General features: G+C 61.7%; 46 protein-coding genes (2 of these 46 running past the window's edge). 14 read left to right on the top strand and 32 right to left on the bottom strand.

What is annotated here, in order from left to right; translation table 11 throughout:
* From gntR to AC1DYF_RS15040, 8 genes are all read right to left on the bottom strand, one after another.
* On the bottom strand, positions 1-708 hold the 5' portion of the coding sequence (gene gntR / locus AC1DYF_RS15075) for an HTH-type transcriptional regulator GntR (RefSeq protein ID WP_477877538.1). The gene continues 324 nt to the left of window position 1, outside the view; only the first 708 of its 1,032 coding nucleotides appear in the window; it begins with the start codon at positions 706-708; its stop codon lies beyond the left edge, outside the window.
* Between the two features lie 78 nt (positions 709-786).
* Complete coding sequence (locus AC1DYF_RS15070) at positions 787-2,442, bottom strand: GMC family oxidoreductase (RefSeq protein ID WP_477877537.1); 1,656 nt, start codon at positions 2,440-2,442, stop codon at positions 787-789.
* Between the two features lie 58 nt (positions 2,443-2,500).
* Entirely contained in the window at positions 2,501-3,262 is a 762-nt protein-coding gene (locus AC1DYF_RS15065) for a 3-ketoacyl-ACP reductase (RefSeq protein ID WP_477877536.1), read from the bottom strand.
* Positions 3,259-4,767 carry a GMC oxidoreductase gene (locus tag AC1DYF_RS15060; RefSeq protein WP_477877535.1) on the bottom strand — a complete coding sequence of 503 codons (1,509 nt, stop codon included), beginning with the start codon at positions 4,765-4,767 and terminating at the stop codon, positions 3,259-3,261. The genes AC1DYF_RS15065 and AC1DYF_RS15060 overlap by 4 nt, the downstream gene beginning before the upstream one ends.
* 3 nt (positions 4,768-4,770) lie before the next feature.
* On the bottom strand, positions 4,771-5,886 hold the full coding sequence (locus AC1DYF_RS15055) for an ABC transporter ATP-binding protein (protein WP_477877534.1): 1,116 nt from the start codon (positions 5,884-5,886) through the stop codon (positions 4,771-4,773).
* A gap of 7 nt (positions 5,887-5,893) precedes the next feature.
* A complete protein-coding gene (locus tag AC1DYF_RS15050; RefSeq protein ID WP_477877533.1) occupies positions 5,894-6,835 on the bottom strand; it encodes a carbohydrate ABC transporter permease in 942 nt (313 codons plus the stop codon).
* On the bottom strand, positions 6,832-7,785 hold the full coding sequence (locus AC1DYF_RS15045) for a carbohydrate ABC transporter permease (protein ID WP_477877532.1): 954 nt from the start codon (positions 7,783-7,785) through the stop codon (positions 6,832-6,834). The genes AC1DYF_RS15050 and AC1DYF_RS15045 overlap by 4 nt, the downstream gene beginning before the upstream one ends.
* 185 nt (positions 7,786-7,970) lie before the next feature.
* Positions 7,971-9,230: an ABC transporter substrate-binding protein gene (locus tag AC1DYF_RS15040; RefSeq protein WP_477877531.1), complete on the bottom strand. Its 1,260-nt coding sequence runs from the start codon at positions 9,228-9,230 to the stop codon at positions 7,971-7,973.
* 333 nt (positions 9,231-9,563) lie between these two features.
* On the opposite strand from AC1DYF_RS15040, the gene AC1DYF_RS15035 reads away from it, so the two are divergent.
* Entirely contained in the window at positions 9,564-10,613 is a 1,050-nt protein-coding gene (locus AC1DYF_RS15035) for a LacI family transcriptional regulator (RefSeq protein WP_477877530.1), read from the top strand.
* Positions 10,614-10,843: 230 nt separating this feature from the next.
* Here AC1DYF_RS15035 and AC1DYF_RS15030 read toward each other — a convergent pair whose 3' ends face one another.
* From AC1DYF_RS15030 to AC1DYF_RS15010, 5 genes are read right to left on the bottom strand one after another with little or no spacing between them, the layout of a single operon-like run.
* The gene (locus AC1DYF_RS15030; protein ID WP_477877529.1) at positions 10,844-12,352 is read right to left on the bottom strand and encodes an aldehyde dehydrogenase family protein; all 1,509 of its coding nucleotides are present in this window, start codon (positions 12,350-12,352) and stop codon (positions 10,844-10,846) included.
* Entirely contained in the window at positions 12,352-13,131 is a 780-nt protein-coding gene (locus AC1DYF_RS15025) for an enoyl-CoA hydratase/isomerase family protein (RefSeq protein ID WP_477877528.1), read from the bottom strand. Before AC1DYF_RS15025 ends, AC1DYF_RS15030 begins: the two co-directional genes overlap by 1 nt.
* Positions 13,124-14,734: an acyl CoA:acetate/3-ketoacid CoA transferase gene (locus tag AC1DYF_RS15020; RefSeq protein ID WP_477877527.1), complete on the bottom strand. Its 1,611-nt coding sequence runs from the start codon at positions 14,732-14,734 to the stop codon at positions 13,124-13,126. The genes AC1DYF_RS15025 and AC1DYF_RS15020 overlap by 8 nt, the downstream gene beginning before the upstream one ends.
* An 11-nt stretch (positions 14,735-14,745) precedes the next feature.
* The gene (locus AC1DYF_RS15015) at positions 14,746-15,747 is read right to left on the bottom strand and encodes a Gfo/Idh/MocA family protein (protein WP_477877526.1); all 1,002 of its coding nucleotides are present in this window, start codon (positions 15,745-15,747) and stop codon (positions 14,746-14,748) included.
* Positions 15,744-16,787, bottom strand: coding sequence for a LacI family DNA-binding transcriptional regulator (locus tag AC1DYF_RS15010; RefSeq protein WP_477877525.1), 1,044 nt, complete (start codon positions 16,785-16,787; stop codon positions 15,744-15,746). Before AC1DYF_RS15010 ends, AC1DYF_RS15015 begins: the two co-directional genes overlap by 4 nt.
* A 318-nt stretch (positions 16,788-17,105) precedes the next feature.
* Here AC1DYF_RS15010 and AC1DYF_RS15005 point away from each other — a divergent pair, with 318 nt between their 5' ends.
* Positions 17,106-18,335, top strand: a complete 1,230-nt coding sequence (locus AC1DYF_RS15005; protein ID WP_477877524.1) for a dihydrodipicolinate synthase family protein — start codon at positions 17,106-17,108, stop codon at positions 18,333-18,335.
* On the opposite strand, the gene AC1DYF_RS15000 is transcribed toward AC1DYF_RS15005, so the two are convergent.
* The 5 genes from AC1DYF_RS15000 to AC1DYF_RS14980 form a co-directional block, all read right to left on the bottom strand.
* A complete protein-coding gene (locus AC1DYF_RS15000) occupies positions 18,278-19,018 on the bottom strand; it encodes an SDR family NAD(P)-dependent oxidoreductase (RefSeq protein WP_477877523.1) in 741 nt (246 codons plus the stop codon). The genes AC1DYF_RS15005 and AC1DYF_RS15000 overlap by 58 nt on opposite strands.
* Positions 19,019-19,029: 11 nt before the next feature.
* Positions 19,030-20,241: an MFS transporter gene (locus tag AC1DYF_RS14995; protein WP_477877522.1), complete on the bottom strand. Its 1,212-nt coding sequence runs from the start codon at positions 20,239-20,241 to the stop codon at positions 19,030-19,032.
* The gene (locus AC1DYF_RS14990) at positions 20,234-21,274 is read right to left on the bottom strand and encodes an aldo/keto reductase (protein ID WP_477877521.1); all 1,041 of its coding nucleotides are present in this window, start codon (positions 21,272-21,274) and stop codon (positions 20,234-20,236) included. The genes AC1DYF_RS14995 and AC1DYF_RS14990 overlap by 8 nt, the downstream gene beginning before the upstream one ends.
* A 208-nt stretch (positions 21,275-21,482) precedes the next feature.
* Positions 21,483-26,810 (bottom strand): hypothetical protein, encoded by a 5,328-nt coding sequence (locus AC1DYF_RS14985; RefSeq protein WP_477877520.1) that lies wholly within the window; start codon positions 26,808-26,810, stop codon positions 21,483-21,485.
* 186 nt (positions 26,811-26,996) lie between these two features.
* Entirely contained in the window at positions 26,997-27,251 is a 255-nt protein-coding gene (locus tag AC1DYF_RS14980) for a hypothetical protein (RefSeq protein ID WP_477877519.1), read from the bottom strand.
* An 86-nt stretch (positions 27,252-27,337) separates the two neighbouring features.
* Between AC1DYF_RS14980 and AC1DYF_RS14975 the strand changes: the two genes are divergently transcribed.
* Together AC1DYF_RS14975 and AC1DYF_RS14970 are read left to right on the top strand one after the other, a co-directional pair.
* Positions 27,338-27,838: a cupin domain-containing protein gene (locus AC1DYF_RS14975; RefSeq protein ID WP_477877622.1), complete on the top strand. Its 501-nt coding sequence runs from the start codon at positions 27,338-27,340 to the stop codon at positions 27,836-27,838.
* Positions 27,839-28,073: 235 nt separating this feature from the next.
* On the top strand, positions 28,074-29,678 hold the full coding sequence (locus AC1DYF_RS14970) for an inorganic phosphate transporter (protein ID WP_477877518.1): 1,605 nt from the start codon (positions 28,074-28,076) through the stop codon (positions 29,676-29,678).
* Positions 29,679-30,239: 561 nt separating this feature from the next.
* On the opposite strand, the gene ltrA is transcribed toward AC1DYF_RS14970, so the two are convergent.
* The 3 genes from ltrA to AC1DYF_RS14955 form a co-directional block, all read right to left on the bottom strand.
* Positions 30,240-31,601 (bottom strand): group II intron reverse transcriptase/maturase, encoded by a 1,362-nt coding sequence (ltrA, locus tag AC1DYF_RS14965; RefSeq protein WP_477877621.1) that lies wholly within the window; start codon positions 31,599-31,601, stop codon positions 30,240-30,242.
* A gap of 490 nt (positions 31,602-32,091) precedes the next feature.
* Positions 32,092-33,252: a patatin-like phospholipase family protein gene (locus AC1DYF_RS14960; protein ID WP_477877517.1), complete on the bottom strand. Its 1,161-nt coding sequence runs from the start codon at positions 33,250-33,252 to the stop codon at positions 32,092-32,094.
* Positions 33,253-33,263: 11 nt separating this feature from the next.
* Positions 33,264-34,004, bottom strand: coding sequence for an acetoacetate decarboxylase (locus tag AC1DYF_RS14955; protein WP_477877516.1), 741 nt, complete (start codon positions 34,002-34,004; stop codon positions 33,264-33,266).
* 209 nt (positions 34,005-34,213) lie between these two features.
* Here AC1DYF_RS14955 and AC1DYF_RS14950 point away from each other — a divergent pair, with 209 nt between their 5' ends.
* Positions 34,214-35,002, top strand: coding sequence for a 3-hydroxybutyrate dehydrogenase (locus tag AC1DYF_RS14950; RefSeq protein ID WP_477877515.1), 789 nt, complete (start codon positions 34,214-34,216; stop codon positions 35,000-35,002).
* 36 nt (positions 35,003-35,038) lie between these two features.
* Here the strand turns inward: AC1DYF_RS14950 and AC1DYF_RS14945 are convergent, their stop codons facing one another.
* The 3 genes from AC1DYF_RS14945 to AC1DYF_RS14935 all read right to left on the bottom strand — a co-directional run bounded on the left by AC1DYF_RS14945 (position 35,039) and on the right by AC1DYF_RS14935 (position 37,975).
* Positions 35,039-35,413 carry a GNAT family protein gene (locus AC1DYF_RS14945; protein WP_477877514.1) on the bottom strand — a complete coding sequence of 125 codons (375 nt, stop codon included), beginning with the start codon at positions 35,411-35,413 and terminating at the stop codon, positions 35,039-35,041.
* Between the two features lie 311 nt (positions 35,414-35,724).
* Entirely contained in the window at positions 35,725-37,320 is a 1,596-nt protein-coding gene (locus tag AC1DYF_RS14940; RefSeq protein WP_477877513.1) for an ABC transporter substrate-binding protein, read from the bottom strand.
* Positions 37,321-37,342: 22 nt separating this feature from the next.
* Positions 37,343-37,975, bottom strand: a complete 633-nt coding sequence (locus AC1DYF_RS14935; protein WP_477877512.1) for a helix-turn-helix domain-containing protein — start codon at positions 37,973-37,975, stop codon at positions 37,343-37,345.
* 144 nt (positions 37,976-38,119) lie between these two features.
* On the opposite strand from AC1DYF_RS14935, the gene AC1DYF_RS14930 reads away from it, so the two are divergent.
* The 7 genes from AC1DYF_RS14930 to AC1DYF_RS14900 all read left to right on the top strand — a co-directional run bounded on the left by AC1DYF_RS14930 (position 38,120) and on the right by AC1DYF_RS14900 (position 46,067).
* Positions 38,120-39,202 (top strand): ABC transporter permease, encoded by a 1,083-nt coding sequence (locus AC1DYF_RS14930; RefSeq protein ID WP_477877511.1) that lies wholly within the window; start codon positions 38,120-38,122, stop codon positions 39,200-39,202.
* 16 nt (positions 39,203-39,218) lie between these two features.
* The gene (locus tag AC1DYF_RS14925) at positions 39,219-40,130 is read left to right on the top strand and encodes an ABC transporter permease (protein WP_477877510.1); all 912 of its coding nucleotides are present in this window, start codon (positions 39,219-39,221) and stop codon (positions 40,128-40,130) included.
* Positions 40,127-40,963 carry an ABC transporter ATP-binding protein gene (locus AC1DYF_RS14920; RefSeq protein WP_477877509.1) on the top strand — a complete coding sequence of 279 codons (837 nt, stop codon included), beginning with the start codon at positions 40,127-40,129 and terminating at the stop codon, positions 40,961-40,963. Before AC1DYF_RS14925 ends, AC1DYF_RS14920 begins: the two co-directional genes overlap by 4 nt.
* On the top strand, positions 40,960-41,724 hold the full coding sequence (locus tag AC1DYF_RS14915; RefSeq protein ID WP_477877508.1) for an ABC transporter ATP-binding protein: 765 nt from the start codon (positions 40,960-40,962) through the stop codon (positions 41,722-41,724). The genes AC1DYF_RS14920 and AC1DYF_RS14915 overlap by 4 nt, the downstream gene beginning before the upstream one ends.
* A 281-nt stretch (positions 41,725-42,005) precedes the next feature.
* On the top strand, positions 42,006-44,072 hold the full coding sequence (locus AC1DYF_RS14910) for a hypothetical protein (protein WP_477877507.1): 2,067 nt from the start codon (positions 42,006-42,008) through the stop codon (positions 44,070-44,072).
* A 163-nt stretch (positions 44,073-44,235) separates the two neighbouring features.
* Positions 44,236-45,327: a glycosyltransferase family 4 protein gene (locus tag AC1DYF_RS14905; protein WP_477877506.1), complete on the top strand. Its 1,092-nt coding sequence runs from the start codon at positions 44,236-44,238 to the stop codon at positions 45,325-45,327.
* Positions 45,324-46,067: a polysaccharide deacetylase family protein gene (locus AC1DYF_RS14900; protein WP_477877505.1), complete on the top strand. Its 744-nt coding sequence runs from the start codon at positions 45,324-45,326 to the stop codon at positions 46,065-46,067. The genes AC1DYF_RS14905 and AC1DYF_RS14900 overlap by 4 nt, the downstream gene beginning before the upstream one ends.
* Here the strand turns inward: AC1DYF_RS14900 and AC1DYF_RS14895 are convergent.
* Positions 46,047-46,919, bottom strand: coding sequence for an MBL fold metallo-hydrolase (locus tag AC1DYF_RS14895; protein WP_477877504.1), 873 nt, complete (start codon positions 46,917-46,919; stop codon positions 46,047-46,049). The two genes, AC1DYF_RS14900 and AC1DYF_RS14895, sit on opposite strands and share 21 nt — an antisense overlap.
* Before the next feature lie 140 nt (positions 46,920-47,059).
* On the opposite strand from AC1DYF_RS14895, the gene AC1DYF_RS14890 reads away from it, so the two are divergent.
* The gene (locus AC1DYF_RS14890) at positions 47,060-48,709 is read left to right on the top strand and encodes a metallophosphoesterase family protein (protein ID WP_477877503.1); all 1,650 of its coding nucleotides are present in this window, start codon (positions 47,060-47,062) and stop codon (positions 48,707-48,709) included.
* Here AC1DYF_RS14890 and AC1DYF_RS14885 read toward each other — a convergent pair.
* Genes AC1DYF_RS14885 through AC1DYF_RS14875 form a run of 3 tightly spaced genes read right to left on the bottom strand, consistent with a single transcriptional unit; the run spans position 48,702 to position 52,525 of the window.
* Complete coding sequence (locus AC1DYF_RS14885) at positions 48,702-49,163, bottom strand: cyclic nucleotide-binding domain-containing protein (protein WP_477877502.1); 462 nt, start codon at positions 49,161-49,163, stop codon at positions 48,702-48,704. The genes AC1DYF_RS14890 and AC1DYF_RS14885 overlap by 8 nt on opposite strands.
* Before the next feature lie 53 nt (positions 49,164-49,216).
* Positions 49,217-51,928, bottom strand: a complete 2,712-nt coding sequence (locus AC1DYF_RS14880; RefSeq protein WP_477877501.1) for an ABC transporter transmembrane domain-containing protein — start codon at positions 51,926-51,928, stop codon at positions 49,217-49,219.
* Positions 51,929-51,937: 9 nt separating this feature from the next.
* Positions 51,938-52,525, bottom strand: coding sequence for a hypothetical protein (locus AC1DYF_RS14875; RefSeq protein WP_477877500.1), 588 nt, complete (start codon positions 52,523-52,525; stop codon positions 51,938-51,940).
* 36 nt (positions 52,526-52,561) lie between these two features.
* On the opposite strand from AC1DYF_RS14875, the gene AC1DYF_RS14870 reads away from it, so the two are divergent.
* Complete coding sequence (locus AC1DYF_RS14870) at positions 52,562-53,239, top strand: class I SAM-dependent methyltransferase (RefSeq protein WP_477877499.1); 678 nt, start codon at positions 52,562-52,564, stop codon at positions 53,237-53,239.
* Positions 53,240-53,270: 31 nt separating this feature from the next.
* Here the strand turns inward: AC1DYF_RS14870 and AC1DYF_RS14865 are convergent, their stop codons facing one another.
* From AC1DYF_RS14865 to AC1DYF_RS14850, 4 genes are all read right to left on the bottom strand, one after another.
* Positions 53,271-54,431 carry a glycosyltransferase family protein gene (locus AC1DYF_RS14865; protein ID WP_477877498.1) on the bottom strand — a complete coding sequence of 387 codons (1,161 nt, stop codon included), beginning with the start codon at positions 54,429-54,431 and terminating at the stop codon, positions 53,271-53,273.
* Positions 54,431-55,672 carry a glycosyltransferase family 4 protein gene (locus AC1DYF_RS14860; protein WP_477877497.1) on the bottom strand — a complete coding sequence of 414 codons (1,242 nt, stop codon included), beginning with the start codon at positions 55,670-55,672 and terminating at the stop codon, positions 54,431-54,433. The genes AC1DYF_RS14865 and AC1DYF_RS14860 overlap by 1 nt, the downstream gene beginning before the upstream one ends.
* An 8-nt stretch (positions 55,673-55,680) precedes the next feature.
* Positions 55,681-56,892 carry a glycosyltransferase family protein gene (locus AC1DYF_RS14855; RefSeq protein WP_477877496.1) on the bottom strand — a complete coding sequence of 404 codons (1,212 nt, stop codon included), beginning with the start codon at positions 56,890-56,892 and terminating at the stop codon, positions 55,681-55,683.
* A 72-nt stretch (positions 56,893-56,964) separates the two neighbouring features.
* A protein-coding gene (locus tag AC1DYF_RS14850; protein ID WP_477877495.1) for an ABC transporter permease crosses the window boundary here: on the bottom strand, positions 56,965-57,671 show its 3' portion. 466 nt of this gene lie beyond the right edge of the window; the window shows 707 of its 1,173 coding nt (coding positions 467-1,173); its start codon lies beyond the right edge, outside the window — the gene reads right to left on this strand; it ends in the stop codon at positions 56,965-56,967.

Here is a 57,671-nt window from a genome sequence, read left to right as displayed (position 1 = left end):
GCCGACAGTGACGCTCGAGGATTGGGTCGTGGTGGTGACAAGCCGACTGTCGAACTTGCCGGCAGCCTGCATGGCCGATTTGTAGCCTTCCATGCGACGGTTCGAGCGCGGGTCCATGCGCGCACCGATGAAGCCGATGCGCTGGCAGCCGACATCGATGAGATGCTGCGCCGCCCCCTTGCCGCCTTCGAAATGCGAAAAGCCGATCATCATGTCGATCGGGTCCGGCCCGATCTCCATGATCTGGACGACCGGACAATCGGCCGTCTCCATCAGCCGCCGCGTCGTCGGCGATTGATCGATGCCGGAGATTATCAGTGCCGAAGGATGCTGGCTGAGGAAGACTCTTAGGAGCCGCTCTTCCTCGCGCTCGGAATAGTGGGTGTTGCCGAACTGGACCTGCAGCGCGCTCTCGCCAAGTCCGTCATGAATGCCGCGCAGAACATCGGAAAAGACGTTGTTGGTCATCGACGGGATCAGCACGCCGATGACGTCGGCGCGCACCGAGGCCAATGCCCGGGCATTCGGGTTGAGCACATAGCCCAGGTCCTTGACTGCAAGATCGATGCGCTCGCGCAGTTCCGGCGAAACCCGCTCCGGGTCACGCAGTGCCCGCGACACCGTGATTGAGCCGACACCGGCGCGATCGGCGACGTCGGAAAGCGTCGGCCGGCCGCTGCCTCGGCGTGATCTCTGCTTGAGGGTCATGCTACTTGCCAATTGTTTTTTATCCCAAGCATAGGGCACGTTTTGCGGATTTGTACAGGTCTTGCTGTTCGCCTGATATCATCGGACAGTGGCGCGTGCGCGCGGGCGAAGATCGTTGCGCTCGTGCTGGAAGATCGCCGGCGGCAAGGGTTCGCGCTCGCGGATGATGTCGGCGCCCTTCTCGCCCACCATGATGGTCGGGGCGTTGGTGTTGCACGAGGGCACACGCGGCATGACCGAACTGTCGCAGACGCGCAGGCCTTCGAGACCGCGGACTTTGAGGTCGAGGCCGACAACGGCCATGTCATCTCTGCCCATCTTGCAGGTGCCGACCGGGTGGTGGTCCGTCTTGGCGTTGGCGCAGCCATAGTCGAACAGTTCTTCATCCGTCTGGTATTTCGGGCCCGGCAGGCGCTCGGCCATGACATAGGGTTTCAGCGCCGCTTGCTGCATGATCTCGCGGGCAACCTTCAGGCCTTCCAGCGACATCACTCTGTCATGCGGGTCGGACCAGTAATTCGGATCGATCAGCGGGGCGGCGGCCGGATCACTGGATTGCAGCCGCACGGTGCCGCGCGAGCGTGGATGCAGATAGGCGGAGTTAAGCGTCACACCGGCATTTTTCAGCTTCTCGACGCCCGCCTCGATGCCCGAGCCGAGACCGAGGTGGAACTGGATGTCAGGCGAGCGGGCATTCGGGTCGGCATACCAGAAGCCGCCGGTCTCGAACAGGCTCGACGCCACCGGGCCGGTCTTGAACAGGACATACTGGATGCCTGCCCAGAGGGTGCGATGCAGCTTGGCGACGCCGTCATAGGTGTGGTCGCCGGTGCATTCGCAGATCACGAACAGGTCGAGATGATCCTGCATGTTGCCACCGACACCGGGCAGGTCGTGCCTGACCTCGACACCGACGGAGCGGAGGTGGTCGGCCGGGCCGATGCCGGATTGCAGCAGGAGTTTTGGCGAGCCGATGGCGCCCGAGGAAACCAGAACTTCGCGGCTGGCGCGGATGATCTCGAACCCCTTCGAGGTCACCACTTCGACGCCGACGGCGCGGCGACCTTCGAGCACGATACGGGCGACGCGGGCACCAAGCCGAATTTCGAGATTCTTTCGGTCCTTGATCGGCGAGAGATAGGACAGCGAGGCGGAAGAGCGCGCGCGATTGCGCTGGGTGAGCTGATAGAAGCCGACGCCGGCCTGCTGCTTGCCATTGAAATCATGATTGTAGGGAATGCCGAGTTCCTGGCCGGCGCGAATATAGGCGTCGCAGATCGGCAGCGCCGAGACCGGCATGGAGACGCCGAGCGGACCGCCATAGGAATGATAGTCATCGGCGAAGCGCTGGTTGTCCTCGGCGCGCTTGAAATAGGGCAGAACGGAGCGGTAGTCCCAGCCGGCGCAATTATCCTCGCTCGCCCAGAGATCGTAGTCGGCGGCATTGCCGCGGGTGTAGAGCTGGGCATTGATCGATGAGCCGCCGCCGATCACCTTGGCCTGGGTATAGCGCAGCACGCGGCCCTTCATGTGCTTCTGCGGCACGGTGCTCCAGCCCCAACTCGCCACGCCCTTGGTCATCTTGGCGAAACCGGCCGGCATGTGAAACAGCGGATTCCAGTCGCCGCCGCCGGCTTCGATCAGCAGGACCTTGATGTTGGGGTCTTCGGTCAGGCGATTGGCGAGCACGCAGCCGGCAGGGCCGGCGCCGGTGATGATGTAGTCGTAGGTCATGTTGTCCCCGCGGGGTAGACGGGGGCCCGCGGTCGGCGCCGCAAATTCCTATTTCAATTCACAATCTTGCGATCGACAGGCCACCATCGGCGTCGATGATCGAGCCGGTGGCGAAGCCGAATTTTCCTGACGCCAGCGCCGACACGATCGCACCGATATCGGCCGGCTCGCCCCAGCGTTTCATCGGCACGAGGCCGTCGGCGATCTGTGCGTCGTATTTGGCCGAAACCTTTGACGTCATGTCGCTACGGATAATGCCAGGCCGCACCTCGAAGACACCAATGCCGGTCTCCGCCAACCGCAGCGCCAGCCCTTGCGTGAAAGCCGACAGGCCTGCCTTGGTGACACAATAATCCAACCGTTCCGGCGAACTCAGCGATGCAGAAACCGAGGTGATGTTGACGATGGAGCGTGCATTTTTTGGTGCATCCGCTTGCAACATTGCCTTCACCACGGCCTGGGTGAAGAAGATCGTGCCGCGCAGGTTCACCGAGACGATCGTGTCGAAATTGGCCGGGTCGAGTTCAAGGAAATCGCCGCGCACGAGCGAGGCGATGCCGGCATTGTTGACCAGGCAATCCATGCGGCCGAAATGGCTGAGGATGGCTTCGATCGCTGGCTGGTGGGTGGCGAGGTCGGCGAGATCGGACTGGACATAAAGGGCATCAGCACCCAGTTCGGCCACCACCGGATCATTCGTCGCCGGTGCACCAAGCCCCGTCAGCGCGATCGAAAACCCGTCTGCAGCCAGGGCCTTGGCCACGCCGAGACCGATGCCGCGGCCTCCGCCTGTGATCACTGCAACAGGCCGGGCGCTCATGCCGCGAGCTCCGTCCGGGTAATATGATCAGCGACGCGCAGAGCCTGCGCCGCCACAGAGAGCGCCGGATTGACGGCCGCCGAGGTCGGCAGATAGCTGGCGTCGACAACGAAGAGATTTTTGTGGTCATACGAACGGCAGAAGACATCGAGTGGGGACGTCTCCGGATCGTTGCCGATCTTCACCGTGCCGCACTGATGCGAGGGCGTGCGCTTGTCAAAGGGGCGGGACAGCACGATCGGGAAGCCGGCCTTCTTGAGCACGCCCTTGAGCCTGCGGACGAGGTCCAGATGGGCGTCCCAGTTGGTCCGATGCCATTTGAGTACGATCCTGTCGCCGTCGACCATGATCCGGCTCTCGGGATGCGGAATATCCTCGCTCATGGCGTAGAAATCGATCGCATGCGCCGAAATCTGGTTCAGCAGCCATTCGGGCACGTTCGGTAGATTGGCCTTGAGGATGGCGCCGGAAACGCGACCGAGCAGTTGGATATTGCCGAGCGGTGGTCCGCCCTCTCCGTCCGAAAGGTAGAAATCGTTGAAGCCAAAGGTTTTCTGGTAGACAGAGTCGTTGCGGTAGAAGGGCGAGATCGCCAGGATGGCACTCGAATTGTGGTTCATGAAGTTGCGGCCGACCTGGTCGGAGGAATTGGCCAGACCCTTCGGGAACTTGTCATTGGCGGAGCGGAGCAGCAGCACCGAAGACTGCACGGCACCGGCCGAGAGGATCACCAGCTTGGGCGACACGCTCTTCGGCTGGCCGCTCTGCTCGTAATGCACCGTCTGGATGCGGCTGCCGTCCGGCGATGTCTCCAGCCGCGTGACGCGCGATTTCACCTGCAGTTTGACCGTCTTGTGCTGCAGGGCATAGGCGAGCGCGGTCGTCTCGGCATCCATCTTGCCGTCGAAACTGTTGGGATGCGCATCCCATGGCGTCTTGGCCTTCCGGAGCCAGCGCTCGATGTCGATGCCAAGCGGCAGCGAATAGGGATGCATGCCGACCGCCTTCAACTTGGCGCGAACGCTGGCGATGGCCGGCTCTTCCGGCACCGGCGGGAAGGGATAGGGCTCGGAATGCTGCGGCTCGGTCGGGTCCTGGCCCAAGGCACCACGCACCTGGAACAGCTGTTCGGCGCGGCTATACCATGGCTCCAGTTCCTCGTAAGGGAACGGCCAGGCCGGCGAGACGCCCTCGCGGTGCTTCATTTCCAAAAAATCCTCGCGGCGGTAGCGCACCAGCACCGCGCCGTAGAATTTCGAATTGCCGCCGACATTGTAGTAATTGCCAGGGTTGAACGGTTCGCCACCGTGCTCGTACCACATCTCCTTCGGGCGGAAATGACCGCGCTGGAAGATGGCGCGCTGGTCGCGGTTCTCCAACTGGTCTGGGATGTGATCGCCGGCTTCGAGGATCAGGATATTGGCGCCCGAGGCCGCAAGCCCGGAGGCGACGGTCGAGCCACCAATGCCCGAGCCGATGATGACGATATCGGGCGTTTCGTCCATCGATCAGGCGATCCGCGCTTGCGTGGCTGGGTCGAAATAGACCGCCTTGTCGAGATTAAAGGCGAGCTTCGCCACATGCCCGGCGGTGATCCTGGCATCGGCGCGCAGGCGGGCGACGACTTCTTTCTTGCCGAGCTTGATGACGGCGAAAGTGTCCGAACCGGCGGGCTCCACCACTTCGATCAAGCAATCGCCCTGGGCGACAGTCTTGGCATTGTGGTCCGCGCCTTCGGGGTCGGTCAGCGCTTCCGGGCGTATGCCGAACACGATTTGCTTGCCCTTATAGGCGCCAAGCGCATTGGCCGCACCATTGACCGGCAGTTTCAGCGGTTCGCCCTCGTGGCGTTCGAGCGAAACGGTTAGACCGGCGGCTCCATCCTCGACCGTGGCAGTCATCAGGTTCATCGCCGGCGATCCCATGAAGTCGGCGACGAACATGTTGGCCGGATTGTTGTAGATTTCCGCCGGCGTGCCGGCCTGCTGCAGCACTCCGTCCTTAAGAACGGCGATCTTGGTCGCCAGCGTCATTGCCTCGATCTGGTCATGTGTCACGTAGACGATGGTCGTCTTCATGCGGTGGTGCAGGCGCTTGATCTCGGTGCGCATGTCGACACGCAGTTTCGCATCGAGGTTGGAGAGCGGCTCGTCGAACAGGAACAGTTTGGGATCGCGCACCAGAGCGCGGCCCATGGCGACGCGCTGGCGCTGGCCACCGGAAAGCTGGCTCGGCTTGCGGTCGAGCAGATGGGTGATCTGCAGCACCTTGGCGACGTCGTCGATCGCCTTCTTGCGCTCCTCGGCCGGCACGCCGCGCATTTCCATGCCGAAGGAAATGTTGCCGGCCACCGTCATGTTCGGATAGAGCGCATAGGACTGGAACACCATGGCGATGTCGCGCTTGGACGGGTGCAGATCGTTGATCGGCTTGCCGTCGACGCGGATTTCGCCCGAGCTGATCGATTCCAGGCCGGCAATGGTGTTGAGCAGAGTGGACTTGCCGCAGCCGGATGGGCCGACGAGGACGAGGAAGCCACCCTTTTCAAGGTCGAGATCGATCCCCTTGAGGATTTCGACGGCGCCGAAGCGCTTCCTGAGGTCAGAGATTTCGAGGAAAGCCATGGATCGATCACCCTTTGACGGCGCCCGCCATCAGACCGCGCACAAAATAGCGGCCGGCGAGGATATAGACGAGAAGCGTGGGCACGGCGGCGATCATCGCCGCGGCCATGTTGACATTGTATTCGACCACGCCGGTGGATGTGTTGACGACATTGTTGAGCGCCACCGTCATCGGCATGGAGTCACCCGTGCCGGCGTAAGCGGAGGCGAACAGGAAGTCGTTCCAGATATTGGTGAACTGGTAGATCACGGTGACGACGATGATCGGCAGCGAATTCGGCAGCATGATGCGGCGGAAGATCTGGAAGAAGCTTGCGCCATCGACCTGAGCCGCTTTCACCAGTTCGCTCGGAAAAGCCTCGTAGTAATTGCGGAAGAACAGCGTCGTGAAGCCCAGGCCATAGACGACGTGAACGAAGACCAGGTTGACGGTCGAATTGCCGAGGCCAAAGCTGGTGCCGATATTCTGCTGCAGCGTAGCGCCAAAACGCCCGATGCTGCCGAGGATGGTCGCCATCGGGATCAGCACCGACTGGAACGGGATGAAGCAGGCAAACAGCATCATGCCGAACACCAGCGTCGCACCGGGGAAACGCCATTTGGTCAGCACATAGCCATTGAGCGCGCCGAGGAAAGTCGAGATCGCCACGGCTGGAACCACCATCTTGATCGAGTTCCAGAAATAGCCCTTGATGCCGGCGCAAGTGAGGCCGACGCAGGCCTCGCCCCAGGCCTTGAACCAGGGGTCGAGGGTCGGCGATTGCGGCAGCGCCAGCATATTGCCGTTCTGGATCTCGTCCATCGTCTTGAACGAGGTGACCAGCATGACGAAGAGCGGCATCAGGTAGAAGACGGCGAAGATCAGCAGCAGGCCGTAGATGACGGCGCGGGTGACCCATTTGCCGCCGCCCGGCTGGACGCCGACAGCTTGCGTGGTAACGGCGCTCATCGGGCCTTCTCCCTGAGTTCGGAATAGAGATAGGGAACGATGATCGCGCTGATGGTCATCAGCATGATGATGGCGCTGGCTGAGCCGACGGCCATCTGGTTCCGCCTGAAAGTATATTCATACATGAAGTTGGACGGCAGCCAGGCCGAGCCGCCGGGACCGCCGGAGGTCAACGCCACGACCAAGTCGTAGGACTTGATCGCCATATGAGCGAGCACGATAAAGGCGGATAGGAAGACCGGCCTCAGCATCGGGATGATGATGCGCCGATAGAGCTGGAAGGCCGAGGCGCCATCGATCTGTGCTGCCTTCATGATCTCGCCGTCGATGCCGCGCAGGCCCGCGAGGAACATGGCCATGACAAAGCCCGAAGCCTGCCAGACGCCGGCAATGACGACGGTGTAGATGACGAAGTCCTTGTTCTTGATCCAGTCGAAATGAAAATTCGTCCAGCCGAGATGGTGCAGCGTCTGCTCGAGGCCGAGGCCGGGATCGAGAAACCATTTCCAAGCGACGCCGGTGACGATGAAGGAGAGCGCCATCGGATAAAGGAAGATCGGACGCAGCACGCCTTCGCCACGGATCTTCTGGTCGAGAAGCGTAGCCAGCAGCAGGCCAAGGCTCAGGCAGATCCCGATATAGAGAAAGCCGAAAATCCCCATATTGGTGATCGACGTATACCAGGACGATGGCGGGTCGCTTTCGAAGGTCCAGCGCCACAGCTTGCTATAATTGCGCCAGCCACTAATCGCGTAAGACGGGAAGGCCTTGGAATCGGTGAAAGAGAGATAGGCTGTCCAGACGATGAAGCCGTAGACGAAGATCAGGACGATGGCGAAACTCGGGGCAAGCACGATCTTCGGCAGCGCATCCTGCATCCGCGTGCGGAGCGAGATCCCGGTGGCGCGCCTGCGCGTCAGGATCGGATCGGTGGTTGCGACTGTGCTCATGAGATTCGTCTCCTCCCCTATCGTCTATGGGGCTAAGCAGGCTTTCGTTGGCAAGCCAACGAACCATCCGCTTAGTTCGTTTGTCTGTTGCAGGCTCTCGTCGGAAAACCGTGGAACACCTTTTCGGAACCCGCTTGGAATTCCCCCGCGATGGCCGCGGGGGAACCCTGATCAATCAACGTCGCTTACTTGGCGTCGTCAATGGCCTGGACGAGCTGCTTGACGGCTTCGTCAGAGGTCTTGATCTGGCCATGGACGAACTTGGTCACGACGTCCTTATAGGCATTGGCGATCGCCGGAGGAGCGCCATAGCCCTGGGCCAGCGAGCCGAACAGCGTGCCGCCTTCGTTGGCCTTCTTCAGGTCGGACATGCCCTTCTTGCCGCAAGCATCGAAGTCCGTATCCGGAACGTCGACGCGGGCCGGGACCGAACCCTTGACCACGTTGAAGGCCGACTGGAAGCTCTTGGAGAGCGTCGCGGTCGCGAGTGCCACCTGGGCGGCCTTGCGGTCGTCCGGAACGTTGAACATGCCGAACATGTCGGAGTTATAGATCACGCTGCCGTCGGTGCCCGGGAAGCGGAAGCAAAGGAAGTCCTCGCCGGCCTTCTTGTTGGCGGCGCGGAATTCACCCTTGGCCCAGTCGCCCATGACCTGAACGAGAGCATCGCCCTTGATGACCATGGCGGTCGCCAGGTTCCAGTCACGACCCGAGAAGTTCGCGTCGGTGTACTTGATGATCTTGGCGAGGTTGTCGAAGGACTTCTTCATCGTGTCCGACTTCAGCGAATCCTCGTCGAGGTCGTTCATGGCCTTCTTGTAGAATTCCGGACCACCGGTGGAGAGCACGATCGAGTCGAACATCGTGGCTTCCTGCCAATCCTGACCGCCGAGAGCCAGCGGGGTGATGCCGGCAGCCTTGGCCTTGTCGAGAAGGGCGATCAGGTCATCGAAGTTCTTCGGCTCGGTGCCGCCGATCTTTTCCATGACGGCCTTGTTGATCCACAGCCAGWTGACGGAGTGGACATTGACCGGAACGGCGACCCACTTGCCGTTATAGGTGGCGAATTTCTGCAGGGCAGCCGGAACGGCCTTGTCCCAGCCTTCCTTCTTGGCGGTCTCGGTCAGGTCGCCCATGACGCCAGCCTGAGCATAGTCGAGCACGGTGTAGCCGAGCATCTGCGAAGCGGTCGGATAGGTGCCCGCGGCAACCATGGCCTTGAGCGCGGTCATGGCAGCATCACCGCCGCCGCCGGCAACCGGCACGTCCTTCCAGGCATAACCTTCGTTGGCGAGATCTTTCTTCAGCACGTTGAGCGCGGCGGCTTCGCCACCGGACGTCCACCAGTGCAGCATCTGCACTTCTTTCACGTCAGCGGCCTTGGCGGCACCGAAGCCAGCCACCGTCATCGCCACCAATGCTGTCGTCATCAACAACTTGCGCATCGTTTTCCTCCCGGTTTGCAAGTTCATAAAAGCGGAAGATCCGCGTTGAAAAGCCTATCCACTCCCCGTGCAAAGGCCTTGGTAGTCACGGCGCGAACGCCGCTGGGGGTCATTTAAAACGTTATAAACCCGAACAAGTCAAGAGCAACATTCCGCCTTTTTGTATCAAAGTTTACATCGCTTACTGTCTGTTTTTGCTTTCTTTTTCTTCACCGCCAAAAGATTCGGCACGCTTTCCAAATAAATTTAAAACGTTTCCAGATCGGCGTTGCGCGCGCTGCAATGTCGGGTTAGTGTCCGCCCCATTCGACGCCCCTGGAGGAGAGGCCGAGCGTGTCTCGCGTACCCATCCCAACCACAACCAGACCAGCCCGCAGAAGCGGCAAGCCGACATTGCGAACCATTGCGGATATGGCAGGCCTTGCCGTGACCACCGTGTCGCGGGCGCTGTCGGACGACCCGGTGATCAACCAGGAGACCCGCAAGCGGGTGCGCGAGATCGCACTCAAGGTCGGCTATTCTCCCGACCGCGCCGCGCAGCGTCTGAAGACTGGCCGCACCAATGTCATCGCCATCCTGCTGGAGCCGCATGAGGAAATTCTCGGCTACGGCACCTCGATCATGGCCGGCATTGCCCGGGCGCTGCAGGGCACGGCCTATCACCTGATCGTCATGCCCAACCTGCCGCATACGAGCAATATCGATGCGGTCAACTACATCATGCGCAACCATATGGCCGACGGGCTGATCATGTCGCGCACCGAGCCGTTCGATCCCAGGGTGCGGCTCCTGATGGAGCACGATTTTCCCTTCGTCACGCATGGCCGAACGGAGCTCTCGACACCGCACCCTTATGTCGATTACGACAATTTCACCTTCACCTATGAGGCAACCAAGCGGCTGATCGCCAAGGGCCGCCGCAAGCCGGCGCTGATCAGCGGACCGATGCGCTTCAGCTTCGGCAGCCACATCCTGCACGGCTTCATGACCGCCGTGCGCGAGGCCGGCTGCGCCTATGAAGTCATCACCGAGATCGACCTCGACCATCCCGCCGGCAAAATCCGCGACCGGATCGCCCGACGCCACCGTGAACCCAATCCGCCCGACGCCTTCATGTGCGGCGGCGAGGTCGCGGCACTGGCCACGATCACCGGCATGAGCGACTGCGGGCTGACGCTCGGCGTCGAATACGACATCGTCGCCAAGCAGACCTCGCAACTGATGTCGGCCATCCAGCCGAAGGTGGAGAGCATCTATGAGGACCTGACCGCGACCGGCGAGCATATGGGGCGCATTCTGCAGAAGCGCATCACCGGCGAGACGGATATGGGACAGTTGCAGGTGCTGCTGCGACCGGAGCCGCCGTTTTTTGGGGCGGGCTGAGAGCTTGCTCCCTCTTCTCCCCAGCGGGGAGAAGTGCCAAGCGAATGCGAGGCGATGAGGGGGGCGGCAGCCACCGTCGGTGCAAGAAGCCCCCTCATCCGGCCCTTCGGGCCACCTTCTCCCCGCTAGGGAGAAGCGGGAGCAAGCCGCCAACGCCACGCTAAAATCAACTACCAATTCAGCCATCTCCTCCCTCCTTTCTCTCGCAAACTCTCTCCAACAAGTCCTCGTTACCGCGGCATCCACCAGCCTGTGCGCTTGCCGATATGCATGTTGAGCGTCTTGGTTTCGGTATAGTCTTCCACCGCATGTTTGCCGAGTTCGCGGCCCAGACCCGATTGGCGAAAGCCGCCGAAGGGGAGTTCCGGCGTGCCGTCCATGAATGTGTTCATCCAGATCGTGCCGGCGCGGACCTTGCGGCCGACGGTCATGCAGGTGTCGAAACTGTTGCTCCAGACGCCGGCGGAGAGGCCGTAATCGACGGAATTGGCGATCTGGATCGCCTCCTCGGTTGTCTCGAAGGTCAGCACCGACAGGACAGGACCAAAGACTTCTTCGCGGGCAACGGCCATGTCCTTCGTGACACCGGACAAAATGGTCGGCGCCATATATTGGCCCATGCCGAGGTCAAGCGTGCCGCCGCCGGCCTGGACCGTCGCGCCATCCTTGGAAGCGCCGGCCACGTAGCCCTCGATCTTGCTGAGATGCTGCGGCGTGATGATCGCGCCCACCTGCGTCGACGGATCGAGTGGGTCGCCGACCTTGACCTTGGTCGAGAGCTCGGCAATGCGTGCCGTGACGTCCTTGGCGACGTCCTTGTGCAGGATCAGCCGCGAGCCGGCATTGCAGCATTCGCCGGCGTTGAAATAGGCGCCGAACACGGCGGCATCGATGAATTCGTCGAGATTGGCGTCCGGGAAAACGATCTGCGGGTTCTTCCCGCCGAGCTCCAGTGAGACTTTCTTCAGTTGCTGGGCAGCACTTGCCATGGTCAGGCGGCCAATGCCGGTCGAGCCGGTGAAGGAGATCATGTCGACATCCGGATGCCTGGTCATGACCGCGCCGACTTCTGGCCCGGTGCCGACGAGGATGTTGACGACGCCATCCGGCACGCCGGCTTCAGCGAGGATTTCGCCCAGGATCAGCGTCGAGCCCGAGGTGAGTTCGGAGGGCTTCACCACCGCAGTGCAGCCGGCAGCCAGCGCGAAAGGCAGTTTCTGGCTGACGATCAGGAAGGGGAAATTCCACGGCGTAATGATCGAGACGACGCCGATCGGCTCGCGCAGCACGACACCCATCGTACCTTCGCCGAGATTGTTGTAGCTCTCGCCATAAAGGTTGCGGGCGAGCGTCGCGGCATAGCGCCAGATATCGACGGCGCCGGCCATCTCGCCACGGCACTGGCTGATCGGCTTGCCGGCTTCGATGGCGTCGAGAAAGGCCAGTTCCTCGATGCGCTTCTCGATCAGGTCGGCAGCCCTCAGCAGCATGTTGGAGCGCTGTCCGGCGGTGAGATTCGACCAGCGGCCATCGTCAAAAGCTTTGCGGGCGGCCTCAATGGCGCGCTCGGTATCGGCCTTGGTGGCAGCCTGGTAGCGGCTGACCAGCACGCCGTGGCTCGGCGCCACGCGCTCGATCGTTTTGCCCTCGCTGCCGGCGGTCCATTTGCCGTCGATCAGCATGTTGAAGTCACGGACGGCGAGGTCGTTCAATGTTTGCGGACGGATCTGGATGGTCATTACCATTCTCCCTTGAAGGTCGCAGTGCGTTTGCCGGTGAAGGCGGCAACGCCTTCCTTGAGGTCGCCGGTCTTGGAGACCAGCATGGAGCCGAGCGCCTCGACGCCGGAACCATTGTCCTCGCCATTGGCGACCGCGATCATGAGTTTTGCAATTTCGAGTGCCGCCGGGCCGCGGGCGGCGACGCGCGCCGCATAGTCCCTGGCGGCGGCCAGCGATGTGCCGGTCTCGACCACGGCATCGACAAGGCCGTTCGCCCTGCCCTCTTCGGCGGAAAACATCTCGCCGCCCAGCGCCATGCGGCGGACGATCTGGGCACCGAAGCGTTTGACCAGCCGCTGCGTGCCGGACCAGCCAGGCACCATGCCGAGGCCGGTTTCCGGCAGGCCGATCTTGATCTGGCTTTCGGCGATGCGGATATCGGCGCATCCGGCCAGTTCGAGCCCGCCGCCCAGCGCGTGGCCGTTGAGCGCGGCGATCACCGGCATGCGCAGGCTTGCCAGCCGTTCGAAGACGCGATGGCCGAGACGCACCCAGCCATGCCCGAACTCCTGGGGCGGCATCCCGCCCCAGGCCTTGATGTCGCCGCCGGCGGAAAACGCCTTGCCCTCGCCGGTGATGATCGCCACGCGGATGTCGAGATTGGCTTCGACTTCATCACAGGCGGCGCCCAGCGCCTTGAGCATATCGATGTCGAGCGCGTTCAGCCGCTCAGGCCGCGAAACGGTCATCACCGCCACCGGGCCGTCAATGTCGATGCGAACCGTCTTCTCAGACATGGGCCGCCTCTAACGTACGGATCGGCTTTGTCGGCAGGGAAAGACCGATCAAATCCTCTGCGAACAGCGCAGCATCCATAACCCTAAGATTGTCAGACACGATTAGCGGGAATTCCGACTGGTCAAGAATGGCGGTCTGCAGGTCAACACCTGGTGCGATCTCGGTCAGTAAGATGCCTTCCAGCGTCAGCTTCATCACGCAGCGCTCGGTGACATAGGTAATGTCCTGGCCCTGCTCGACGGCGCGTTTTCCCGAGAAGGTGACGTGCTCGACCTCGTTGACCAGCTTCTTGAGTTTGCCTTCCTTCTCGATCACCAGCTTGCCGGCCTCGATGCCGAGCTTGGCGCCGGCATTGAACATGCCGGAGAAGACGATCTTCTTGGCGCGCGCAGTGATGTCGACGAAGCCGCCGGCACCGGCCGTCACATGCGGCCGGAACGAGAGTTTCGAGACATTGACCGAGCCGTCGCGGCCAATTTCGAGGAAGGAAAGTAGCGAGGCGTCGAAGCCGGCACCCTGGAAATAGGTGAACTGGTAGGGCGACGGCATGTAGGCATCGGCATTGGAGGCGCAGCCGAAGGCGAAATCCAGAAGCGGCACGCCGCCGACCGCACCCTGTTCGATCACCCAGGTGACCGAGCCGTGCAGGCCCTCTTCCATCAGGATGCGCGGCACATTGGCCGAAATGCCGAAGCCGAGATTGACGCAACTCCCAGCCTGCAGTTCTTGCGCCACGCGCCGGGCAATGACCTTCTGGATGTTGAACTCCGGCACCCGGAAGGTGTCGAGCGGGCGGAAGATTTCGCCCGAGATGGCGGGATCGTACAGCGTCTGCGTCGTCTGCTTCTGGTCGGGATCGACCACGACATAGTCGACCAGCATGCCCGGCACCCGCACGTCATGCGGCTTGAGCGAACCCTCTTTGGTGATGCGCTTGACCTGGGCAATGACGATGCCGCCATTGTTGCGGACGGCGAGCGCCTGGTCGAGGCCGCCGAGATAGGCGCCTTCATGCTCATAGGTCAGGTTGCCGCGTTCGTCAGCCGTGGTGGCGCGGATGATCGCCACCTGTGGCACGATGACGGGGAAATAGAGCCAGTCCTGGCCGTCGAACTCGATTTTTTTCACGATCGGCTCGGCCGCGGCCTTGTCATTCATGGCGCAGCCCTGGCGCGACGGATCGACGAACGTGTCCATGCCGATCTTGGTGATCACACCCGGACGCTTGGCGGCGGCCTCGCGGTGCATGTCGAACATGATGCCCGACGGGATATTGTAGGCGGGAATCTCGTTGCCGGTGATCATCCGCCAGATCAATGGCGGCTCGGCCGTCGATGGGCCGGAGGGATAGGAGCCGCCGAGGACTTTTTTGAGCAATCCTTTCTTGGCGATATAGTCGACGCCCTTGATGCCGCTCATGTCGCCGGCAGCGATCGGGTGCAGCGTGGTGATGTCCTTCGGCTGGCCGCAGGAATCGAAGCGTTCGCCGATCGCTTTCAGCATCGCATCCGGGCAACCAAGCCCGCTCGACGACGAAACGGAGACGACGGCTCCGTCCGGGATCAGTCTGGCTGCTTCGTCTAGGGTGATGTGCTTGCTCATTCGTTTCAGTCTCAAAGTCCAGGTTCGATTTTCACGGCATGGCCGGTCTTGGCGGCTTCGACCACGGCAAGGCCAGCCGCAAGCGACCAGACGCCGTCCTCGCCAGTAGCCGAGGGCTTACCCTTGCCGGCGATGGCACTGTGGAAGGCTTCCAACGCGGTTTCATAGAGGTTGCGGCCATCGAGCTTTAGGTCCTGCTCGCCCTCGGCATTGCGCAGGGTGACGGTGCCGAGGGGCTTCTGCGTCATGACGTTGCGCGCCACCAGCGACCCCTCGGTGCCATGCACCTCGAAGCCGGTTTCGGCAAACCTGGTGGTAAAGCCATCATGGAACTGGGCGATGACGCCGGATTTGAAGCGCATCACCCCCATGACCGCATCCTCCAGCCCTTCCTTGCCCATGCCGCCACGCTGGCTGAAGGCGATCGCGTCGACCGGATCGTCGCCGAGGACGAAGCGCAGCGTATCGGTATCGTGCACGGTGATGTCGAGGATGACGCCGCCGCCAGCCTCCGGCCGGTCAAGCCGCCAGCCTTGCAAGTGCGGCGGCAGGTAGACGGCGTGGAAAACACGCGCCGACAGCGGCTTGCCGATCTTGCCGGCGGCGATGGCATCGCGCATGGCGCGATGGCTGGCAGCATTGCGCAGATGATGGTTGGTGGCGACCACGACGCCGGCATCCTTTGCCGCCTTGACCATCGCCCTGGCATCGACAAGCGACATGGCGAGCGGCTTCTCGCAGAGGATATGCTTGCCAGCCTTGGCGGCAGCAATCGCTTGGTCGCGATGCAATTCATTGGTCGTGGAAATATAGACGGCGTCGATTGCGGGATCGTCGACGAGGTCCGAAAGGCTGGTGACCGATTTGGCAATACCGTGGTCGGCCGCATATTTCGCGCCGCGCTCGGCATTGGTGCTCATCACCGAGACGATCTCGCCGCCGGTGGCGCGGATGGCGCCGATCACCCATTCATGAGCGATCGTGCTCGCCCCGATCAGACCCCAGCGCGTCATGCCCGTTTCCTTCCCTCATTCAAGCCGCCCATACTTGACTCGCGCACGACCAACCGTACGGAGCCCGTCAGCGCCTCCGGTTCGGCCTTGCCGGCGCTTATCTGCTTGAGCAGCAATTGCGCGGCGCGGCGGCCCATGCCCTGCGGGTCGACCGATACAGTGGTCAGCGCCGGCACCGCCGTCTTGGCCTCGATCACGTCGTCGAAGCCGATGACGGCAAAATCCACGCCCGGTTCCAGCCGCTTCGCCCTCAGCCCATCGCAGACGCCGAAGGCCACCGCATCATTGAAGCACATGGCCGCGGTCGGCGGATTGGGCAGCAGCATCGCACGGGTCACGGCATCGACGCCGCCGGCGCGCGACGGGGCGGAGCCGACGATCAGGCTTTCATCGACGCCGAGGCCCGCCTTGGCGAGCGCATCGCGATAACCTTCCATCCGCTCGGCGAACACTGTCGTGTCCGGAAAACCGCCAAGGAAGGCGATACGGCGATGCCCGAGACCGGCCAGATGTTCGACAGAGGCAAAGGCGCCGGCATGGTTGTCCGACATCAGTGACGAGACTTTCGCGCCGGGCACATTGCGGACGACGACGACGACCGGAATGCCCGCGGCGACCAATGGCTTCAGGTCGGCGGCTTCAGTACCGCGCGCCGGCGAGACGATCAGGCCGGAAATGCCGTGCTCGCGCATCGAGGCGATCACCTCGCGCTGACGATCAATGCTTTCGCCGGAATTGGAAAGGAACTGCACATAGCCGGCCGACTGGACGACCATGTCGACGCCAACAGCCAGTTCGGCAAAGAAGGAGTTGGTGAGATCGTTGACGACGATGCCGATGATCTTCGACTTGGCGTTCGACTGGCGCAGATTGGCCGCACCGCGGTTATAGACATAGCCCAATTCGCGGATGACTTGGTTGACCTTGGCGCGAGTCATTTCGTTGACCAGTGGCGAGCCTTGCAGGACGAGCGAGACGGTCGACTTCGACACGCCGGCGGCGTGCGCGATCTCGACAACTGTCACCTTGTCCCTGGCCATAGACTGATTTCCTCCGCGGGTCTGATGCCCGCTGTCGATGGCGTTTTAATTGGAACGATCCAAAAGTGTCAAGCGGAAAGATTTGTTAAAGTTGGATTTTGAAGTTGCTTCGCAGCGAATACGCCCGCACATCCTTAAACAAAAGAATGCTGAACAACGCGATAAATTTAGTATTTTCAATTATTTATAAGACGATCGCTCTCCTCTTGGCTCCGCCGCTGCGCGCTTGTTCGTCCGCGTCAATATCCATCGCCAAAATTTCGCTTGAAATTTGGAACGATCTAAATTATTGCTCCCACCGAACTCAGGGAGGCACCCATGACACTTTCGCTCAGACTTCCGAAGGCCGACGGCTCGGTCGAGGCTTACCTCCTGATGGGCCATCCCACCGCACGGCCAGCCGCGCCCCCGAAATTCAATCGCATCGCCTATGCCGCCGCCCATGTCGTCTCCGATCCGTTGCGCGATCTCGATCCCTGGAACAAGCCGGCCGTCGATTGGGACGCGACCATGGCGTTCCGCCATCATCTCTGGAGCCTCGGCTTCCGTATCGCCGAGGCGATGGATACGGCACAGCGCGGCCTGGGTCTCAACTGGACCGGGGCGCAGGAACTGATCTCCCGCTCCCTCGCCGAATCCCGCACCATCGCGGGCGCCGATCTCGCCTGCGGCGCCGGCACCGATCATCTTGCGCCGGCCGACGCGAAATCGCTGGACGATGTGATCGCGGCCTATGAGACACAGATTGAATTCGTGGAAAAACATGGCGGCCGGGCGATCATGATGGCGAGCCGGGCGCTGGCGAAACTTGCCAAGTCGCCGGATGACTATGCCAAGGTCTATGGCCGCATTCTCAGTCAGGCCAAGGACAAGGTGGTGCTGCACTGGCTCGGCGACATGTTCGATCCGCAGCTGGCCGGCTATTGGGGCAGCGCTGGATTCGCTCCCGCGCTCGATTGCGCCATTCGCATCATCGAGGAAAACAAGGCCAAGGTCGAAGGCATCAAGATTTCGCTGCTCGACAATGCCAAGGAGGTTGAGCTGCGCAACCGCCTGCCGGACGGCGTGCTCTGCTTTACCGGCGACGATTTCAACTATGCCGAACTCATCGAGGGTGACGGCAGCCGCTACAGCCACGCGCTGCTCGGCATTTTCGACGCCGTTGCGCCCCAGGCGTCAAAGGCGCTGGCATCATTGGCGGCGGGCGACGTGCAGACGTTCCGTTCGGTGATTGAGCCGACCGTGCCGCTGTCGCGCAAGATCTTCGAAGCGCCGACGCAATATTACAAGGCGGGCGTGGTGTTTCTCGCCTGGCTGAACGGTCATCAAAGCCATTTCAGCCTGCCGGCCGGCATGCAGTCGGCGCGTGGCGTGCTGCATTATGCCGACATCTTCCGTCTGGCCGACAAGGCCAATGTGCTCGACAATCCCGAACTCGCAGCCCGCCGCATGGCAAGCTATGTCGGCACTTTCGGCATCGAGCAGGATGATCACATCGGCATGTCGATGCCGGAAATGCGGGCGCAGGCTTCCAGCAGGCGGTCCTGAAGCCCCACTTCCAGCGCCTGCCGGTTCGGTTCGCGCTGCTGCATGTGGAAGAAATATTTTCCTGTGACCAAAGCCGCCGGGCTGTGAAAACCTTGTTCGAGATCGTCGGGGGCGCCGGTGCCGCCCATGCGCGTCGCCACCCAGCCAGGATCGACGGCGTTGGACGGCAGGTTCCAGAGCCGGCCGATCGCGAAGGCCAGCATGGCGTCATAGAGCTTGCTCTCCGCATAGGCCTGCGAACCACGCCAGGGCCGCTTTTCCCACAACAGGTCGTCGAAATGGGCGTCGGCACCGCGATGCATGCCGGAGCTCATATAGATCAGCCGCTGCGGCCGGGCGATGAGCGCCGTCAATATGTAGGGCGAGAGCACATTGATCGCGAAGACTTGCGGTAGGCCGTTCGGCGTCAAGCGGTGGCCATCTTCGTAGCCGATCGCCGCATTGTGGATGACCGCATCGAACTTGCCTTGCGCATTGACCTGTTCGGCGACGATGCGCGCGCCTTCGATGGTCCAGAGATCGCCGATCACGATGGCGGTGACGCCTGGTGCCGCCTTTCGTGTATCCTGAGCCCGCGCCTCGTTGCGGGCATGCAGGACGACGTCATGCCCCTGTTGGAGAAGCAATTGGCCTGCCATAAGGCCGAGCCCGGTCGACGATCCGGAGATGAAAATGCGCGCCATTGGAGACCTTCCTATTTTGCCATCTTCGTCATCCGCAGTTCCGCCATGAATAGCAGGAATGGGATGACGCCGAGCAGAGCGCCGGCAATGGCGGCGATATTCCAGCCGCCGTGATGATAGAGGAGCGTGCCGGCCACGGCGCCGCTCGCGCCACCGGCAAAGGTGGACGTCATGTAGATGGCGTTTACCCGGCCGCGCAATTCTGCGGGCGAAGAGAAGATGATCCGCTGGCTGACGATCTGGTTCATCTGCACGGCCGCATCGAGGATGATCGCCAGGACGACAAGCGGGATGAGCGCGAGCGCATGCACCGATGGGATCGTGCCGGCAAAGCTCAGCGCAAGTGAAATCATGGCAATGCCGCTCATCAACCGACTATGACCGCGGTCGGCAAGCCGGCCGGCAATCGGGGCGCAGAGTGCGCCGCCGGCACCGGCAAGCGCAAAGAGACCGATGCCCTGCGTGCTCAAATGGAAACGCTCGGCCAGCATGACCGGTGCCGTCGTCCAGAACAGATTGAAGCTGCCGAACATCATGAACTGATAGACTGCCCGCCAGCGTACTGCCGGCATGTTCCCGAAGATGCCGATCATCGACCAGAGAATCTGGCCGTAATGCAGGCCGGATTTCGGTCTGTGCTCCGGCAGCATCCGGTAGAGTGCCACGCCAATCGCCACCATCACCACGGCCGACGCATAGAAGACGGCACGCCATCCAAAGCTTGCGGCGATGAACAGCGATATCGGCCGCGCCAGCATGATTCCCGTCAGGAGGCCGGACATGACATTGCCGACCGCCCTGCCCCGCCGTTCAATCGGCACGAGGTGGGCCACCAGAGGTATCAGCACCTGCGCGCCGGTTGAACAGAGGCCGATCAGGAATGCTGCAAGAAAGAAGGGGGCGACGGATGTCGACGCCGCCATGCCGATCAGGCTGAAGACGGTGATCGTCAGCGTCGTTAGCACCAGCTTGCGGCTTTCGACGAGGTCGGAAAGCGAGACGAGAAAGAACAGGCCTAGCCCGTAGCCGATCTGCGTGACAGAAACGATCGAACCTGCAAATGCCGGGCTGACCTTCAGGTCCGGACCGATCTGCGAGATCAGCGGCTGGGCATAATAGAGATTGGCGACCAGCGAACCGACAGCGGTCGCGACCGTGAACAGCAATGCGGCCGAGGGTTCCCCCACGGCCGGCTTGAGTTGAATTTCGACCGCCTCAGCCATTGGTGGCCTTCAACCGGGCGAGTTGCGCCTCGCCCTGACGCTCGAACATCCAGCCGGGATATTCGCTCGGCAGCTTGCTGACGTCGTCAAGCTTGGACATTTCCTCCGAGGTCAGGATGATGTCGACAGCAGCGAGGTTGTCGTCGAGCTGCTCGGTGTTCTTGGCGCCGATGATCACCGACATGACGAACTGTTTGTTGAGCACATAGGCAAGCGCAATGCGGGCAATCGAGACACCGCGCGCATCGGCGATCTCGCGCATCACGTCGATGCAGTCGAAGGCGCGGTCCTTGTTGAGCGGCGGGAAGTCGAAGGCGGCGCGGCGGGCATCGTTCGGGCCGCCGCCGTCACGCTGGTACTTGCCGGAGAGGAAACCGCCGGCGAGCGGGCTCCAGACCATCAGGCCAAGCTTCTCTTCGTTGAGCAGCGGCACGATCTCACGCTCGAGGTCGCGGCCGGCAATGGTGTAGTAGGCTTGCAGCGTTACCGGACGGTTCCAGCCATGCTTGTCGGAGATGCCGATCGCCTTGGCGATGCGCCAGGCGGCCCAGTTGGAAACACCCCAATAGCGGACATGGCCCTGGCTCACCAGGTCCTCCATCGCCCGCACCGTCTCCTCGACCGGGGTGATCGGGTCGGTGCCATGGATCTGGTAGAGGTCGATATAGTCTGTACCGAGACGCTTGAGGCTGGCCTTGACGCCGGCCATGATGTGGCCGCGCGAGGCGCCGCTGTCGTTGCGGGCCTGGCCGGTGGTGCCGAAGACCTTGGTCGCCAGCACGATATCGGAGCGCAGGCGGCCGGAATTCTTCATCGCCTGGCCGGTGATTTCCTCCGACAGGCCTTCGGAATAGACGTCARCCGTGTCGATGAAATTGACGCCGGCGTCCAGCGCGCGGGCGACGATGCCATCGGCGACCGACTGGTCGAGCGCGCCGATGTTGGTCCAAAAACCCTTGCCGCCGAAAGTCATCGTACCGAGGCAGATCTCGGAAACGGCAAGGCCCGTGTTACCCAGTGTTTTGTAACGCATATCGGATGTCCCTGAGGTTGGGTTCGAAGTGCTGCACCGGACGCGGGCCACGGATGGGCCAAAGGGAAGGAAGCGCGGAAAACGAAGCGCCCTGGTACAGCCGTGACGTCATGTAGGTCGCATAATAAGAAGGGCAAGCCTTTTTATGGGCCTGCCCTTTCTTTTTCAAGGTAGCGTTGCTTGCTGCGTCAATAACGCCGGCTGCGCGTCAGCTCCAGCTGAAGTCGACGCTGGAGAGGTCCGTCGCTGCCACACCCTTCATCAGGATCACCATGTCGGCCGTGCCGTTGCCGTCCACGTCGACATAAAGCTTGTGGCTGGCCGTATCCATATAGGCTTGCGAATTGCCGGCGCCCGAGAATGTCGACGACGAACCGAGATAGCTGAAGGTGCCGCTCAGCAGTCCCTGGAAGACCAGCTTGTCGGTTCCGCCAAAGGCGAAATCCGTGATCGTATCGAAAGCGGCGCTGGTGGACTGGCTGGTGCTGGTGAAGACGAAGGAGTCCGCACCGACGCCGCCGGTCAGCGTGTCTGCACCGAGGCCGCTGATCACCGTGTCGTCGCCATCCTTGAGATCGACGGTGGCGCCGACGCCACCGCTGATGGCGATGTAGTTGATGCCGGTGCTGCCCATGATCTGCTCGACATTGGCGATCGTCGCCGTGCCCGTGCCGAGGAAAGTGACATAGTCGGTGCCGCCGCCGAGATTGATATTGCCGTCGGAATAGCCGGCCGACAGTTGCAGCGAATCGTCGGCTGCGCCGCTGGTGATCGTCTCCACCGACGTCATCGTGGCCGTGACGCCGCCGCTGAAGGTGATCGAGTCGGCGCCCGAACCGAGACTGAAGGCTGCGCCGGTCGTGTCGGTGAGGATGGTGATCGTATCGGCAAAATTGCCGCCGGCGACCGAGTTGACGTGGCTCAGCGTCAGCGTATTGAGGAAATTGTCCAGCGTCACCGTGTTGTTGCCGGCGTCGAGATCCATCCAGACACCCTGTGCCGCCCCGGAGAAGATGACACGATCGTCACCGCCGTAGCCGACAATGCTTTCGACGCCGGACAGCGTCACCGTGTTGCCGGCGGTCGCGAGGTCGAGCACATCATAACCGGTGCCGAGGTTGATGAAGCCGGCATAGGACGTGGTGCCGACCACGACGGTATCCGCGCCAGTGCCGCCGACCAGCGTCTCGATGCCGCCGATGGTCAGGGTATTGCCAAGCGCGCTCATGAGCGTGAGCTTGTCGCTGCCGTCACCGAGGAAGATCATGCCATTGGTCACCTGCGTCGAATAGGTGATCACGTCGGACTGCGTGCCGCCGGAGACGGATTCGATATTGGCGAAGGTGGCGGTTATGCCGACCGCGGACCAGTTGACGATGTCGCTGCCGGCGCCGAGGTCAAGCAGGTTGATGGCGCCGGCGACATAGAGCGTCACCTTGTCGGCGCTGGCCGAGCCGATGATCGTTTCGGTGTCGCCGATGGTCAACGTGCCGCCGCCATTGGAGAAATCCAGGTAGTCGTTGCCGGTGCCCAGGCCGATGACGCCGCCGGTCCATCCGCCTTCGAGAATGATCGTGTCCGACAGCGATCCGCCGGAGATCGTCTCGGCATTGTCGATCGTCGCGGTATTGTTGAAGTTGGAGAAATTCACCTGGTCATTGCCGGCGCCGAGATCAATCTCGCCGGTGGTGAATTGCTGGGTGAAGGTGATGACGTCGTTGCCCGACCCGCCGCTGACCGATTCCGTCCCCATCAATGTCAGCGTTGCGCCGGTGGCGTTGATCGTCAACTGGTCATTGCCGGCGCCGAGGTCGATCGTGCCGCCGGTATAGGAGGTGCTCAACACGACATTGTCGTCGCCCGCGCCGCCGAGCACGGATTCGATATTGGCGATGGTGACGGTGTTGCCGCCGGAATAGAGGGTCAGTGAATCGCTGCCGGCGCCAAGGTCATACTGGCCGCCGTTCGACGAACCGAGCGTGATCCGATCGGCGCCCGCGCCGCCCTGGATGGATTCGACATTCGATACGGTGATCGTGCTGCCGAGATCGCTGACGATCAGCGTGTCGGTGCCGCCGGCAAGGTCATAGGCGCCCGCGGTCAGGGCAGAATTGATGCTGACCCTGTCATTGCCGGTCGAGCCGACGACATTTTCGACATTGATCAGCGTCACCGTCGTGTCGGTGGCGCCGAAATTGACAGTGTCGCTGCCGGTGCCGAGGTCGATGATCATGCCGGTAACGTCGCTCGTCAGCGTCACCACGTCGGCGAAATTGCCACCGAGCACCGATTCCACATGCGCAATCGTCGCCGTGTTGAGGAAGTTGCCGAAGACGACGGTGTCGGTGCCGGCATTGAGATCGATCTGCCCGCCGGTGAATTGCTGGCTGAAGGTAATGACATCGGAACCGGAGCCGCCGGACACCGATTCCGTGTTCATCAGCGTCAGCGTCGCACCGGTCGTGTTGACCACCAGCGTGTCGTTGCCGGCACCGAGATCGATGGTGCCGCCGGTGAATGGCGTGGCCAGGACGACCATGTCGTCGCCGGCGCCGCCCAGCACCGATTCGATATTGGAAATCGTCGCCGTATCGCCGCCGGAATAGAGGGTCAGCGAGTCGCTGCCGCCGCCGAAATCGAACTGGCCGCCGTTTGTCGAACCGAGCGTGATCCGCTCGACGCCGGCGCCGCCCTGGATCGACTCGGCGTTGGAAACGGTCAGCGTGGCGCCGACATCGGCCAGCATCAGCGTATCGTTGCCGGCGCCCATGTCATAGGAGCCTGCCGTCGGTGCCGAGGTGATGTAGACCACGTCATCGCCACCTGAACCCGTGACGGTCTCGACATTGATCAGGGTGATCGTCGTCGGCTGGCTGCCGAAAATTACGGTGTCGCCGCCATTGCCGAGATCGATGGTCGTTCCGGTGAGCACGCCCGACAGCGTAATCGTGTCGGACGAATTGCCGCCGAGCACGGATTCGACGCCGGCGATGGTGGCGGTGTTGAGATAGTTGCCGAAGATGACCGTATCGACGCCGTCGCCCAGTGATATCGTCGAGCCGGTAACGGACTGCGTGAAGGTCACCATGTCGTTGGCGCCGCCGGCGGTGACCGTCTCGACCGATGACAGCGTCACCGTGCCGCCGGTAATGTCGAGCGCAACCATATCGGTGCCGTCACCCAGGTCGAGCCGCATGCCGGAGACGGCCGCGCCGAGATAGATGACGTCGCTGTCGGTGGAGCCGGTCACCGTCTCGACGCCCGTCACGGTCACCGTGTTGTAGGCGGTGGTCGTCGACTCATCGAGGGTCAGGATGTCGCTGCCATCGCCGAGATCGATCTCGCCCTGGAAGGAATCGATCAGCGTGATGCTCTGGTTGTTGAGGTCGCCGGTGACGGTTTCGACATGCGAAATCGTGATCGTCGCCGTGGCGTTGACAATCAGGTTGTCGCTGCCGGCGCCGAGATCGATATTCATGCCGGTGAGCGTGCCGAGCAGCGTGATCGTATCCGAAAAGGCCGTGCCGGTGAGAGTCTCGACATTGGTGACGGTGATCGAGGCCCCGGAACTCATGCCCGAGAGATCGAGACTGTCGGCGCCGGTGCCGAGGTCGACAGTGCCGGATGTCATATCGCCGGTGATGAACACGGTATCGGCGGAGCGCCCGCCGGTAATCGTCTCGACACCGGACATGGTGATCAGGTTGACGAAATTTCCGAGCGTCACCCGGTCGGTGACGCCATAACCCAGCGTCACCAGACCGCCGCTGATCGCCGAGCCGAAGGTGATGGCGCTGGCCACGTCGGAACCGGCCGCACTGATCGTTTCGATGTTGAGCACCGTCAGCGTACCGCCGCCGTCGGAAATATCGAGCGTATCGTTGCCATCGCCGAGATTGATCGAAGGCACCGTCGCCGCGCCAGTGAAATAGACGACGTCATTACCCGCCTGGCCGATCAGGGTCTCGACGCCTGCGACGGTGACCGTGTTGCCGGTGCTGGCGAGCACCAGCGCATCGGAACCACCATTGAGGTTGACGGTGAACTCGCCGCCGGTTGGCTGGTCGCCGAGGATGACATAATCGCTGGCGCTGCCGCCGATGATCGTCTCGACCCCACTGACAGTCAGCGAGTTCGCGGCGGCCGCGAGCGTGAGGCTGTCGGCGCCGGCGCCGAGGTCGATCGTCGCGGCGGTCAAGGCTCGGGAGACAACGATCGTGTCATCGCCAGTACCAGCGGTGACCGTCTCGATCGCCGCGATGGTGAGCGAATTGTCGGCATTGGCGAGCTGGAGACTGTCCTTGCCGTCGCCGAGATCGATCAGGCCGCCTGTCATCTGGTCGCTGACAGTAATTGTGTCGGATTTGGTGCTGCCGATAACCGTCTCGACACCCAAAAGAGTCAGTGCATTGTCGAACTTCGCCAGGGTCAATTTATCGGCGCCATCGGCCAGGTCGATGTAGAGACCATTGGCTGCCGTGGCGAGCGTGATCAGATCCTTGCCGTCGTCGGTGCCGACGATCGTCTCGACATTGCTGACGGTCAAGGTGCCGCCGCCGTCGTCAAGGAAGAGCGCATCGGTGCCGGCGCCCATGTCGATGGTCGTGCCGGCGCCGGCAGTCTGAAGATAGATCCTATCGTTGCCGGTGCCGCCCTTGATGGTTTCGACATTATAGACAGAGACCGTGTCGGACTGATCGCTGAGCACCAGCTTGTCCTTGCCGGCGCCGAGGTCGAACTCGACATCGACTGCGCGGACGCCGATGGTGACGATATCGGTATTCGTTCCGCCGACCAGCGACTCCACATGTTCGACCGTCAGGCTGTTGGCAAAGCTGCYAAGCGTCAGGATGTCGTCGCCGCCGCCGAGGTCGATCGTGGTCTTGGCGGCAACCGAGGCAAGCGTGATATCGTCGTCGGAATTGCTGCCCGTGATCGTTTCGATATTGACCAGCGTGATCTCGGCCGCGGATTCGAAAGTGATACTGTCCTTGCCGGTTCCGAGGTCGATCTTGCCGCCATCGATCTCGTCCTGGACGGTGACGACGTCAGAGGAAGCGGCACCGACCAGCGTTTCGACGCCGGAAATGGTGAGGGTGTTGATAAAGGCGCCCAATGTTACCTTGTCGGCGCCGTCACCCAGATCGATCGTCGAGCCTGTGGCCTTGGACCCGAAGACGATGTTGTCGGTGTCATCACCGCCAATGATCGTTGCGATGTTATAGACCGTGAGGACATTGCCGTCGTCGCCAAGGACGAGTTTGTCGTCGTCGCCGGCGAGATCGATCTTGGCGCCCGCAACCTTGGTTTGGAACGTGACGATATCGGTGCCGCTCGAACCGAGGATGGATTCGATATTCGACACCTTGATGGTGTTGCCGATACCCTTGAGCTTCAAGGTGTCGCTGCCGCCCAGGAGATCGAGCGAGTCATTGTCGACCGACTGCGTCACCACGATGAGGTCTGCGCCGGTGGTGCCGGTGACGCTGCTGATGTCGGTGACGGTTTTCGTAAGACTGGTTACGGCTCTTGCCATCGTCATGATCCCTGTCTTGGCGGCCAGCATGAAAGCGGCCACGGCACGCGGGAACCCAATGGTCATCCCGTGCATGGTGGAGCGTTAAGGAAGTCTTAGTATTTGAAGCTGTGTCGAGGCTGGTCGCCGAGCCGCTATCCACCACCCATTTCGTTTTGGTACATTCTTAACCCGCCGCCGCTAAGCTCAGGCCAGGGGAACCGGGAACGCTGTTTTCCCTTTGCGATCAAAGGCGGCAGGACGTTGGTGCAGGCTCTCAAAACCCAAGACGACAGCGATGATCGCGCGGAAGCAGGCGCGCATCGGATCGAGGAAATCATCGACGCCTTTGACCACGTGCTCGAATCCCTCGACGAGATTCTGGCGCTGACCGAGCACGCCTTTCCCCAGGATTTCAAAGACGCCAATCGCTGAAGCCAGGCCCGGCAACGACGGCTTCACTGACCATTGTCCCTGCCCGCTTGCAAGTTCGGCCGGATTGCGGCTTGATGTGCGGAACGCAACTCGCTCTGTCGCTGAGGCGCATGATGTCCGATCACACTGACGACCACGATCACGACTATTGGAAGCACAATGGCGTGCGCGTCATCAAGGGCGACCGGCTCGATGACAACACACCGCAGACGCCCGGCATGTATCGCCAGGCCGCCATCACGCATGCCCGGGTCGGCGCGCAAAAACTCTGGGCCGGCACGGTGACCATCCAGCCCGACGCCAAGACCGGCGTGCACCACCACGGCGCGCTCGAAAGCGTGATCTTCGTCGTACGCGGCAGGGCGCGGATGCGCTGGGGCGATCGGCTCGAATATGTCGCCGAAGCCGAACCGGGCGACTTCATCTTCGTGCCGCCCTATGTGCCGCACCAGGAGATCAATGCCGATCCCAACCAGCCGCTCGAATGCGTGCTGGTGCGCTCGGACGACACGGCTGTCGTGGTCAACATCACCGATGTCGATCCGGTCGAGAAGCCCGAAACCGTCTACTGGGTCGACCCGATCCACAAGCATCCGGACGATCGCAGCGCGTAGCCGTCATAATTTTGTCATCGCGGCCTTCAGCGCGCTGCGTCTGGAAACGAATGCCACTTTGCCGCCAACCGATTGAGCCGGCTAAGGAATTTTATTTGACTTCTGTCAGGTCAGGCCGAGCCGGCGGCTAAACCGCGCGGAAAAATTCCCCAATCAATTCAAGCTGTCACACCACATTCACTGAATGGCTTTAGGGATTTGTTAATCCCGGGGATCGTCATTTGGAGTTGGGGATATGACAGATATAGCGTCCAAAGAACTTGAAGTTTCGCATCCCGAGCACCCGCTCGGCCGTCCGAGCCAGCTCGGCAACATCTTCCTGCCGGTGTTCGGCGTCATTCTGCTGATTGGCCTCGCCTATGTCGGCTACGCGCTCGGACACGACCTGACCGACGCACACGCCGTGCCGTGGATCTTCCTTGGCCTTGCGCTCCTGATCGCGCTCGGCTTCGAGTTCGTCAACGGCTTCCACGACACTGCGAACGCCGTGGCGACCGTCATCTATACCCGTTCGATGCCGGCGGAACTCGCCGTGATCTGGTCGGGCTTCTTCAACTTCCTTGGCGTCATCACGTCCAGCGGCGCCGTTGCTTTCGGTATCCTGTCGCTGCTGCCGGTCGAACTCATCCTGCAAGTCAGCTCCGGTTCGGGCCTCGCCATGGTGTTCGCACTGCTGATCGCGGCGATCATCTGGAATCTCGGCACCTGGCTCCTCGGGCTGCCGTCGTCGAGCTCGCACACGCTGGTCGGTTCGATCATCGGCGTCGGCCTCGCCAACCAGTTCCTCGCCCCGGCCGGTACCGCCACGTCAGGCGTTGACTGGTCCCAGGCCACCACGATCGGCCTGTCGCTGCTGCTCTCGCCGATCATCGGTTTCGGTCTTTCGGCCATCCTGCTGCTGCTGCTCAAGCTCGTCGTCCGCAACAAGGCGCTTTATGAAGAGCCGAAAGGCCACAAGCCGCCGCCGATCTGGATCCGTGGTCTGCTGGTCCTGACCTGCACCGGAGTCAGCTTCGCCCATGGCTCGAACGACGGCCAGAAGGGCATGGGCCTCATCATGCTCATCCTGATCGGTCTTGTGCCCACCGCCTTCGCGCTCAACCGCACCCCGGATGTCAATTATCTCGACGCCTACAAGACATCGTCGGCCCAGGTCGAGACCGTGCTCGGCAAATATGTTAAGCCGGGCGTGACCGTCACCGATTACAAAGCGGAAGTCGGCAGCGCGGTGAAGACAAAGACCTGGAAGGACCAGACCACGGTCGCGCTGCAGCAATACATCCACAACACCAGCGCCGAAGTCGCTAAGTATCCGTCGCTGGAAAAGGTGCCGGGCGATCTGGTCGGCAACGTCCGCAACGACATTTACCTGATCGGTGAAGCATTGAAGCTGATCGACAAGAAGCAGCTTCTGCCGATGCAGGGCGCTGACCTCGATGCTGTGATGGCCTATCACAAGTCGGTCGACAACGCGACGAAGTTCATCCCGCTCTGGGTCAAGGTCGCAGTCGCTCTAGCGCTCGGCCTCGGCACCATGGTCGGCTGGAAGCGCATTGTCGTCACCGTCGGCGAGAAGATCGGCAAGACCCACCTGACCTACGGCCAGGGCGCCGCTGCCGAAATGGTCGCGATGATCACCATCGAAGCTGCCGACCAGTTCGGCCTGCCGGTCTCGACCACCCATGTGCTATCCTCCGGCGTCGCCGGCACCATGGCCGCCAACGGCTCCGGTCTGCAGTGGTCGACGGTTCGCAACATGCTGCTCGCCTGGGTGTTGACCCTGCCGATCTCGATCGCGCTCTCCTTCACGCTGTTCGTGATCTTCCGCCAGGTGTTCTAAGCGGGCTTACGAAGAGTCCATTCAATGATTACGGGCGGCGCTGACAGGAATGTCGGCGCCGCCTGATTTTTTTCGGTGAAACGAATACTGCTCGAGCCGAGCTTTGAGCGAAACTACGTTCGCCGCAGTTGTCTCAACTCCGTGACGAGAATGCAGATATGAAAAACCGTTCACACGACCGGCCTTCATCCGCATCTTGTCTATAGCGCGCCAAATTTCTTGCGTTGTGCTTGTGACGGACCCTTCGAGGCCCCATTCCGCTTCGCGTCATGGGACGCCTCAGGGTGAGGGGAGATTGGGACGCCCGTATTGCCACAAGCACTGTTGTAGCACGGGGAGATTGTGGCGCGCGCGGCGGCCCCAACTACGGCCCTCACCCAGAGGCACTTTTTCAGCGCAGCCGGAAAAGTCTCGAAGGGTCCTGCCACAAACTGCATTGGGCGCCGTCGGCGCCCCAATCCCTCTGTTCTGAAATCGGCATAGGGGGCGATCGTATATGATCGCACCCCTGCCACACCACCCGGCATGCGGGTCCGCACCGGGCGGTTCGAGAGATTGAGGTCAGGTGAGTCTGGGCATTCCGAGTTGGTCTGCCCATTTGATCGTGAGGACGGTGTTGAGGAGTTTTGCGCTGTTGCGCCACCAGCGGCGGGCGTTTGCCGCCACTTGGTTCGCCACATCCAGGCTTGCTCCTCTGGCCGTCAGTTCCCGAAAGATGGTCCTGCCGCGCTTCCATTGCTTGAGCTGGATCGCCCTCAGGCGGTGGCGCATCCACTCGTCCAGCTCTCGCCAGATCCGAGGTGTTTGCGCCAGCCTGAAGTAGGCTTTCCATCCGCGCACGAAGACGCCCAACCGTTCTGCCACGGCTTTCAGAGACCGTCCTGTCACCCGCGACGTCAGGTCACGCACGCGATCCTTGAACGCCTTGATGGCCTTGTCGGCAACCGTTCGCTTGACCACTCCTCCCGGTGCCACCCAGAAGGCGTAACCGAGGAATTTGCGGCCGAAGGCGCTGGCAACGGCGCTCTTGGTCTCATTCACTGTCAAGTGAAGTCGGCCATAGAGGCGCCGCAGCAGAGCCATTACCCGCTCACCCGCCCGCCGTGACCGCACATAGACGTTGCAGTCATCGGCATAGCGGCAGAAGGCATGGCCCCGCCGTTCAAGTTCCTTGTCCACCTCGTCCAGCAGCAGGTTGGCCAATAGCGGCGACAGCGGCCCGCCTTGCGGCGTGCCTCTGGTCCGCTTGATGGTCGCATCGCAATCGACAATGTCGGCATTCAGGTAAGCCCGAACCAGGCGGATGACGCCGGGATCGGGGATTTTCCTGCGCAGACGGTCGATCAGGATGTCGTGGTCAACCCGGTCGAAGAACTTCTCCAGGTCCACGTCCACCACGCTCCGCCGCCCGGACTGCACGAACGATTGCGCCGCAAGAACGGCATCGTGCGCACTACGCCCCGGACGGAAGCCGTAGCTGTGCTGGCTGAAGGTCGGATCAAGGATCGGCTGGAGGACTTGCAGGAGCGCCTGTTGGATCAAGCGGTCCAGCACCGTGGGGATGCCAAGCTCGCGCTCGCCGCCCCCCGGCTTCGGGATCATCACGCGACGCACCGGCTGCGGCCGATACGTCCCCTCCTGCAGGCTGTCGCAGATGGCAGGCCAGCACTGGCGCAGCATCGCAGCCGTCTGGTCGATGTCCAGACCGTCCACGCCTGCAGCACCCTTGTTGGCGCGCACCTGCTTGAAGGCCGCCAGAAGGTTCTCTCGCCGCAGGGCCGCATCAAGCAGCCCCGCACCTGTGGTGTTACCGTTCCGTGGCGGGGGCGCGGCTTCGTCAAGATCGGAGCTCCGACGGGCTTCACCCGCCTGCTTCTCCGATCTCCCGGACATTGCCGGCATCTGACGCATGGCCTTGCTCATCCTCGGTGGCAACGTCACTCTCTCTCGTTCGGCCCTTCGTTCGCGCGCAAAAAAACGCTCCCTACTACGGCCTCTGCTGACTTCTCGCGCCGGCTCGACACCGTCGCCCTTTCAGGCGCAAAGCGAGATCTCCCCAGGTAAGAACGCACTCCTTCCCTGCACGACCGCCGGATCTACACCACCGACCCTTGGTCACAAGAGCTTTGCGGTCTCTTGCCCGCTCGCCCTGATCGGCATCGCCTCTTATCCGGTTCTTTTCCATCGGCCCGCAGGTTCGATCCACGCTTCCTTCCCACGGTCGGTCACCCTGCCGCAGTTGCGCTTCTCTTCGCTCGCCATGACCAGCTTACGGTGGGACTTCCACCCACAAGAATGCGCCCATGCTGGGCGTACAACGCAAATGGGGCACCGCAGTGCCCCAAACTCCCCTCATCCTGAGGCGCCCCATGACGCGAAGCGGAATGGGGCCTCGAAGGACCCCGCCCAAAAATCACACCGGGTCTTCGCGATGCAGGTCGTGGATCGCCACACCTTCGGCATTGGTGGGCGGCTCCAGCCATTGGCTGTGACGCAGCGTGCGCTTGGTGTCTTCCATCCCCATATCCCAATGCTCGCGCATCGACGTGCCGGAGAATTCGTAGTCCTTGGCGTGGCCTTCGTAATTCTTGTGCTGGTAGATGAGGTGGACGATATTGACGACGCCGGCCTTGGAATAATCCTCGATCAGCGTCAGTTCGTCGGCTGACAACTGCTCGCGCGRCACGCGCTGCAGGGCGTGCAACAGCTTCATCTTCATGCCGTGGATGCGTTTGAAGTTATCCGTGTTCTGGCGCGTGCGGCTGGAATACATGATGTCCTTGTGGCGCGACAATACATCCGGCATCGAGCGCGGCAGCACGCCGCGAGCGGAAAACAGGTCGACCTGGAAAACCAGCGAGGAGCGATCCTCTTCCTGGTCGAGCAGGTATTGCAGCGGCGTGTTGGAGACGATGCCGCCATCCCAATAATATTCGCCCTCGATGCGGACCGGCGGCAGCGCCGGCGGCAGCGCGCCCGATGCCATGATGTGCTCCGGTTCGATGCGGATTTTGTCGGTGTCGAAATAGAGGAAGTTGCCGGTTCGGACGTTGACCGCGCCAACGCTGAAGCGCTTCTTGCCATCGTTGAGGACATTAAAGTCGATCAGGTCGAGCAGCGTCTGGCGCAGTTCGGCACTGTCATAGAAGCTCGTGGCACCCTCGGCGCCGGCCAGCTGGAACCAGGGATTCTGGAAGCGCGGCTTGAAGAAGCCGGGCTGGCCCATGGTCATCGTCATCCAGGAGCTGGTGCGGTTGCGGATGTCGCGGAAGAAATCGCCTTCCGGCGTATAGGCCCAGATCTTGCGGCCGGAAATGATGTGCCAGAACTGTTCCAGCCGCTGCATGCGGCGGCTCGGCTCGTTGCCGGCGATGATCGCCGCATTGATCGCACCGATCGACACGCCGGACAGCCAGGTCGGCTCGATGCCGGCCTCGACCAGCGCCTGGTAGACGCCGGGCTGATAGGCGCCGAGCGCACCGCCGCCCTGGAAGACCAGAGCGACGCGGTCATACTGTTGGGCGATTTCGGCAGGCGTTGGCTTGAGAGATTTGCTGGTATTGCGTTCGAGCATGTGCCACTCCCTCACTTCGCCAGATAATCGTGGACGACTTCGCCGAGACCGAGCGTCAGGTCGGCGACGAAGTGGACAGCGGAGACGACTTCGACTACCGGCAGGCGAGCGACATCGGCCATGACATGCGGACGGAGATCCAACGCCGCCGGCGAGGTCCAGGCCTCCTTCAGGTCGATATCGGTCAGATAGTAGCGGACCAGTTCGCAGATGCGCGGCGTGGCGTCGACATGCGGGATGATCTTGATCAGGAAGTTCGGTTCCTTGAGCGCCTCGAGCAGCGGACCCTTTTCGATCGCCCGATGCTTGTAGCCCATAGTCCCGGTGGCGCAGAGCACGCTGCCATAATGCAGCGTGCCGACCACGACCTCGCCTTCGTTGACGATCTTGGGCGTGGCGAGTTTCTTCGGGAAGCCCCAGATTTCGCGGCCGCCGGCGATCGGCGCGTCGTCATCGAGGAACATCGAATGGACGTAGCCGCCCTTCTGGCCCTTATAGGTGACCGGGATCACCTGTCCGGTCTCGGTATAATCGCCGAAGCCGGTGGAGTCGGGCATGCGGATGAACTCATACTTCACCAGCGGCTCGTCGAATTCGAGCGGCTCCGGCACGACAGCTTCAAGCGCCTCGCGCGTCGTGCGGTAGGTGATGATGACATATTCGCGATCGAAGAAACGATAAGGGCCGGGCGGATAGGAGGGATTGGTCAGCGGCATTGCGTAGGCGTGTTTCAGGATATCGTCAGCCTTCATCTTCGATCCCCATCGGTGTGGTTGGAAGGATATTGCATAGCAGCATGACGTGGACGTGTCAGCGTCCGGATTCAAAGGCGCGCCAAAAGCGCGCAGGGGCTGGTTATTTCTTATTGTAATCAAAGCGACATGAGAGAATGCAAATGTACGAATTATTTCGGCAGTCTCGCCGTCTCCTCTCCGTCTCTTAGCACATGCGGGAAAAGCTCATGGGTTCTCTCATTTCCAAGAATGCACTCGTCACTGGCTCCACCAGCGGCATCGGCCTTGCCATCGCCCGCGCTTTTGCCGCTGAAGGCTCCAACGTCACCATCAACGGCCTGGGCGATGCTGCCGCGATCGAGGCGGAGCGCGCGGCGATCGAAAAGGATTTCGGCGTCAAGTGCCGCTATTCCGCCGCCAATATGATGGACGGCGCGGAAGTCACGGCGATGGTCAAGGATGCGGAAGCCGCCTTCGGCACGCTCGACATCCTGGTCAACAATGCCGGCATCCAGTTCGTCTCGCCGATCGAAGACTTTCCTGACGACAAATGGGAAGCGATCATCCGCATCAACCTGCTTGCAGCCTTCTACGCCATCAAGGCCGCCATTCCAGGCATGAAGGCGCGCAAATGGGGCCGCATCATCAACACCGCCTCGGCGCATGCGCTGGTCGCCTCGCCGTTCAAGTCGGCCTATGTCTCGGCCAAGCACGGCATTGCCGGCCTGACCAAGACCGTGGCGCTGGAAGCTGCCCGCGACGGCATCACCTGCAACGCCATCGCCCCTGGCTACGTCTGGACGCCTCTGGTCGAGAAGCAAATCCCGGACACGATGAAGGCGCGCAACATGACCGAGGAACAGGTCAAGCACGACGTGCTGCTCGCTGCCCAGCCGACCAAGGAATTCGTCACCGTCGAGGAAATCGCCGCCGTGGCGCTGTTCCTCTGCACAGATGGCGCCAAGCAGATCACCGGCGTGACGCTGCCGGTCGACGGCGGCTGGACCGCCGAGTAATCGCCACCGACTGAGAGCGTCGCGACGGCGCAGTGCTCAGGCGCTCAGCATCGGGGCAAAGCGCGGATGAAACCGCGCCATGTGCAGGCTGCTCGAATAATGGCCTGCACTAAAGAGATCGTAGCGCGCCTCACCCTCGATCTCGAATCCATGCTTCTTATAGAGGTGGATGGCGCGCTCGTTTGTCGACGCGACCGCCAGCTCGACGCGCATCAGATTCAGCCAATTGTCCGCCATATTGAGCATTTCGACCAGTTCGACACCGCCGGGATCGCGGGACTTGTAGAAATTCTGCCAAAAGGCGGCATCGCGATGCGGGATCTGGCCGGTATTTGTGATGACGGATTCGTAGGCGTAGATAGCGGCAACGTCATCGGCGTCAGTGGGGCGGATGGGGCGGACGAGGGGCATGGGGAATGTCCTGGGGGCGGTTGTTCGGAAGCCGCTACTTTGATCATCGAGTTAGCCACACCCCCCTCTGCCCTGCCGGGCATCTCCCCCTCAAGGGGGGAGATTGGATGGGCGCGCCGCTCTGCCCCACATAAACCGTCTCGCGCCCGGTTCTCGACGGATATTTGAGCCGATGAGCGCGCCTCTGGCCAATCTCCCCCCTTGAGGGGGAGATGTCCGGCAGGACAGGGGGGTATCGCGGGGATCAATGAGCGAGATATCGTTAAGCCACCCGGCGAGTCCTCACCGGATGACCCACTCATTTAGCCAGCTTAGTTCTTCTTCACCAACCGGTAGAACACGAAGTCCGAGGTGGCGCCGTTCACATAGCCGCTGACATTCTTCCCCATAGCAACCTGCGTTGCCGCCTGGAACATGATGACGATCGGCGAATTGGTCTGGACCTTCTTCTGCAGGTCGACATACATGTCGTTGCGCTTGTTGGTATCCGGCTCGGCGAGAGCTGCCTTGGTCTCCTTGTTCAGTTCGTCCGGCACAGCCCAGCCGTTGCGCCAGGTCGTGGTCGACTGATAGTGGCCGTCCGAATTGTCGGCATTGTAGGAGAAGGCTTCCGCATTCGAATCCGGATCCATGAAATCCGGACCCCAATAGAGCAGCATGGCCTCATGTGTGCGGGCGCGGTACTTGGTGATCACCTGGCTGCCGGTGCCGGGAATGATCTTGAAGTTGATGCCGGCCTGGGCGAAGCCGGCCTGCAGCGATTGCGCCATGTCGGTAAACGGCGTCGAGTTGATGACGTCGAGCGTCACGTCCATGGGCGTCTTGACGCCACCGTCGGCAAGGATCTTCTTGGCCTTGGCGACGTCGAAGCTATAGGGCGTGTCGTCCAGCGAGCCGGGGAAACCCTTCGGCCAGAAGGCCTGGTGGACCTGCATCTGACCCTTAAGGAACGAGTCCGTCATGCCCTTATAGTCGACAAGGTAGCGCGCCGCTTCCCAGATCGCCGGATTGGTCAGCGCCTGATCCTTCTGATTGAGGGACAGGAAATGAACGGCCGCCTGCGGATAGGTTTCGACGGTAAAATTGCCCTTGGTGGTGATGCCGGAAATCTGGTCCGGCGTCAGGTTCTTGGCGATGTCGACATCGCCGGATTCGAGCATCAACTGCTGGGTCGCAGCTTCGGCGACGTGGCGAATGATCACCGACTTCATCGCCGGAGCGCCACCGAAATAGTCGGGATTGGCGGCAAGGTTGATGATCTCATTGGGGCGGAAAGCCTTGAGGATGAACGGACCGGTGCCGGCCGAATTGGCCTTCAGCCAGGCATTGCCCATGTCATTGTTGGCTTCGTGCGACTTGACGGTCGCCTCGTCGACAACCGATGCGGGCCGCGAGGCGAGCACGTTGAGCACGAAGGCCGAGGACATATCGCCCGCATATTTGGCGACGACCTTGTTGCCGTCGGCCTTGACCATGCTGTCGAAATTCTGCGGCGTCCAGCCCAGTTGGGTCAGCACGAAAGCCGGCGCCTTGTTGAGGACGACGACACGCTTCCACGAATAAACGACGTCCTCGGCGCGGACGGGATTGCCGGAAGAGAATTTCACGCCATCGCGGATGGTGAAGGTGATGGTCTTGTTGGCGTCATCCACCTTCCATTCGGTAGCAAGGCCCGGCGCCAGCTTCTGCACGTCCGGCGCATCATACTGCACTAAGCGGTCATAGGTCTGGGTCACATATTCGCCCGACGAGAATTCATAAGCTTCGGCCGGGTCGATCGAGACGATGTCGTCGATATTTTCGGCGACGACAAGCGCGGTCGCCGGTGTCGCGGCATAGACCGCAGTCGCGGCTGCGGCCGGCACCAGCATAGTGGCCGCGACCAGCGCGGCGTTGAACATTTTCATCGGTCGTTCTCCTCTTGTCAGGCTATTTGCCCTTTGTGGTACTGGATTTGGCGGGGGTTTCGGCGAGCGTCGGACGACCGCGGAAAAGCGGAAGGGTTCCGGTCCACAGCAATCGTGCCGGCTTGCCGGAATCGTTCCACCAGGCATGTGGGCGGTTGCCGCGGAAATGCAGGCTGTCGCCGGCAGTCATGGTGATTTCCTCGTCATCGAGCCGCTGCTGGATCGTGCCTTCGAGCACGTAGAGGATCTCCTCGCCCTCATGACTGACCGTCTCGGAGCGGTAGCCCGGTGGCACATTGAGCACGAACGAAGACAGGATATTGCCGGCAAAATCGGTGGCGATCCGTTCATAGAGAACGGATGAGCCGTCGACGGAGAATTTTTCGCGCTCGGCGCCGCGGGTCAGCGCGCTCTCGACGCTTGGCGTAGCGATGAAATAGTCCATGCCGACATCGAGGCTGCGGGCAATTTGCGCCAGCGTGCCGAGGGACGGCGTCGCCTGGTCGCGCTCGACCTGGGAGAGATAGCCGAGCGAGATGCCGGCGGCATCACAGATTTCCTGCAGCGTCATGCCGAGCTGCCGCCGCCGGGCGCGGATCAGCGCGCCGACTTTCGGCTGGGTGGTCTCGATCGCGGCTCCGGTCAAGGGCGGCATTGCGGCTCCCGGCTGAGTAAAATTTATTTGATACAAGCAAAATTTTTTGTATATTCCAAGCGAAATTTTTGAGACGCCCGGAGATATCCGAAACCTCATTTGGGGTATGACAAGCGTCGGGGAACTTGATGAGAGGCCTGCCGCTTGGCGTTCGAACCAGACACTTTGCCCTCCGCAACGGGTGCGCTCAAGGCGGCACCTGAGAGTGGCCGCGCTCGGCGCTTCCTGATCGGCCTGGCCGGCTTTTTGATCTCGCTGGCGCTCACTTTCCTCGGCCTGCTCGCCATCACCTTCTTCATCGGCCGCGTGGTGCCGATCGATCCGGTGCTGGCGGTGGTCGGCGACCGGGCGCCGAAGGCGGTCTATGAAGCGGCGCGGCTGCAGCTTGGCCTCGACAAGCCGATGATCATACAGTTCATCGACTATGTCGGCTCGGTGCTGCGCGGGGATTTCGGCACATCCGTTTCCACCGGCCGGCCGGTGGCGGAGGACCTGAGACGCGTCTTTCCCGCGACGCTGGAAATGGCGACGCTCGGCATCATCATCGGCATCGTCATCGGCGTGCCGATGGGCGTCTATGCGGCGAGCCGCCAGGGCAGCCTGCTCGACCAGGTGATCCGCGTCATCGGCCTGTTCGGCTATGCCGTGCCGGCTTTCTGGCTCGGCTTGGTGGGACTTGCAGTCTTCTATGCGCGCCTGAAATKGGTCGGCGGCCCGGGCCGTATTGATGTCTACTATGACGGGCTGGTCGATCCGATCACCGGGCTGATGCTGGTCGACACGCTGCTGGCCGGCGAGACCGAGATTTTCTGGAACGCGGTGCTGCATCTGGCGCTGCCTGCGAGCATCCTCGGTTTCTTCAGCCTTGCCTATATCGCCCGCATGACCCGCTCGTTCATGCTCGACCAATTGGCGCAGGAATATGTGACGACGGCGCGGGTCAAGGGCGTGCCGGAACGGCTGGTGATCTGGCGGCATGCCTTTCGGCCGATCCTGGTGCCGCTGATCACCGTCTGCGGTCTCTCCTATGCCGGCCTGCTCGAAGGCTCCGTCATGATCGAGACGATCTTCTCCTGGCCGGGCATCGGCAATTATCTCACCGTGGCGCTGCTCAATGCCGACATGTCGGCAGTGCTCGGCGCGACGTTGGTGATCGGCGCCGTGTTCATCGGCATCAACAAGCTTTCGGATGCGCTCTACCGCATTCTCGATCCCCGCGCACGCTGACGGGGTGAGGACACACATGGCATTTACAGACCTTCACAATTGGCTGATCGACGACAGCCCCGCCTCGCGGATGCAGGCACGGGTGTCACGCATGTACCGGATTTCAGCCGCCCTCTCCCGCAATGCGCTGGCCATGGTCGGGCTGGCCATCATCCTCCTGCTCATCCTGACAGCGATCTTCGCACCCTGGATCGGGCCGCAGGATCCGGTTGCGCAGGATCTGGCGCATCGGCTGATGCCGCCGTCCTCGGCGCATTGGATGGGCACGGACGAACTCGGCCGTGATATCTGGTCGCGTGTCGTCCGTGGTTCGCGGATCACGCTGACTATCGTCATCATCGTCGCCGTGCTGGCAGCGCCCGCGGGCCTGTTGATCGGCGCGATCTCCGGCTATTTCGGCGGCTGGGTCGACCGCATCCTGATGGGCATCACCGACATCTTCCTGTCGATGCCGAAGCTGATCCTGGCTTTGGCGCTGGTTGCGGCCCTCGGCCCTGGCATCGACAACGCCATCATCGCCATCGCCATCACCTCCTGGCCCGCCTATGCGCGTATCGCCCGGGCCGAGACATTGACCTTCAAGAATTCCGAATTCATCGCCGCGATCCGGCTGCAGGGCGCCTCGGCACTGCGCGTCATCTGCGGCCATGTCCTGCCGCTCTGCACCTCCTCGATGATCATCCGCGTCACGCTCGACATGGCCGGCATCATTCTCACCGCCGCCGGCCTCGGCTTTATCGGGCTCGGCGCGCAGCCACCGTTGCCGGAATGGGGAGCAATGATTGCCCGCGGCCGCTCCTTCATCCTCGAACAGTGGTGGGTGGCGACCATGCCGGGCTTTGCCATCATCATCGTCTCGCTCGGTTTCTGTTTCCTGGGCGATGGTCTACGCGACGTGCTCGACCCGAAGAGCGGAGAAGGCCATTGAGTAAGCCATTACTAACGGTCGAAGATCTGCGGGTCACCTTTCCGACACCGCGCGGCCCGGCCGAGGTCGTGCGCGGCGTCTCCTTCTCGCTTGGCCGCGAGCGGCTCGGGATCGTCGGCGAGAGCGGCTCCGGGAAATCGATGACCGGCCGCTCCATTCTGAAGCTCATTCGCGCACCGGGTAAAGTGACCGCGAAGCGGCTGGAATTCGACGGCATCGATCTGGCGAAACAGTCCGAACGGCAGATGCGGTCAATCCGCGGCGCCCGCATTTCCATGGTCATGCAGGACCCGAAATTCTCGCTCAATCCGGTCATGACCGTGCGCGAGCAGATCGCCGAAGCGCTGCTGACGCACCAGAAACTCTCGGGTAAGGAAATAACCAGCCGGGTGCGGTCCATGCTCGAAGCCGTCCGGATCAACGACCCCGACCGTGTCGCCACACTCTACCCGCACGAGCTTTCCGGCGGCATGGGTCAGCGGGTGATGATCGCCATGATGCTGATCCCGGAACCGGACCTCCTGATCGCCGACGAGCCGACTTCGGCGCTCGACGTCTCGGTGCAGGCCCAGGTGCTCGACATCATCGACGATCTCGTCACGCGCAAGGGCATGGGGCTGATCTTCATCAGCCACGATCTCAATCTCGTCTCCAGCTATTGCGACCGCATCCTGGTTATGAATGCCGGCCGTATCGTCGAAGAATGTAAAGCTGGCGAATTGATGCGGGCCACACATCCTTACACTCGCGGACTGATTGCCTCGGCGCCACGTCTCAATGAAACCCGCGAGGAATTGCCTGTCCTCGACCGCAGCGCATGGGGCGGCACATGAGCGCTTTATCGATCCAGAATCTCGACGTCTTTTATGGCCGGACACAGATCACCCATGGCATCGCCCTCGATATCAGCGAGGGCGAAAGCTTTGCGCTGGTCGGCGAGAGCGGCTCGGGCAAGTCGACCGTGCTCAAGGCCATTGCGGGGCTGGCGCCGGAATGGAAGGGGTCGATTTCAGTCTTCGGCAATCAACGCAGCCATGGCATCGATCGCAGTTTTTCAAAGATCTGCCAGATGGTGTTCCAGGACCCCTATGGGTCGCTGCATCCGCGCAAGACGGTCGATGCGATCCTCWGCGAACCGCTCTCCATCCACGGCATCGGCGGCCAGAACGAACGGGTCGAAAGCGTGCTTGCTGCCGTCGGGCTCGACCGGCGCTTCCGTTTCCGCTTTCCGCATCAGCTCTCCGGCGGCCAGCGGCAGCGTGTGGCCATCGCCAGGGCGCTGATCCTGGAGCCGAAATTGATGCTGCTCGACGAACCGACCTCGGCGCTCGATGTCTCGGTGCAGGCGGAAATCCTCAACCTGCTGAAGCGGCTGCGGCGCGAGCGGAACCTGACTTATGTGATGGTGACGCATAACCTGCCGGTCGTGTCTTTCCTCTGCGACAGGCTGGCGGTGATGCGGCATGGCCGGGTTGTCGAGATTGCCGATGTGGCGGATCTCAAGCGCGGCGAACTCAGGGAGCCCTATTCAAGGGAACTGCTGGAGGTCGCTCTGTCGGATACCGCCGACGCGCCGGTGGCGGGCGCTGCCTGACCGGTCATTGCCCGGCGGACGTGCCGGGGAACTCGCCCGTCGCATAGCGCTGAGACAAGCGCTTTCGCTCGAAGAGAAGCACCGCAGGCGCTCCGTCGTCTTCGCCAGCGCTTATCCTGGTTCACCGTTTTCGGCGCTGCTGACGCGGCCGGGATTCTGCGGGGAATTTGTCGCCCTACCCTGATCAGGGATAGTCACCACTCCTTTTGCCGCCTAAGCTCCTTCAACGAGGCTCGTGCCGCGCGGAATGCTTTTCGTACGTTCAGAAGAGGATCGCCAGCGTGCAAAGGGATATAGATTATCCGGACAACGCCTGGGTGGCGGTTCCAATCAACTTCGGCCCATATAATGATTATTGGGTCGTACATTTCAACAATTACAACGTCAAGAAGTTCGTCAAGATAAGCGTCAAGGTCGCTGAGGCCGTCGTCCAGGCGTTCTCGTCGGGCAAGGCGGAGGACGGCCAGCACGCCTATCCAACCTTGTCGATCATCGCGCATGGACATGGGCTGACCGGCGATATCGCCCACAACACGATTACCGGCGGCACAGTGACATCGTTCACGTTCCAGACCTCCGGCGCGGAGGGTGTCGCCAGCACGACGATCTCCGGCTTCACGCCGCAGAATGCCGTCACTTTCTTCGATCACATGATGGAGCAGCCGACGGACTACAGCTATGTCGTCTCGCTTATGGCCGGAGACACCGTGGCGACAGTCCAGAAAGGGGCGAAGGCTGGCGCCTATTTCGACACGGGGGCGGGCGACGACACCGTTACCGGCGGCGACGGCAATGATACTGCGCTGAAGTGGAATCCCGGTGATCTCGTCTATCAAGGCGGGAAAGGCACCGACCTTCTTCAACTGCGGCCGATGGAGGATGTCGTCGGCGAGGTTCATCCGACAAAGGGGGCGCTGGTCGACTTGAGAACCGGCACGGGCCAAAACCCCTTCGGAGGCACGTTCAAACTGAAGAGCGTCGAGAATGTCTATGGCACCGAAGTGGCCGATGTGATTTACGGCAGCGAGGCCAACAACGTCATCGGCGATGGTCGCTACGATATCGGCGCCGATCAGGTCCGCACCTATGGCGGCAACGACACCGTCCGCTGGGGTTTTGGCGAGACCGGCGCTTTCGCCGACGGCGGCAAGGGTAGCGATACGCTGCAGTTCGTGCTCACCGAATATGATGCCAGCAAGGTCCACGAACTGGATCTCGCCGATCCTTCGAAGAACAAGGGCATCTTCGCCTCCAACACCGCCAAGAATTTCGAAAACCTGATCCAGAGCACCGACCTGACACCAGACGGCGTCACCGTCAATTTCATCGGCAACGACGCCGCGAACAGGGTCATGACCACCGCGGCGGGCAATATCGATCTTGCCGGCGGCAATGACAGCTTCACCATGCAAGGCGCGGCCAAGACCGTGGACGGCGGCGGCGGCAAGGACGATCTCTTCGCCAACGGCTTCTTCGGAGACATGCTCGACCTTGCAGACCAGTCTAAAAACACCGGCACCTTCGCCGGTAGCACATTCAAGAATTTCGACGTCTTTCACTCCGACGGCTTCAACTTCATCGGCAGCAAGGCGGCCGAGACCTATCTCGGCAGCAGCAGTTTCGAGACTGTCAACGGCGGCGGCGGCGATGACGTGCTCAAGGGCGGTAATGGCGCCGACATCCTCACCGGCGGCGCCGGCAATGACAGGATCGATGGCGGCGACGAGGCAGTGACCAGCCTGCTCGACAATGATGTCGCTATCTTCAGTGGCGTCAGCAACAAATATCATGTGAGTTTCAAGAACGGCGCCGTCACTATCCGGGATGCGCGGCCGGGCTCACCGGATGGAGCCGATACGATCACGGGCGTGGAGCGCTTCCAGTTCTCGGACCAGGTCCTGTCGCTGGCCGACCTGATCGGCAAGGGTCCCTCGATCGCCGGCGGCCTGACCCATACATATGCGGTCAAGGAAGGAACGCTCGCCGTCGCCGACATCGGCGCCAGCGATTCCTTCGGCGATAAGGAAGGCGATGGCCTGAGCTACAAGATCATTCGCGCGCTCGGTGGCGGCGAACCCGATGGCGGCGCCTTCAGCATCGATGCGATAACCGGCGAGATCGCCTTCTACGCCAAACCGGATTTCGAGCACCCTTTCGACAGCAACGGGGACAATGTCTATCGGCTCACCGTGCGCGTCACAGACAGCAACGGCATCAACGACGACCAGACGGTGATCGTCAAGGTCGAGAATGTCGCGGGGCAAGCCGTTAGCGGCGGAGGCCATTGGGATCTGGCTGCGACGGACGAAGCGCCACACATGCACTGGCACCATGATCTGATGATATGAGCTGACACCGCGCCACCATCGCGGCGTGTCTCGATCTCCGTGTTGGCGCGGTCCTGGGCAGCCCCCCGGACTTTCGCCCGATATCGCTGGAGCGGTGCGAAGCCATCTCGAAGAACAGGCTGGCGAATTGACAATGGCGGCGGAAAATTCCTAAGCCTGGAGCATGAAGATTGCCTTCTATGCGCCGCTGAAGTCGCCCGACCATCCCGTCCCGTCCGGCGACAGGCTGATGGCGCAATTGCTGATCACCGCGCTGCAGGCGGCCGGCCACACGGTCGAGATCGCCTCGACGCTCCGTGCCTTCATGCGCGAGCCGTCGTCCGACGCCCTGCCCTCATTGCGGCGGCAGGCCGAGGCGGAGATAGAGCGGATCGGCGCCGCCTGGCAGCGCGACGGCGCCCCCGATGCCTGGATCACCTATCATCCCTATTACAAGGCGCCTGATCTGATCGGTCCCGTGCTCGGCAAGGCCTTCGATATCCCATATGTGACCGTCGAGACCTCCTATTCGGCGCGCCGCAATCTTGGCGCCTGGGCAGAGGCTCAGGCAATCGTGCTGCAATCGCTGGAAATGGCCAGCGTCAACATCTGCCTCACCACGCGCGACCGGCGGGGGCTCGTCGAGGCGGCGCCGGCGGCGCGCACGGCATTTCTGCCGCCGTTTCTCGACGGCTCGATCTTCCTCACCCTGCCGCCTCGACCGCAGCCGGGAAGGCTGGTCACCATGGCGATGATGCGGCCGGGCAACAAGATGGACAGTCTGGCGATGCTCGCCGCAGCGCTCAAGCTGATCGAGGAGGAAGACTGGACGCTCTCGATCATCGGTGACGGCATCTGCCGAAAGCAGGCCGAGGCCATGTTTGCCGGATTCGAGCCCGAGAGGATCATCTGGCACGGGCAGCAAAGCCGGCAGGACATCGCCACCCTGCTGTCGGAAAGTGCCGTTCATGTCTGGCCGGGTTGCACCGAGGCCTATGGGCTCTCTTATCTCGAAACGCAGGCTGCCGGGCTGCCTGTGATCGCGCAGGATACCCATGGCGTGCCGGAAGTCGTGATCGCGGATCGCACCGGCCTGTTGACGCCGGTTGGCGACGTGCCGGCTTACGCGAATGCCATCCGCATCATGCTGGGTGATCCGGAGATGCGTGCGCGGATGGGAGCCGAGGCGCGGCGTTTCGTCAGCGAGGAACGATCCATCGCCCGGGCAGCGCAGCGGCTGGATGAGATTCTGCACGAGCATGTGGGGAACCAATGACCGACGACGCCATCTGGCAACCGCTTGTCGATGAACTGGACCGCTGGCAGGCCACCGGCAAGACGGCCCGTTTCTGGTTGCGGGACGACGATGCCATCGAGCCGACAGCAGAACTCGTACGACTTCTGGAGCTGACGACCAAGCACGACCTGCCGGTGACGCTCGCGGTTATTCCGCTCCATACCGGGCAGGTATTGGCGGATTATCTGACCCAATTTCCTCAGGTCGCGGTCGTCGTCCACGGCTGGTCGCACACCAATCACGCGAGGCTCGACGAAAAGAAGCAGGAGCTCGGCGCACATCGGCCGGTCGAGACAGTGCTTGAGGAATTGAAAGCGGGCTTTCATCGCCTGGAGGCGTTTCACGCTGCCCGCTTCGCTCCCGTGCTCGTGCCGCCGTGGAACCGGATTGCGCCCCGTGTCATCGCGGGGCTGCCAGACCTCGGCTTCAAGGCCATATCCGTTTTCGGGCCGGAGAAGCCGGCGCCGCTCGCCGTCGTCAACACCCATGTCGACCTGATGGACTGGCACGGAACGCGCGGCGCGCGCGAAACGACGGCCTTGGTCGCCGACATGGTGAAGCGGCTTGATGAAATGTGGGAGAGCGGCGGCGCGCTCGGCTTTCTGACCCATCACCTCGTCCACGACGAAGCGGGATGGGCGTTCCTTGACGCGATGTTCTCGGTGACGCGCCGGCATCCTGCCTGCCGCTGGGTGTCGCTAACGGATATGCTCGCGTAGCGTCAGGCCATCGACGTCGAAGACCTGGCCTTCGCGCGCCGAAAAGGCGTTGGGAAACTGGTTGACGGCGAGGCGATCGATCGCCTCTATCTCGGCATCGGTACGCAGCGGCGAATGATGGATGAAGGCGACATGCGCCGCCTCGGCCGCCCGCGCCAACCGAATAGCGTGCTGCCAGGAGGAATGACCATAGCCGATCTTGTAGGGCATCTCGTCGTCAGTATAGGTGGTGTCGTAGAGGAAGAGATCGACGCCCTCGATCAGCGACAGCACGTTGGGATCGAGAATGCCAGGCTGGTGCTCGGTATCGGTGATCAGCGCCACCGAACGCCCTTGCCATTCGACACGGTATCCAATCGCACCGCCCGGATGGTTGAGATTACCGGTCAGCAGCCGAACACCGGGATAAGGCTCAAGGATTTCGCCGGCTTTGAAATCACGCGGTTTGAGATGTGCGCGACACTCGTCGACCTCGATTGGGAACCACGGCGGACGAATGAATCCGGTGATCATCTCATGCGTCGTCATCTTTCCGGCCATGTGGCCGGACCAGACGGTGAGGTCCGAACGCGGATCGAAAAGCGGCGCAAAGTAAGGAAGGCCGATGATATGGTCGTAATGACAGTGCGTGAAGAACAGATTGAACGTCGTGACGCCGTCGGCGAGCAAGGTCCGACCGGCCGGCAGCAATCCGGAGCCTGCATCGAACAACAACCGATGCACTCCGCACTGCATTTCTATGCAGACCGTATTGCCGCCAAATCTCTGGAAGTCGGGGCCGGATACAGGCAGGCTGCCGCGCACTCCCCAAAAACGCACTCTGAACACTGGATCATTCTTTCGTTTTAGCATCGATGCCCGCGACTGCCGCCATTCCGCCACGAGAGCCAATGGAACAGGTCCAGACGCGGCGGGTCAATCTCATATTTTTAAATATATATGATGACATCCGTTATTATTTCAGTCCCTGCTACCCGGAGAAACGTTTCCCAATGCCGCCTATGCCTAAGCCGACGATCGCCGTCATCGCCGACGCCCACTTTCATGATCCCAAAGCGGATTTCGGCGCCGGAGGCGTTATCGTCGAAGGTCAAAGGCTGTTTCTCCGGTCTTTCGCCGACTCGATAAAATCGACGCGGCTGTTCAACGAAAGCGATCGGGCGCTCAGGCATGCGCTCGACGATGTCAGCCGGCGCGGCATCCGCCATGTCGTGCTGCTTGGCGACTATTCCGACGACGGACAGCTCGCCACGTTGAAGGCGCTGGATGCGCTGCTGGACTTCTACCGGTCGGGCGGCATGCGGTTCTATGCTGTTCCGGGCAATCACGACATTTTTGGCGTTTCCGGCCGCCATCGCGCCAAACGCTTCCTCAATGCCGAGGGGGGCATGGACCTGGTGACCAGCGATCCGCAACGCAGCGCGGGACCGGAGGAGGATCGGGTGATCACCAGCGCTGGCATGCGCTGCACTGGCTATCCCGATGGACTGCCGCGCCATAGCGGCTTGTTCCGTGCATCGGACTATCTTCACTGGGAAACGCCGTTCGGAGCAGGTGACGCGCCGGAGGATCGGCTCTACAAGGCGGGATCATCAGAAGGAACGGCAAGGCGGCTGATGGATGCCTCCTATCTGGTTGAGCCCTTCGAAGGATTGTGGCTGCTGATGATCGATGCCAATGTCTTCGTTCCCATCGACGGCGTTGCCGGCGATGACGAAGCAACCCTTGCCGACAGCAGCGATGCCGGCTGGAATGCTATGCTCATGCAGAAACGCTTCGTGCTGGATTGGATGAAGGATGTTTCAGGGCGAGCCAGGCATCTCGGCAAGACCCTGCTTGCCTTCTCGCACTATCCGGCGCTCGACCCACTCGACCGCACCGGTGCGGATGAACGCGCTGTGCTGGGCGAGACCGCACTTCTCAGGCRCATTCCGGAATCCGAGGTCGGCGCGGCGCTGATCGCGGCGGGCATTCGGGTACATTTCAGCGGCCACCTGCATGCCAACGACACGGCGCGGATCGCTCAGCCCGACGGTTTCCTCGTCAACATCTCCGTGCCGTCCCTGGTTGCCTTTCCAGCGGCCTACAAAATCGTCTCGATCGGGACCGGGCAGCTTGCGATCGAGACCGTAGAGATCGGCGACATGGCACTCGATCCGGGCATCGCGGATCTTTATCGGATGGAAGCCCGAAGGACCGGCCTCAATGCCGCCGCCCTCCTCGACGCCGAGGATTATGGCGCCTTCGTCTCAGCCCATCTGGGCTATCTCGTCGGCCGGCGCTACCTGAAGCGGGAATGGCCAGACCCTCTCGCCGAAGCAGCGAGGACGATGACGCTTGCCGATCTTGCGAACAATGGCGAAGCGCTGCTGGCGGACATTCCCATCATGACGTTTCTCGGAGATTGGTATCGGGTGCGGATGGGCAGCGATCTTGGGCTTGCCGATGTCACGCCGGAGCGCTTACAGGCCTATCGGCGGCTCTCGGAGCGGCTCGCCACATGCGCGCCGGACAAGGGCGGGGTGCAATGGTCGTTTGCCCGGCTGCTCGCAATGTTCGAGCGGTTTTCGTCTGGCCTGCCGTCGCGGAATTTCACCGTGGATCTGGCAAGCGGCGCAGTCGAGCCTTTGGCGTTCAGTTGACCTGTTCGATCCGGCTGCGTGCCTCGGCGAGCTCCAATGTGGTGCGGCTCAGGCGGTCGGCCAGCACGCGCATGATTTCGATGGTCATTTCCGGATAGTCGGCGAGCAGCTTTAAAAAGTCTTCCTTGCGGATTCGCAGCGCCTCGATCGGCATGGTCGCCTTGACGGTGGCGGTGCGCGACGTATCGCAGAGGATGGCGATCTCGCCGACAATGGTGTTGTAATCGAGCTCTGCGACCTTGATCTGACCGCCCGGCGACTCGTTGAGAATATCGGCTTTGCCGGCCAGGATGACATAGGCGGCATCGCCCGGATCGCCCTGGTGAAACAGGGTATCCCCTGGACGATAACTGACGCGGTCGGAGGTGAATGCCAGAAGCTTCAGCTTCGCCGGCGCAACACGCGCGAAGAGGGGCACCTGCCGCAATGTTTGTACTTCGTCTTTGAGCATCATGATCAGGTTTTCACCCCGCACATCTTAGACTGTCTGACCGCTCGTGACATGATCTATGACACAAGTTCCTTAAAAATACCGCTCTTCTGTAAAAGAGTCTCGTGCGTGCCGTCTTCCACCAGTTTGCCCTTGTCGAAGACGATGACGCGATCGAACATGTCTGTCAAAGACGTGTTCGACAACACCCAGATCACAGTCGCCTCAAGACCATCCTTGTGGACCAGGTCGAGCGCATTTCTCAGCACCTGCTCCTGCACGCGCTGGTCCAAGGCGGAAAGCGGCCTGTTGAATACATAATAGGGGGACCGTCTCAACAGGGTGCGCGCCAGATTGAGCTTCTGGCGTTGGACCGAGGTCAATCTGCGGCCGCCAGCGCCGACATTATACTCCATGCCCACTTCCAGCACGCTGTCGTAAAGGCCAAGCGTATTGAGCAGTTTGCGCACGATCGAACGGATGCGCTCGGAACCGTCGGGATGCTTGTGGCTTATGCGGCCGAGCAGCACATTGTCCATCAGCGTCGACGCCGCCATGTAGCGGTCCGGATCGTAGCGCTCGATGGCTCCGGATAGATCCTCGGGCAGGCCATCATGGAACTCGCGGCGAACATCGACGATCTTCTGCATCAGTTCGTCGGTCAACAAGCCGAAGCGGTGGCGAGGCTCGATATAAAGGAAGCTCAGGCGGATGATCGCCACTGTGTCTTCCGGTGGTACATCCTCGAAACGCTTGCCCTTCAGCCGCTGCAGCAGCAGTTGATATTGCGGCAGGTCGTCTGCCGTCATGAAGGTCAATTGCTGGAAGAAAGGATGATCCGGCGGCAGGTCACCGAACAGATTGACTGCGTTCTCTGCGATTTCCAGGCCCATTTCGTAGAGGATGCGGTCCAGCCCTGTGCGGCTGACGACGGAGCGGAAATAGCCGTTCTGCGCGATCGCCCGCCCCATCAATGCCGGGCCTGTGGCCGTGCCGAAAAGCAGATTTTCGCCAACGGTTGCCTCGGTATTATAGGCACCGGGCTCGAACGAGGCCACGAGGCTCGACAGGCCCTCCTTGTCCAGTTCCTCGCGTAGCGCATGGCGCATTTCGACGATGCGGGCGGCAAAATTCTCGTGGTTCTCGGGATCGACGATCGAACGAAGCGCCAGGTCCATGATGTCCTTCGAGAGCAGCACGGCATCGAGCGCCGCTGCGATCGCCCGGGAAAGCTCTTCCGGGCCGGAAACGCCAGCCGCGGTATAATCGATCCAGTCGGCATTGACGTCGAGATCCGGATTGCCGGCCAAGCGGGCTTCATTGACCTCCCACTTGCGTTTCTTAAGGCCGTCTTCATCATATTCCGCCTCCCTCAAAGGCGCATGTTTGAGGCCGTAGAGCAGGTTGTCACGCAGCGTGCCATGGAAGAAATAGGTCTCGGACGAGGCATAGGAAAGCTGCCGGCCGGTGGCCGATTCCGGCAGGCTCATGATGTCATGCGAGCCGAAGGTGATACGGCCGGTTTCCGGCCAGATGATCCGGGCGAAGGCTTCCGCCAGCGACTCGCCGCCGGCCGCAGCCGCGCCGACAATGGCCACCGTTTCACCCGGATGGATCTGCAGCGAGACGCCGCTCAGGAGCCGCGCGCCGCTGTCGTCCACCAACGACAGATTGACCGCGGCCAGAGGCTCGGCGCTCAAGTCGTGCGCATCCGCAGCGACGTCCTGGATCTTCGGGTCGATCATGCCTTCGACGCTGAACTGTTCGACGACCTGGGTGTACTTGATCTGCACGTCCTGGCGGGTCTGATCCCAATCGATCAGGTCCTTGAGCGGCCCCGGCAGGTCCTTGTAGGCGCCGATGACGGCAACCAGCTGGCCGATGTCAAGCTGGCCGTTGAGCGCCAGATAGCCGCCGATGCAGTAGAACAGGAAAGGCGTTAGCGAGGCGAGGAAATTGTTGATGAACTTGACGAGGAATTTCCAATTGTAGAGGTCGTAGCGGATGCGGAAAATCCGCCCCAGCCGGGCAGCAATGTCGGCGCGCTCGTAATTGGTGGTGTCGAAAGCGCGGATCGTGCTGATGCCTTCGAAAATCTCGCTCACCCGGCCCGAGAGCTCACGGGCGGTCAATTGGCGTTCGCGGCCGAGAATCAGCTGCTTGCGGCGCATGCGCGGGATGATGAATCCCTGCACGCCAACCATCAGAGCGGCGATCAGGCCCAGCCAGAAATTCTGCACGAGGATGAAGAACAAAGCCGTCAGCGCCTGGCCACCGATCAGAGCCGGCGAGACAAAGGCATCGCCGGTGAAGCCACCGAGCGGCTCGACCTCGTCCTTGACCATGCTGGCGATTTCGGCGCCTTTGGCGCGTTTGAACTGCGTCGGCGGGAATCTGAGAATCTGGTCAACGAGCTGGAAACGAATGCGGCGCAGCAGGCGCTCGCCGAGGCGTCCCTTGTAGTTGTTGATATAATATTTGAACAGGCCGTTGACGATGACCAGGAGCAGGAAGACGCCGCTCAGCGCGAAAAGCATCGACATCCGGTCAAGAGCTATTCCCGGAAACAGCGTCACATGCCCAAGCCACGGGATATCGACACCCATCTGCAAGAAGAGCTGGGTCTGGCCTTCCTTGAAGCCTTTGCCCTGGATCGGTCCGTTGACGATCTGCTTCGGCAGGTCGAACGACATGAAATAAGGGATCATCGATATCGCCACGATCAGCAGGATGTAGAGCTGCTGACTGCGCGTATGTTTCCAGATGTAGCTCGAGAGACGTTTTTCCATCATAGGCTCTTACGACATGGCAACCGGATCGAGAACATAAAAGCGCCGGTCTGCATAGGGTGTCTCGGCGATTTCCGGGTCATGCAGGCGGAGGTCCGCTGTCATCCGAACCCTGACGGAGGGACGATTGACGATGACCGGCACCTGCGAAGCACCCCTGTCCAGCGCCGGCGCATAATCTATTACGACGACTTTGGCACTATCGATCAGTGAAAACAGCAAATCTCCCAACGGATCGTGCGGCCCGAAGGGTTTCAGCGAATAGCCGAGCAGCACCAGTCCGTAACTTCTCACGGCATAATCATAGCGAATTTCCTGGAATTTGCGAGGGATATGGCGAACGCGGCAGGGTGCGCCGTGGAGCACTTCCGCCTCATAGGCCTTGGTCTTGGGATCGACCGAGGTGACCGACAACGGATGATGCGTGAGATAGGAGGTGATCGGGCGGATGTGACCGCCGATTTCCAGCACATGCGGGCAGTCCCGCAGGAAATGGGCGGCGAACACCTGGCGAAGCGTCGCGCCGACGCCGCCGAGATGCGGAATATCATCGTCCGGAACCGCCGTCTGATCATCGTCAGTCTGCATCGGCTGCATGTTGCACTCCCCAAAGCTCCAGCCTACAACAGCGCCATGATGAACACCATCCATTCCGACGACATCACCGCAACCGATTGGCATGATTATGCCTTTGACCTCCTGCGCGGCATCGCCGCCTATACCGCGAGCCCGCTGATGACGGGCATGGCCGGCGTGATCGCAAAATACCCCGATGCCGATCTCGCCAATGCCTTCAATCACAAGCAGGTCCAATGCAAGATATGGGCCCGGCAGGCGCTTTATGAAACCCTCGGCGGCAAATTCAACCGCATCGCCATCATGGGCGGCTGGTATGGCGTGTTGGCCGCGATGTTCTTCGATGATCCGCGCTTCGACACTGCAGCCATCGACAGTTTTGACATCGATCCGAAGGTTGGTAACGTCGCGGAAGTGCTCAACGCTGCGTGGAAGGATCGGTTTCGCGCGATGACGGCTGATATGTATGCCCTGCCCTATGCCGAACTCGGCGCCGATCTCGTCATCAACACCAGTTGTGAGCACATCGCGGACCTGCCGGCCTGGCTGTCGCTGCTGCCAACGGGGACCCGGGTGCTGCTGCAGTCGAACAATTATTTCAGCGAACCGACGCATATCAACTGCGTCGAATCACTGGACGCCTTCGTCGACCAGGCGAAACTTGCAGAGGTCGCGTTTGCCGGTTCTCTGCCGATGAAGAAATATACGCGGTTCATGCTGATCGGGGCGGTTTAGGCTTTCGCGACGGCGGCTGGCCGGCTTGAAATCACGCGGCAATCCGCCGGGCCGCCGCCAATTGCCGCAAAATCCCTGCCGTTTGCCGCGCGCCCTCTAAATCCAGGCCGTGGCCGGACGGGCGCGGCCCGGCCAACGCATTTTCGATGGCTGATGTCATCGTCTCCGCCGATAGCGCCGCTTCGGTCAGCACCGTCGCCAGCCCGAGCTTTTCCAGGCGCTCGGCACGCACTGTCTGCTCCGTCTCGCCACCGGCGACGAAGGGGATAAGCAGGCCATGGCAGCCAGCGCGGAGGATATCGCAGACCGTGTTGTAGCCGGCCTGGGAGACCGACAGCCGCGTAGCGGTGAGCAGGCTGGGAAAATCCTGGCGGAAGCGGAAGATGCGAACATTGGCTGCCGCGTCGGCAGTGATGGCATCGAAATCGGCCTGTGGCAGATTGGGGCCAGTGATGACGCACCAGGAGAGATCCGGCGGCAACGCACTGATGGCGCCGAGAGCCGCACGGATAAGCCCGTTTCCGACGGCACCGCCACCGGCAGAAACGACGATGTCGAAGGTTTCCGTGCCTAGTGCTGGCGGTGGCGCAGCGACAAGACCGGTATAGATGACCTTTCCGGCGATTTCATCCGCCAGCCGGAACGTGTCCTCCAGGCGGGCGAAATTCGGGTCGCCGTGGACAAGCACATGGTCGAAATAGCGCGACACAAGTGCCACGCTCTCCTCGTCGCGGCCCGGCTTGGTGCGTTCCTGCAGGATGTCGCGCAGCGAGGTCAGCACAAGCGGCCTTTCCGGCATGGCGGAAATTTCTTCGAGCAGCGGGATCAGTTCGAAACGCACCTGGCGACGGCCGAAAGGAAAGGCTTCGATGATGACGATATCGGGTTTTGCCGCATGGAATGCGGCGATGAGCTCAGCCCGCCGCGCCTCCATGAAAGCCTCATCCACCGGCTTGCCGGAACTATCGGTGAGACCGGAAAAGCCGGCATCGCCGGAGAGGATCGCCGGCAGGGTGACATGGGTCACTTCCGGCCCGGGAAAGCCCGCGACCGGGGTTCCGCCGGTCACGATGCTGACCTCGTAGCCATCGGCGGCCAAGGCGCGGGCAATCCGGCTGGCGCGGGCCAGATGGCCTATGCCGAGCAGGTGCTGAACGTAAAAGAAGACGCGGAGTTTGCGGGGATTGGTCATCAACTCTTCTGCCATTCCATTTCGAACAGCGATTTGAGCTGGCCGATGCTGGCGTGGAAATCGAAATCGGAGCGGACCCGCCTCTCCGCCGCCTGCCCCAGGCGGTGGCGGTAGCTTGCGTCGCGGATCGCGGTCTCCAGCGCCTTGGCCAGTGCCTCGGGATTTTCTGGCGGGACCATGAGACCATTTTCGCCGTCGACCAAAAGCTCAGGCACGCCGGAAATATTGGTCGAGATCGACATTAGCCCCTGGCTCGACGCTTCGACAAGCACGTTCGGCAGGCCATCACGGTCGCCGTCCTCGGTGATGCGGCAGGCGAGCGCGAAAATATCGGCTAGGCGATAGCCCGCCAACACATCGTTCTGGTCGAGCGCGCCGCGCCAGTCGATCCTGTCCTCGATGCCGAGTTCGGCAGCCAGGGCCTTCAGCCGTTTGATGTGTTCACCGTCGCCGATATGCTCGAAGCGCCAATGCAGATCGGCCGGCAGGCGGCCAAGCGCCTTCAACAGAACGTCATAGCCCTTCTTCTCGACGGCACGTCCGACGGACAGGATGCGGACAGGATCGTCGCTGCTGCTGCCGTCCCGCAACGATCGGCCACCGTCGAATGGGCCGAAACGGGCGAGATCGAGACCATGATAGCTCAGATGCACATGCGAGCGTTGGCCAGCGAGGCGATTGAGATGCTCGAAGCCGGAACAGGTGCAGGTCACTGTCCAGCGAGTTCTGGAGAGCTTGGCTTCCAGCTCCCAGGCGGGCGAAGTCCAGATATCCTTGGCATGGGCCGAGCATGTCCAGGGGATGCCGGTGATCACGCTCGCATAGGCAGCCACCGAGGCCGGCGTATGGATGAAATGCGCATGCAGCCAGGCGCCGCCCTCGGGCCATTCGGCGGCAAGCACGGCTGCCTGGCCGAAGCGGCGGATGCGGTTGCGGGTCCGATCGCGCCATAAATCGCCCGCAAAGGCCGGCAGGGCACGCCAGAAGCCAGGCTTCAGCAGGCATTTGACAAGTGCCGAGAGCACCCTGCCCGGCTCTTCGTGCAGATATTCGGGCAGGTAGCGGACCGGGGCTTTGATCTCGTCGTGCACCGGGTGGCGTTTTTTGTCGGTCGGGCGGCGGAGCGCAACGAGCTCCAATTCGAAACCAGCCCGCTCAAGACCCAGGAGTTCCTGGGCGATGAACGTCTCCGACAGGCGCGGATAACCCTTGAGCACCACGACGATCTTGCGACTGGCCATTGTCCAAATCACCCCTTGACGACGGACAGGAAGCCCGGCTCGCGCCGCTCCAGCAGCCGGCCGACGATCTGCGAAATATGCGGCAAGCCTTCGAGCCGGATCGCTTCCGGAGCACTCTGCGACGGAGCGGGCCGCTCAAGCAGCGCCTTCAGTGCGGCCGACATGCGTTGGGGATCCTCGGCCTCATCCGGCAACAGCATGTCGATCAGCCCGAGTTCGAGGGCGCGCTGGGCGCGGATCAACTGTTCCTCGCGTGGCTGCACGCGCGGCACGATCAGTGCCGGCTTGTCGAAGGAAAGGATTTCGCAATAGGTGTTGTAGCCGCCCATGGCGACGACGGCCTTGGCGCCGGCAACGAGTTCCTCCATGCGGTTATCAAATTCGATCACTTCCAGGCTGGGAATCTGTTCGGCGCGGCGCATCAGCTTGCGGCGCTTCTTCATCGGCATATACGGGCCGAGCACAACCAGCGCCTTATGCTGCAGCGACGAATCGTGCTGGTAGGCGCGCATGACGTCGTTGACAAGATCGGCGCCGTCGCCGCCGCCACCGGTGGTGACGAGGATATAGTCTTCCTTGGGGCGATGATCCGTGAGGGCTTCGCTCGGCACGGAACGCTGCAGGAAGCCGACGAAGTTCATCTTGTTGCGCACCGGCTCCGGCACTTCAAGGCCGATAAGCGGATCGTAGAAATCCGGCGGTCCGTAGACCCAGACATTGTCGTAATACTGACTGATCTTCGGCATGACGCTCTTGCGCTGCCATTCGGCGTCGAGCAGATGCGGCGAATCCATGACCTCGCGTAGGCCAAGGATCAAAGTCGTGCCACGTGTTTTCAAATAGGTGAGCGTTTCTTCGACTTCGCCGTTGAGCCCCATGGGCTCCTTGTCGACGATGAAAATGTCGGGCTCGAACGTCTCAGCGGTGTGGCGGATGATCGAACGGCGCATCTTCAGCGTGTCGTCGAGCGGACGGTGCCGCTCCATCGATTCATATTCGCCATTGCGCAGCTTAATCACCGACGGGATCTTCACGAAGTCGACGCGGGCGCGGTAGTCGAAAGCGCCGGCAATAGTGGCGCCGGAAATGATCAGCACGCTCAGCCCGCGAAAATCCTCGACCAGCGAATGGGCAATGGTGCGGCATCGGCGCAGGTGGCCAAGGCCGAACGTATCATGGCTGTACATGAGGATACGGGCATCTTCAAAACGACGCATCATTACGCGCACCTCACAGCGGAATGCAGGCTTCGGAATTGATTGTGACGTCTCTTCTGCATGTCACTCACCTGTTCACTTGTAGGGATCGGCGGCATCGCGGAGGCCGTCGCCGAGGAAGTTGAAGGCCAGGATGACCAGGATGACTGGAATGATCGGGAACAGCAGCCAGGGATAAAAAGCGATGACACTGACGCTACGCGCCTCGGTCAGCAGGATGCCCCAGCTGGTGATCGGCGGCCTAAGGCCTAACCCAAGGAAGCTCAATGCGGTTTCGCCGAGGATCATGCCGGGAACCGTCATCGTCGCCGAGGCGATCAGATGCGACATGAAGCCGGGAATCAGGTGCCGGCCGATGATGCGCGGCGCCTTTGCGCCCATCAGCTGCGCGGCGAGCACATAGTCCTCCTCGCGCAACGCCAGCAGCTTCGAGCGCACGGCGCGGGCCAGCCCCGTCCAGTCCAGGAGGCCCAGGATGGCTGTTATTCCGAGATAGATCAGCATCGGGCTCCATGTGACCGGCATGATCGCCGCCAGCGCCATCCAGAGCGGGATGCTGGGGATCGACTGCAGCACTTCGATAATGCGTTGTACGATCAAATCGAAGACGCCACCGTGATAGCCGGCCAATCCGCCGATCACAATGCCGAGAGAAAAGCTGATCAGAATACCGATAATGCCGATGGTCAGCGAAATGCGGGCGCCGTAAAGGATACGCGATAGCACGTCACGGCCCAGCCGGTCGCTGCCGAGCAGGAAAAGCTGGCCACCCTTGGTCGGAC

The organism is Rhizobium sp. P2_G9, from assembly GCF_056403475.1.
This window is presented reverse-complemented; position numbering and strand designations above follow the sequence as displayed.

Bases quoted from the DNA above. Each gene is read 5' to 3' on its own strand.
- AC1DYF_RS15070 (WP_477877537.1), bottom strand. From the start codon at position 2,442: ATGACCTACGACTACATCATCACCGGCGCCGGCCCTGCCGGCTGCGTG.
- AC1DYF_RS15065 (WP_477877536.1), bottom strand. From the start codon at position 3,262: ATGAGCGCCCGGCCTGTTGCAGTGATCACAGGCGGAGGCCGCGGCATC.
- AC1DYF_RS15060 (WP_477877535.1), bottom strand. From the start codon at position 4,767: ATGGACGAAACGCCCGATATCGTCATCATCGGCTCGGGCATTGGTGGC.
- AC1DYF_RS15055 (WP_477877534.1), bottom strand. From the start codon at position 5,886: ATGGCTTTCCTCGAAATCTCTGACCTCAGGAAGCGCTTCGGCGCCGTC.
- AC1DYF_RS15050 (WP_477877533.1), bottom strand. From the start codon at position 6,835: ATGAGCGCCGTTACCACGCAAGCTGTCGGCGTCCAGCCGGGCGGCGGC.
- AC1DYF_RS15045 (WP_477877532.1), bottom strand. From the start codon at position 7,785: ATGAGCACAGTCGCAACCACCGATCCGATCCTGACGCGCAGGCGCGCC.
- AC1DYF_RS15030 (WP_477877529.1), bottom strand. From the start codon at position 12,352: ATGACCATCCAGATCCGTCCGCAAACATTGAACGACCTCGCCGTCCGT.
- AC1DYF_RS15025 (WP_477877528.1), bottom strand. From the start codon at position 13,131: ATGTCTGAGAAGACGGTTCGCATCGACATTGACGGCCCGGTGGCGGTG.
- AC1DYF_RS15020 (WP_477877527.1), bottom strand. From the start codon at position 14,734: ATGAGCAAGCACATCACCCTAGACGAAGCAGCCAGACTGATCCCGGAC.
- AC1DYF_RS15015 (WP_477877526.1), bottom strand. From the start codon at position 15,747: ATGACGCGCTGGGGTCTGATCGGGGCGAGCACGATCGCTCATGAATGG.
- AC1DYF_RS15010 (WP_477877525.1), bottom strand. From the start codon at position 16,787: ATGGCCAGGGACAAGGTGACAGTTGTCGAGATCGCGCACGCCGCCGGC.
- AC1DYF_RS15005 (WP_477877524.1), top strand. From the start codon at position 17,106: ATGACACTTTCGCTCAGACTTCCGAAGGCCGACGGCTCGGTCGAGGCT.
- AC1DYF_RS15000 (WP_477877523.1), bottom strand. From the start codon at position 19,018: ATGGCGCGCATTTTCATCTCCGGATCGTCGACCGGGCTCGGCCTTATG.
- AC1DYF_RS14995 (WP_477877522.1), bottom strand. From the start codon at position 20,241: ATGGCTGAGGCGGTCGAAATTCAACTCAAGCCGGCCGTGGGGGAACCC.
- AC1DYF_RS14975 (WP_477877622.1), top strand. From the start codon at position 27,338: ATGTCCGATCACACTGACGACCACGATCACGACTATTGGAAGCACAAT.
- AC1DYF_RS14970 (WP_477877518.1), top strand. From the start codon at position 28,074: ATGACAGATATAGCGTCCAAAGAACTTGAAGTTTCGCATCCCGAGCAC.
- ltrA (WP_477877621.1), bottom strand. From the start codon at position 31,601: ATGAGCAAGGCCATGCGTCAGATGCCGGCAATGTCCGGGAGATCGGAG.
- AC1DYF_RS14955 (WP_477877516.1), bottom strand. From the start codon at position 34,004: ATGAAGGCTGACGATATCCTGAAACACGCCTACGCAATGCCGCTGACC.
- AC1DYF_RS14950 (WP_477877515.1), top strand. From the start codon at position 34,214: ATGGGTTCTCTCATTTCCAAGAATGCACTCGTCACTGGCTCCACCAGC.
- AC1DYF_RS14945 (WP_477877514.1), bottom strand. From the start codon at position 35,413: ATGCCCCTCGTCCGCCCCATCCGCCCCACTGACGCCGATGACGTTGCC.
- AC1DYF_RS14940 (WP_477877513.1), bottom strand. From the start codon at position 37,320: ATGAAAATGTTCAACGCCGCGCTGGTCGCGGCCACTATGCTGGTGCCG.
- AC1DYF_RS14935 (WP_477877512.1), bottom strand. From the start codon at position 37,975: ATGCCGCCCTTGACCGGAGCCGCGATCGAGACCACCCAGCCGAAAGTC.
- AC1DYF_RS14925 (WP_477877510.1), top strand. From the start codon at position 39,219: ATGGCATTTACAGACCTTCACAATTGGCTGATCGACGACAGCCCCGCC.
- AC1DYF_RS14905 (WP_477877506.1), top strand. From the start codon at position 44,236: ATGAAGATTGCCTTCTATGCGCCGCTGAAGTCGCCCGACCATCCCGTC.
- AC1DYF_RS14900 (WP_477877505.1), top strand. From the start codon at position 45,324: ATGACCGACGACGCCATCTGGCAACCGCTTGTCGATGAACTGGACCGC.
- AC1DYF_RS14895 (WP_477877504.1), bottom strand. From the start codon at position 46,919: ATGCTAAAACGAAAGAATGATCCAGTGTTCAGAGTGCGTTTTTGGGGA.
- AC1DYF_RS14885 (WP_477877502.1), bottom strand. From the start codon at position 49,163: ATGATGCTCAAAGACGAAGTACAAACATTGCGGCAGGTGCCCCTCTTC.
- AC1DYF_RS14880 (WP_477877501.1), bottom strand. From the start codon at position 51,928: ATGGAAAAACGTCTCTCGAGCTACATCTGGAAACATACGCGCAGTCAG.
- AC1DYF_RS14875 (WP_477877500.1), bottom strand. From the start codon at position 52,525: ATGCAGCCGATGCAGACTGACGATGATCAGACGGCGGTTCCGGACGAT.
- AC1DYF_RS14870 (WP_477877499.1), top strand. From the start codon at position 52,562: ATGATGAACACCATCCATTCCGACGACATCACCGCAACCGATTGGCAT.
- AC1DYF_RS14865 (WP_477877498.1), bottom strand. From the start codon at position 54,431: ATGACCAATCCCCGCAAACTCCGCGTCTTCTTTTACGTTCAGCACCTG.
- AC1DYF_RS14860 (WP_477877497.1), bottom strand. From the start codon at position 55,672: ATGGCCAGTCGCAAGATCGTCGTGGTGCTCAAGGGTTATCCGCGCCTG.
- AC1DYF_RS14855 (WP_477877496.1), bottom strand. From the start codon at position 56,892: ATGATGCGTCGTTTTGAAGATGCCCGTATCCTCATGTACAGCCATGAT.